Annotated in this window: 52 protein-coding genes and 1 riboswitch (1 of these 53 running past the window's edge); of the genes, 38 read left to right on the top strand and 14 right to left on the bottom strand. The window is 42.4% G+C overall.

Features of this window, described 5'->3' with window-relative positions:
- Positions 1-131: 131 nt before the first annotated feature.
- Genes dltD through FC60_RS05050 form a run of 5 tightly spaced genes read right to left on the bottom strand, consistent with a single transcriptional unit; the run spans position 132 to position 4,582 of the window.
- Positions 132-1,427: a D-alanyl-lipoteichoic acid biosynthesis protein DltD gene (dltD, locus tag FC60_RS05030; protein ID WP_056937352.1), complete on the bottom strand. Its 1,296-nt coding sequence runs from the start codon at positions 1,425-1,427 to the stop codon at positions 132-134.
- Complete coding sequence (dltC, locus tag FC60_RS05035; RefSeq protein ID WP_040467834.1) at positions 1,427-1,660, bottom strand: D-alanine--poly(phosphoribitol) ligase subunit DltC; 234 nt, start codon at positions 1,658-1,660, stop codon at positions 1,427-1,429. Before dltC ends, dltD begins: the two co-directional genes overlap by 1 nt.
- Before the next feature lie 23 nt (positions 1,661-1,683).
- Complete coding sequence (gene dltB / locus FC60_RS05040) at positions 1,684-2,904, bottom strand: D-alanyl-lipoteichoic acid biosynthesis protein DltB (RefSeq protein WP_056937353.1); 1,221 nt, start codon at positions 2,902-2,904, stop codon at positions 1,684-1,686.
- On the bottom strand, positions 2,904-4,433 hold the full coding sequence (gene dltA / locus FC60_RS05045; RefSeq protein ID WP_082601350.1) for a D-alanine--poly(phosphoribitol) ligase subunit DltA: 1,530 nt from the start codon (positions 4,431-4,433) through the stop codon (positions 2,904-2,906). The genes dltB and dltA overlap by 1 nt, the downstream gene beginning before the upstream one ends.
- Before the next feature lie 11 nt (positions 4,434-4,444).
- On the bottom strand, positions 4,445-4,582 hold the full coding sequence (locus FC60_RS05050; RefSeq protein WP_040467832.1) for a teichoic acid D-Ala incorporation-associated protein DltX: 138 nt from the start codon (positions 4,580-4,582) through the stop codon (positions 4,445-4,447).
- A 140-nt stretch (positions 4,583-4,722) separates the two neighbouring features.
- Between FC60_RS05050 and FC60_RS05055 the strand changes: the two genes are divergently transcribed.
- Positions 4,723-5,835, top strand: coding sequence for an exonuclease SbcCD subunit D (locus FC60_RS05055; protein ID WP_056937355.1), 1,113 nt, complete (start codon positions 4,723-4,725; stop codon positions 5,833-5,835).
- A 1-nt stretch (position 5,836) separates the two neighbouring features.
- Entirely contained in the window at positions 5,837-8,482 is a 2,646-nt protein-coding gene (locus FC60_RS05060; RefSeq protein WP_056937356.1) for an AAA family ATPase, read from the top strand.
- A gap of 56 nt (positions 8,483-8,538) precedes the next feature.
- Here the strand turns inward: FC60_RS05060 and FC60_RS05065 are convergent, their stop codons facing one another.
- Positions 8,539-9,207, bottom strand: coding sequence for a winged helix-turn-helix transcriptional regulator (locus tag FC60_RS05065; RefSeq protein WP_056937357.1), 669 nt, complete (start codon positions 9,205-9,207; stop codon positions 8,539-8,541).
- 166 nt (positions 9,208-9,373) lie between these two features.
- On the opposite strand from FC60_RS05065, the gene FC60_RS05070 reads away from it, so the two are divergent.
- The 7 genes from FC60_RS05070 to FC60_RS05100 all read left to right on the top strand — a co-directional run bounded on the left by FC60_RS05070 (position 9,374) and on the right by FC60_RS05100 (position 16,347).
- Positions 9,374-10,267 carry a phosphate ABC transporter substrate-binding protein gene (locus tag FC60_RS05070; RefSeq protein WP_082601351.1) on the top strand — a complete coding sequence of 298 codons (894 nt, stop codon included), beginning with the start codon at positions 9,374-9,376 and terminating at the stop codon, positions 10,265-10,267.
- Positions 10,260-11,153 (top strand): phosphate ABC transporter permease subunit PstC, encoded by an 894-nt coding sequence (gene pstC / locus FC60_RS05075; protein ID WP_056937359.1) that lies wholly within the window; start codon positions 10,260-10,262, stop codon positions 11,151-11,153. Before FC60_RS05070 ends, pstC begins: the two co-directional genes overlap by 8 nt.
- A complete protein-coding gene (pstA, locus tag FC60_RS05080) occupies positions 11,150-12,025 on the top strand; it encodes a phosphate ABC transporter permease PstA (RefSeq protein WP_056937360.1) in 876 nt (291 codons plus the stop codon). Before pstC ends, pstA begins: the two co-directional genes overlap by 4 nt.
- 13 nt (positions 12,026-12,038) lie before the next feature.
- Entirely contained in the window at positions 12,039-12,791 is a 753-nt protein-coding gene (pstB, locus tag FC60_RS05085; protein ID WP_056937361.1) for a phosphate ABC transporter ATP-binding protein PstB, read from the top strand.
- 10 nt (positions 12,792-12,801) lie between these two features.
- Positions 12,802-13,515: a phosphate signaling complex protein PhoU gene (phoU, locus tag FC60_RS05090; RefSeq protein WP_056937362.1), complete on the top strand. Its 714-nt coding sequence runs from the start codon at positions 12,802-12,804 to the stop codon at positions 13,513-13,515.
- 284 nt (positions 13,516-13,799) lie between these two features.
- Positions 13,800-15,098 (top strand): serine--tRNA ligase, encoded by a 1,299-nt coding sequence (gene serS / locus FC60_RS05095; protein WP_056937363.1) that lies wholly within the window; start codon positions 13,800-13,802, stop codon positions 15,096-15,098.
- Between the two features lie 178 nt (positions 15,099-15,276).
- Entirely contained in the window at positions 15,277-16,347 is a 1,071-nt protein-coding gene (locus FC60_RS05100) for an NAD(P)-dependent alcohol dehydrogenase (RefSeq protein WP_056937364.1), read from the top strand.
- A gap of 45 nt (positions 16,348-16,392) precedes the next feature.
- Here FC60_RS05100 and FC60_RS05105 read toward each other — a convergent pair whose 3' ends face one another.
- Positions 16,393-17,367 (bottom strand): AraC family transcriptional regulator, encoded by a 975-nt coding sequence (locus tag FC60_RS05105; RefSeq protein WP_056937365.1) that lies wholly within the window; start codon positions 17,365-17,367, stop codon positions 16,393-16,395.
- 118 nt (positions 17,368-17,485) lie between these two features.
- On the opposite strand from FC60_RS05105, the gene FC60_RS05110 reads away from it, so the two are divergent.
- From FC60_RS05110 to FC60_RS05125, 4 genes are read left to right on the top strand one after another with little or no spacing between them, the layout of a single operon-like run.
- Positions 17,486-18,772, top strand: coding sequence for an MFS transporter (locus tag FC60_RS05110; protein ID WP_056937366.1), 1,287 nt, complete (start codon positions 17,486-17,488; stop codon positions 18,770-18,772).
- 9 nt (positions 18,773-18,781) lie between these two features.
- Positions 18,782-20,356: an alpha-L-rhamnosidase-related protein gene (locus FC60_RS05115; protein WP_056937367.1), complete on the top strand. Its 1,575-nt coding sequence runs from the start codon at positions 18,782-18,784 to the stop codon at positions 20,354-20,356.
- A gap of 23 nt (positions 20,357-20,379) precedes the next feature.
- Positions 20,380-21,630 (top strand): MFS transporter, encoded by a 1,251-nt coding sequence (locus tag FC60_RS05120; protein ID WP_056937368.1) that lies wholly within the window; start codon positions 20,380-20,382, stop codon positions 21,628-21,630.
- Positions 21,631-23,598: an alpha-L-rhamnosidase-related protein gene (locus FC60_RS05125; RefSeq protein WP_056937369.1), complete on the top strand. Its 1,968-nt coding sequence runs from the start codon at positions 21,631-21,633 to the stop codon at positions 23,596-23,598.
- Between the two features lie 34 nt (positions 23,599-23,632).
- Here FC60_RS05125 and trpS read toward each other — a convergent pair whose 3' ends face one another.
- The 4 genes from trpS to FC60_RS05145 all read right to left on the bottom strand — a co-directional run bounded on the left by trpS (position 23,633) and on the right by FC60_RS05145 (position 29,371).
- Complete coding sequence (gene trpS, locus FC60_RS05130) at positions 23,633-24,649, bottom strand: tryptophan--tRNA ligase (protein WP_056937370.1); 1,017 nt, start codon at positions 24,647-24,649, stop codon at positions 23,633-23,635.
- A 241-nt stretch (positions 24,650-24,890) separates the two neighbouring features.
- A complete protein-coding gene (gene tyrS / locus FC60_RS05135) occupies positions 24,891-26,144 on the bottom strand; it encodes a tyrosine--tRNA ligase (protein ID WP_056937371.1) in 1,254 nt (417 codons plus the stop codon).
- Between the two features lie 1,045 nt (positions 26,145-27,189).
- Entirely contained in the window at positions 27,190-28,242 is a 1,053-nt protein-coding gene (locus FC60_RS05140; protein WP_056937372.1) for a 2,3-butanediol dehydrogenase, read from the bottom strand.
- 220 nt (positions 28,243-28,462) lie between these two features.
- Positions 28,463-29,371, bottom strand: coding sequence for a LysR family transcriptional regulator (locus tag FC60_RS05145; protein WP_056937373.1), 909 nt, complete (start codon positions 29,369-29,371; stop codon positions 28,463-28,465).
- Between the two features lie 110 nt (positions 29,372-29,481).
- Between FC60_RS05145 and FC60_RS05150 the strand changes: the two genes are divergently transcribed.
- From FC60_RS05150 to FC60_RS05265, 24 genes are all read left to right on the top strand, one after another.
- Positions 29,482-30,933 carry a vinyl phenol reductase gene (locus FC60_RS05150; protein ID WP_056937374.1) on the top strand — a complete coding sequence of 484 codons (1,452 nt, stop codon included), beginning with the start codon at positions 29,482-29,484 and terminating at the stop codon, positions 30,931-30,933.
- A 46-nt stretch (positions 30,934-30,979) separates the two neighbouring features.
- Positions 30,980-31,112, top strand: a riboswitch (FMN riboswitch).
- A 121-nt stretch (positions 31,113-31,233) separates the two neighbouring features.
- Entirely contained in the window at positions 31,234-32,298 is a 1,065-nt protein-coding gene (gene ribD / locus FC60_RS05155) for a bifunctional diaminohydroxyphosphoribosylaminopyrimidine deaminase/5-amino-6-(5-phosphoribosylamino)uracil reductase RibD (protein ID WP_056937375.1), read from the top strand.
- Positions 32,283-32,891 (top strand): riboflavin synthase, encoded by a 609-nt coding sequence (locus FC60_RS05160; RefSeq protein ID WP_056937376.1) that lies wholly within the window; start codon positions 32,283-32,285, stop codon positions 32,889-32,891. Before ribD ends, FC60_RS05160 begins: the two co-directional genes overlap by 16 nt.
- Entirely contained in the window at positions 32,881-34,056 is a 1,176-nt protein-coding gene (gene ribA / locus FC60_RS05165) for a GTP cyclohydrolase II (RefSeq protein ID WP_056937377.1), read from the top strand. The genes FC60_RS05160 and ribA overlap by 11 nt, the downstream gene beginning before the upstream one ends.
- A gap of 11 nt (positions 34,057-34,067) precedes the next feature.
- The gene (gene ribH / locus FC60_RS05170) at positions 34,068-34,532 is read left to right on the top strand and encodes a 6,7-dimethyl-8-ribityllumazine synthase (RefSeq protein WP_056937378.1); all 465 of its coding nucleotides are present in this window, start codon (positions 34,068-34,070) and stop codon (positions 34,530-34,532) included.
- A 172-nt stretch (positions 34,533-34,704) separates the two neighbouring features.
- Positions 34,705-36,168, top strand: coding sequence for an ABC transporter substrate-binding protein/permease (locus FC60_RS05175; RefSeq protein WP_056937379.1), 1,464 nt, complete (start codon positions 34,705-34,707; stop codon positions 36,166-36,168).
- Positions 36,169-36,177: 9 nt separating this feature from the next.
- Positions 36,178-36,921, top strand: coding sequence for an amino acid ABC transporter ATP-binding protein (locus FC60_RS05180; protein ID WP_056937380.1), 744 nt, complete (start codon positions 36,178-36,180; stop codon positions 36,919-36,921).
- 255 nt (positions 36,922-37,176) lie between these two features.
- Positions 37,177-38,529 (top strand): amino acid permease, encoded by a 1,353-nt coding sequence (locus FC60_RS05185; RefSeq protein WP_056937381.1) that lies wholly within the window; start codon positions 37,177-37,179, stop codon positions 38,527-38,529.
- A gap of 399 nt (positions 38,530-38,928) precedes the next feature.
- The gene (locus tag FC60_RS05190) at positions 38,929-40,131 is read left to right on the top strand and encodes a NupC/NupG family nucleoside CNT transporter (RefSeq protein WP_007122274.1); all 1,203 of its coding nucleotides are present in this window, start codon (positions 38,929-38,931) and stop codon (positions 40,129-40,131) included.
- Between the two features lie 124 nt (positions 40,132-40,255).
- Entirely contained in the window at positions 40,256-41,170 is a 915-nt protein-coding gene (gene rihC / locus FC60_RS05195) for a ribonucleoside hydrolase RihC (RefSeq protein ID WP_056937382.1), read from the top strand.
- Positions 41,171-41,234: 64 nt separating this feature from the next.
- Complete coding sequence (gene rsmG, locus FC60_RS05200; protein WP_056937411.1) at positions 41,235-41,972, top strand: 16S rRNA (guanine(527)-N(7))-methyltransferase RsmG; 738 nt, start codon at positions 41,235-41,237, stop codon at positions 41,970-41,972.
- Positions 41,973-41,982: 10 nt separating this feature from the next.
- Positions 41,983-42,936, top strand: a complete 954-nt coding sequence (locus tag FC60_RS05205) for a ParB/RepB/Spo0J family partition protein (protein ID WP_056937383.1) — start codon at positions 41,983-41,985, stop codon at positions 42,934-42,936.
- Positions 42,933-43,757 carry a ParB/RepB/Spo0J family partition protein gene (locus tag FC60_RS05210; RefSeq protein WP_056937384.1) on the top strand — a complete coding sequence of 275 codons (825 nt, stop codon included), beginning with the start codon at positions 42,933-42,935 and terminating at the stop codon, positions 43,755-43,757. The genes FC60_RS05205 and FC60_RS05210 overlap by 4 nt, the downstream gene beginning before the upstream one ends.
- 15 nt (positions 43,758-43,772) lie before the next feature.
- Entirely contained in the window at positions 43,773-43,967 is a 195-nt protein-coding gene (locus FC60_RS05215; RefSeq protein WP_056937385.1) for a DUF951 domain-containing protein, read from the top strand.
- A 26-nt stretch (positions 43,968-43,993) separates the two neighbouring features.
- The gene (gene ychF / locus FC60_RS05220; RefSeq protein WP_056937386.1) at positions 43,994-45,091 is read left to right on the top strand and encodes a redox-regulated ATPase YchF; all 1,098 of its coding nucleotides are present in this window, start codon (positions 43,994-43,996) and stop codon (positions 45,089-45,091) included.
- Positions 45,092-45,109: 18 nt separating this feature from the next.
- Positions 45,110-45,889 (top strand): DUF1129 family protein, encoded by a 780-nt coding sequence (locus tag FC60_RS05225; protein WP_056937387.1) that lies wholly within the window; start codon positions 45,110-45,112, stop codon positions 45,887-45,889.
- 172 nt (positions 45,890-46,061) lie between these two features.
- Entirely contained in the window at positions 46,062-47,204 is a 1,143-nt protein-coding gene (gene guaB, locus FC60_RS05230; protein WP_056937388.1) for an IMP dehydrogenase, read from the top strand.
- A gap of 154 nt (positions 47,205-47,358) precedes the next feature.
- Positions 47,359-48,246: an ABC transporter ATP-binding protein gene (locus FC60_RS05235; protein ID WP_056937389.1), complete on the top strand. Its 888-nt coding sequence runs from the start codon at positions 47,359-47,361 to the stop codon at positions 48,244-48,246.
- Complete coding sequence (locus FC60_RS05240; RefSeq protein WP_056937390.1) at positions 48,239-48,982, top strand: ABC transporter permease; 744 nt, start codon at positions 48,239-48,241, stop codon at positions 48,980-48,982. The genes FC60_RS05235 and FC60_RS05240 overlap by 8 nt, the downstream gene beginning before the upstream one ends.
- Positions 48,979-50,097, top strand: a complete 1,119-nt coding sequence (locus FC60_RS05245; protein ID WP_056937391.1) for a sensor histidine kinase — start codon at positions 48,979-48,981, stop codon at positions 50,095-50,097. Before FC60_RS05240 ends, FC60_RS05245 begins: the two co-directional genes overlap by 4 nt.
- Positions 50,090-50,695, top strand: coding sequence for a response regulator transcription factor (locus FC60_RS05250; RefSeq protein WP_056937392.1), 606 nt, complete (start codon positions 50,090-50,092; stop codon positions 50,693-50,695). The genes FC60_RS05245 and FC60_RS05250 overlap by 8 nt, the downstream gene beginning before the upstream one ends.
- Positions 50,696-50,797: 102 nt before the next feature.
- Entirely contained in the window at positions 50,798-51,487 is a 690-nt protein-coding gene (croR, locus tag FC60_RS05255; RefSeq protein WP_056937393.1) for a response regulator transcription factor CroR, read from the top strand.
- Positions 51,488-51,583: 96 nt separating this feature from the next.
- Positions 51,584-52,729 carry a sensor histidine kinase gene (locus FC60_RS05260; RefSeq protein WP_056937394.1) on the top strand — a complete coding sequence of 382 codons (1,146 nt, stop codon included), beginning with the start codon at positions 51,584-51,586 and terminating at the stop codon, positions 52,727-52,729.
- Positions 52,662-53,942, top strand: a complete 1,281-nt coding sequence (locus FC60_RS05265; protein WP_235806078.1) for a D-alanyl-D-alanine carboxypeptidase family protein — start codon at positions 52,662-52,664, stop codon at positions 53,940-53,942. The genes FC60_RS05260 and FC60_RS05265 overlap by 68 nt, the downstream gene beginning before the upstream one ends.
- A gap of 25 nt (positions 53,943-53,967) precedes the next feature.
- On the opposite strand, the gene FC60_RS05270 is transcribed toward FC60_RS05265, so the two are convergent.
- The 3 genes from FC60_RS05270 to FC60_RS05280 all read right to left on the bottom strand — a co-directional run bounded on the left by FC60_RS05270 (position 53,968) and on the right by FC60_RS05280 (position 56,531).
- Positions 53,968-54,789: a hypothetical protein gene (locus tag FC60_RS05270; protein WP_056937395.1), complete on the bottom strand. Its 822-nt coding sequence runs from the start codon at positions 54,787-54,789 to the stop codon at positions 53,968-53,970.
- A gap of 49 nt (positions 54,790-54,838) precedes the next feature.
- Complete coding sequence (locus tag FC60_RS05275; RefSeq protein WP_056937396.1) at positions 54,839-55,162, bottom strand: hypothetical protein; 324 nt, start codon at positions 55,160-55,162, stop codon at positions 54,839-54,841.
- A 184-nt stretch (positions 55,163-55,346) separates the two neighbouring features.
- Complete coding sequence (locus FC60_RS05280) at positions 55,347-56,531, bottom strand: SAM-dependent methyltransferase (RefSeq protein ID WP_056937397.1); 1,185 nt, start codon at positions 56,529-56,531, stop codon at positions 55,347-55,349.
- 129 nt (positions 56,532-56,660) lie between these two features.
- On the opposite strand from FC60_RS05280, the gene FC60_RS05285 reads away from it, so the two are divergent.
- On the top strand, positions 56,661-57,671 hold the 5' portion of the coding sequence (locus FC60_RS05285; RefSeq protein ID WP_056937398.1) for an AI-2E family transporter. Its footprint extends 36 nt past the window's final position; 1,011 of the gene's 1,047 nt are visible here — the first part of the coding sequence; it begins with the start codon at positions 56,661-56,663; its stop codon lies off the right edge, out of view.

Here is a 57,671-nt window from a genome sequence, read left to right on the forward strand (position 1 = left end):
ATCTGTCCAACTTAGGGGGTTCACTTCTCCTAGTTCTGGTGGCCGTTTTGCTTTTTTATAGCAAACCTAAATCACTAGATTCAATACGAAAGCAGGCTAAACTCAAAATGGTTAGCCTGCTTTTAAAATTGCTATTTTAATTCCGTCTTTTGGAACTGCTTTAAATTATTAGTGGTTGGAATCAAATTAGTCCACTTCTTGGATAAGAAAACATCATTAACGTGATAATTAGGTGATGCTTGCTTGTTCTCTATGAACCGGGAAACTTGCCGGTCAAAATCAACCCAACCGGACCAACCGAGGTGAATCGTATCGTTCATAAATGAACTTTGGTTACCCTTGTGAGAGAAATCAACAATATTATTGAAGCCTTGGGATTGGAGCTGGAATTTAATCTTATTGACGGTTTGATAGTACATCTTCATACTCATTCCAGTATGTTTTTCCCATTTCTCGTTAACTGGGGTAATCACAAAGATTACGTTGGTATTAGTCTTTTGGAATTGCTTTAAGACGGTTTCAAAATCTCCATATTCGGGTGACTTATAATAATCGAAGTGCCGTTGCGAATTCTTCGTCGACCAGTATTTACCACGTAATTGCTTCCGATAGAAACTATCAATAATTCCGAGATGATTATTCTTGGATTGTTTAGCCTTATCTTTGGCGGCCTGTTGATAGAGTTTGGAGTAATTATAGGTAACCGGTAACGCTTCTTCACCCGGCACGATCTTCTTTTGATAGTTATTATTCAAGAAATAACCACTAAAAAGATTGTCCTCATGGGCGAGTAAACTCATCCGAAATGATAGCCATTGGCGTTCAAAGTCAGTTAAGACCTTCCCACTAGCAATCCGCTTGGCCGCGTTAGGGATGGTCCCATCTGTGCCCAAAAGGTCAATTAACCGTTGAGCAGTGTAGCGGTCATAGGCGGACTTAGGGTTGGCCTGCAAGAGCCAGTAAATATCACTATAGGAACCCGTGTAATAAGCAAATGCCGTTTTATCAACCCCAGGTTTGGTAAACCATTGGGGAGAAATAATAAAAACGGCCTTTTTGTTGGTTAACTGTTTACTCATCATTGTCATATTCAACATTTGTGGCAATGACTGAGTTCCCCGAGAACCAAATAAGAAAGGAGTATAGTTGTGGTATTTAGCCGCCATTACAGATGGATGGTATTTATCCATCCGGTTTAATTCACTCGAGCCAAAAAAGGCCACATAGTGTTTTGATTTATCACTGAGCGCTTGTACTTTTAAGTCGCGGTTTTTAAAAACCACATTACTCAATGATACTGCGGCTCTTTGCAAGGTTGCTTGACTCCGTTTTCCACTCCAAGGATAGGCAAATACCAATAAACATAAGAGTGCAGCAACGAACAGCGGCCCTAGCACGAGCCAAAGCTGTTTAGCTGGTTTTTTCATTATTGTAATTCCTTTACCCGATCAGCAATTAAGTTAATGGTGCTCCATTGGTCACGATCAAATTCAGAAACGGGGACTTGGATTCCATATTCTTCTTGTAAGGAGAAAAGGAATTGGACAGTTGACATGGAATCAATTTTACCTGAAGTAAAGATGTTTTCATCATGATCTGCGAAGTCAGCCACGTCACGACCAGCAGCAGCAGCTAATAATTCTTGGATTTTTTCGTTCATAATAAATTCCTCCTAAAAATCAATTAATGTGTAAACCATAACTTATTTAAGAATCCTGAGAAGATCAGGAAAGTAAAGACAACAAAATTAAAAGTAATCAAAATCGCGATCCCTTTGGTCAGCCAAGTAGATTTAAGATTCTTAAAGTGCTTCTGCTTGTAACGTAACCAAGCATCGTTAACTACTAGGGCTAACCCATGTAGGAACCCATAGAGAATGTAGTACCAGGTAACCCCATGCCAGAATCCCATGATAATCATGTTCAGCATGTACGCAGTTGATGAAAGAGCATTCCGACTCTTAAACCAACGCTTTTTAGTCGCTAAGAAGACAAAGCGCATAAAGATATAATCACGGAACCAGAAGGATAAGGTCATGTGCCAACGGTTCCAGAATTCTTTAATGTTCGGTGAACTAAATGGTTTATTAAAGTTCATCGGAGTTTTAACACCCATTAGATATGAGATCCCAACGGCAAAGAGGGAATAACCCGCAAAGTCGAAGAATAAATTACCGGCATACATGTAGGCTACGCCGACGACCCACCAAGAAAGGTGGGGGGCACTTAGCATGGCCATTTTCTCCATGAATGGTTGCCATTGCATTGCAAAGAAGTAGGTAATTACAAATTTATAAAGGAAACCTAAGAATAGATAGTAGATCGCTTTATCGACCATTTTAAGGTATTCTTGGCGTTCCGGAACCGCTTGGTAATCAGTCGCAAAGCGCCGATAACGATCAATTGGCCCGGAGGTAATGGTCGGCATGAAGACCATAAAACGAATAAATTTCCACCAGTTAAGTTCTTTTAAGACCCCATCACGAGTTTCAATGATGGTCCCGACTGCCCGGAAGGTAAGATAAGAAATCCCCATAAAGCCAAGGAGAGAATTATGTCCAACCATGGCGGGCGTCACCTTCACAATGACTAAGGGTAAAATCGAAAGGAAGGCGAGGAGATAAAAGCCCCAGCCGGTATTATGCTTTTGGCGATAGTGGAAATACCACATTACCAAAATCGTCTCATAGATAATATAAGCAATCAGCGAACAACCTTGCTGGACGCTGGAGCCGGTAAACATGAAGAAGATGAATAAAAAGCTAACGAAAGCCTCATACCAGACCAAACGCTTACCAAAATAGATCCCAATCATTAGGGGAATGATGGCGATAATTAGGTAGATAAAGTAAGTCGGTGATCCGTAGGCCGAATAGTTGGGGAGGGTTTGTAACCAATTCAGCATTATTGATTAGCCTCCGCAATCATTTGTTTAATGGCGATCTTACCATTGGCCGATTTCGGGAAATCGTCAACGTAGACGAATTGAGTCGGCATCATGTACTCCATGACTCGGTCTTTCAAATCGTTCCGTAACGTTTTCGTGAATTCGGCTTCGTCATCCACTGACTCATTTGGAATAATGTAAGCGATCAAGTGCGTCGCACGATGATTAGCATCATACTTCGGAACCGCCACAGCTTGTTTAACGAGCGGACTAGTTTCGATACTGCTCCGTACTTCATCAAGCTCGATCCGGAAACCGTGGAGCTTAATCTGAAAGTCCATCCGGCCGACAATGTAATGCATTCCATCTTCATCAATCATGGCTGCATCACCCGTCCGATAAGACTGGATCCCATTTAACTTAAAGAAGTTTTGTTGAGTCTTAGTTGGGTTGTTTAAGTAACCACGAGCGACACTGTCACCGGTAATCACCAATTCACCTTCCGTTTTTGGCGTGGTAATTTCTTGATCACCATCCCAAATTGAAGTAGTCGTATTGGCCTTAACCTTACCGACTGGCAGACGCTTTAGGGTATCCACCATTTCTTGGGTGATCTCTACGCTGGTAATCGCTACGGCTGCTTCGGTTGGCCCATAAGTATTAAAAATATGGGCGTGAGGGAAGCGTTCCTTCAGGCGCTTGGCGGTATTAACTGTGAGTTCCTCACCACAAAAGAGGAAGTGGGTTAACCCTGGCATCTTGGTTTCGCTGAAGTCCGGACTTAGCATTAACATGTCGGCCAAGGATGGGGTTGAAACATAAACATTCAAATCCAAACTTGGGAGAACGGTGAAGAGTTGACCGAAGTTTTTTACAACTTCTGAAGGCAAAGCTTTAATGGTCCCGCCAGATAAGAGCGCGGGAAGCCAAAACATTCCTGAAAGATCAAAAGAGTATGGTGGTTGACCTAAAAAGGTTTGTCCTTGAGGAATCTTAAAATCATCAGATAACATCCATTTAGCAAAAGAATTGATGTTGTCATGAGAAATTTCTACCCCCTTAGGAGAACCGGTAGTCCCAGAAGTAAAGAGAATGTAGAATAATTGATCGCCATCAACGACATGATCTAGTTGATAATTCACTTGATGATGCATGATTTCGGTTAATTGATCACTGGTCAACACTGGGCCATGATAATTAACCTCACTTGCTGGGAAATCATCGATGGCCACCACTAATCCGGGCTGACCGGTTTCGATAATTGAAGCAAGCCGGGTTGAAGCCGTCCCTGTTTCAACGGGAATATAAGGGTGACCGGACTTCAGTGTTCCAATAAAACCAGCTACCATTGTGAATTGATGGTCACCATAGAAAAGAACTGGTTGGTGCAAGTCGAGAGCTGAGTTTTGATCGAGCCAAGCAGCCAAGGCATCAGAGTAGTTTTTAAGGTCTTGATAAGTATTTAAGCGGCCCAATTCATCATAGGCGATGGTCGTTGGGTGTTGACTAGCCACTTGATCAATGGACCAGATTAGGTTGTTCATCACAATCATCCTCCTTAGAACTCGTTATAGATGAATGGGGCTTCCCCGGCGCCAAAATATCCGTACATATAAATTAAGATCATTAAAATAATGAAGTAAAATAAGGTACGAAGAATAAACTTAGCGGTCGGGTGATCGTTTAATTTTTTCATAGTTTTTCCTCTTACTGGCACAAATATTGAATTTTGTGCGAACTATAACATTAGTAATAATAACACCTTTAGTTGCTAACAAATATAAAAATTCCGTAAAATTTGGCGGATTAATTAAAATTTAAGAAAGTAGGAAGACAATGCGATTTTTACATACGGCCGATTGGCATGTCGGAAAGTCTTTACATGGTTATGACCTATTAAATGAACAACAACATATTTTTCAACAAATCGAGGCCATTGCCTTAGAGCAAAAAGTAGATGCAATTGTGATTGCGGGAGATTTATATGACCGCAGCGCGCCTAGTGAGGAGGCTGTTAGTGAATTAAATGCGGAACTGCAAAAACTGAACCTTCATGATCAGCTCCCAATTTTAGCGATTAGCGGTAATCATGATTCGGCCGCCCGATTGGCGACGGGGGATGCCTGGTATAGTGCAACACAATTTTATTTGCATACCCAATTATCACAAGCGTTCGAGCCCATTGTGATTGGTGATACCCAATTCTTTTTGTTGCCTTATTTTGAATTACAGGCAGTGCGTAATTACTTTGGTGATGATGAGATTCATTCGGTCAAGGTAGCGATGGAACGGATCGTTGCACAAATGCAGGATCATTTTGCGCCCGATAAGCATCAAGTTTTAGTTGCTCATTTTTTTGCCGCTGGTAGTTCCCATACGGATTCCGAAACCAAGGTTGAAGTTGGCGGTTTAAATGCCATTCCCGTCGACTTGTTAACGGAGTTTGATTATGTAGCCTTAGGTCATTTGCATAATCCTAACGCCTTAAAAAATCCAGTGATTAAATACAGTGGTTCCCCCCTAAAAATGTCGGCTTCTGAAGCTGAACTCCAAAAAGGGGTTCGAATTGTTGATTCAGCCATAGGCGAATCAACCTGGGTGCCTTTAAAACCAGCGCATGATGTTCGAATTATTAAAGGCTCCTTTGATGACCTAATGCAAAAGACTGATGAAGGTGATCGAGATGATTTTGTGGTGATTCAATTAACGGATCAAGAAATGATTCCTGATGTAATGAGTCGCTTACGCCAGGTTTATCCACGGATTATCGCCTTGCAACGAGTGAACGGACCGGTTCAGATGAAAATTGATACGACGATTGATCCAGCGCTCGACCCAATGCAACTGGTAGCTAAGTTTTATGATTTCGCCACTGATGGGCACAACCTAAATCCTGAGCAGAAAGAGTGGTTGACTCAAAGTTTGCAACGCGTTCAGAAAGGGGAATAGGATGCGACCATTAAAATTAGAATTGAACTATTTTGGACCATATGAACATGCCACCATTGATTTTAATCAGTTTAGCGAAGTCCCAGTTTTTTTAATCAGTGGCAAAACGGGCAGTGGGAAAACGACGCTGTTTGATGCGATGAGTTTTGCCTTGTTTGGCAAAACCTCCAATGATGATCGGGAAGCTAAACTGTTACGATCGGACTTTGCACCGGATGATCAGGAAACCTTAGTGAAATTCTGGTTTGAGCACCAAGGGGTTCAATACCAACTTGAACGGCGACCAAAACAAAGGATAAGACGTACAAGCGGGAAATGGGTTGAACTGGGAGGAAAGGTTTCCTTAATTTATCCTTTGGATGCAGCCGAACCAATTGAGAAAACGAAAGATGGGGACGTCAAAGCCGTTATCGTTGATTTATTGAATCTAAACGCTGATCAATTCCGACAAATTGTCTTATTACCACAAGGAAAATTTCGCCAATTCCTTGAATCATCTAGTAAGGATAAAGAAGCGATTTTAAGGTCCTTATTTGGTACCCAGTTATATGAACGATGGGTGGATGATTTACAAAATCAATATAAGCAATTAAAGGCGGCTAGTGATCAACAAACAACGCAATTGACGACCTTAATGCAGCAAATTGAGGAGATTGAGGCTGAACAACCCCAGGAATGGCTATCGGACGCCCAGGAACTATTCCAAAAAGATCAGTCAGCTTTGACGAAAACTCAAGAGCAATTAGTTGCCTTACAGGCCCAGGTACAAATTTTAACAGTGGCTGATCGCCAATGGCAAAACTGGCAAGAGACTCAAATTGAATTAGAGCAGACCCAAGTTAAGCACCAAGCCTTAATTGAAGAACAGCCAGCGATGGATCAGGTGGCAAAGCAAATCCAACTGGACGAGTGGGTTCAGAGACAAGTCCCTAAACTTAATCAGTATCATCGCCAACATCAATTGATTGCCGAACTAAGCCAAAAAAATCATCTGGCTCAACAAGAATGGGACCATAATCAACAGGTGGTTACCGAAACGCAAGCCCAGTTAAAACAATTAGGCAACCTTGACCAAGCCCAAGTCCACTTAACGCAAGAAATCGGTCAGTGGGCACAGCTAGCCAATGATTTTCAGCGCTTACAATCGGCTTTGAAACATTATCAAGACACTAAGTCAAACCAAGCTAGTTTGAAAAGCCAATTACAGGTGGCTAGCCAATCAGTCCAAGAAGCTAGTGATCGTTATACAAACATAAATGACCAATATGCGCGTTCGATGATTAGCCGATTAGCTCAACGACTAGAACCAGGATCGCCGTGTCCACTATGCGGGAGTAGGGAACACCCGCATCCAGTGGTGGTTGATGAACTGATTGTGGTGTCGGAAGATGAGGTAAAGCAAGCGCAAAGTCACTTGGATAAAGTACGCGCTCAAAACTCACAGCTACAGGCTCAACTTGAGCAAACTAGTCAGCAATTACAAGAAGAACAAGCGCAAATTGATCAACAATTGGCGCAGCTAAATCAAGCAATGGACGTTACGGATCAAGATCCCGAGAGTCTGGAGAAGCTTTTACGGGCCCAACAAGCAGCCCAACAAGCGGCCCAACACCAGCTCGCAAGTCAATTAAAAGAACGTGATCAATGGCAAGCAGCTTTGACTAAGGCCCAAGGAACGTTGGATCAATTAAGGGGACAGCAAGTTACGTTAGCAGAGCAATTAACAAGTACCGAGCAAGAACAAGGCGCACTGAAAGAGCAATTAATGACTGCTTTAGGACAAGCGCCTAAGTCTTTATCTTGGGAACAAATGGAAGAAATTGCTGACCAGCTTGATCGGCTGCCACAACTTCGTCAACAATTAAGTGATTACCAAGGGGCAGTAAAAGTGGTGGAGAGTCGTTTGGCTGAATTAAAGCCCCAGGTAGCTAAGCAACCGGCTGGTGAGACTGGCCAAGTGCGAGCAGAATTAAAAGATAAGCAAGCTCAGGTTGAAGAAACAGCGCAAGCAGTGGGACGATTAGAGTCCCGGCTTCATCAACGTCAGCAAACGATAAGCCAGGTTGACCAATTAATGGATCAACAAACGACGATGATGACCAAATTACGGTCCTTAAATCAATTAGTGCAGACCTTACGGGGGATGGGAGATAAAAAGCTTGGTTTGGAACGCTTCGTCTTACAACAATACTTTAATGAGGTCTTAACAGTCGCAAATCAGCGCTTTAGTCAATTAACGAATGATCGTTATAAATTCGTGTTAGATCAGGAATTAACGGCGCGCGCAACGCAAAATGGCCTGGAAGTTGATGTTTATGATGACTATGCAGGCAAGGCCCGTAGTGTCCATACGCTCTCTGGTGGGGAAAGCTTCATGGCTTCCTTAGCCTTGGCTTTAGCGTTAGGTGAAGTCGTGCAGCAACGTCAAGGGGGTGTGCAAATTGATGCCCTCTTTGTTGATGAAGGTTTTGGCTCACTAGATCAAGAGGCACTTGATGAAGCCTTAACGGCCCTTCAATCTATTGAGGGGCAACGAATGGTCGGTATTATTAGTCACGTGACGGAATTAGAAGAACGAATTCCGGATCAGTTAAAGGTGACAGCCACTGATGGTCGGAGCCAAGTTAGTTATCAACACGAATTTTAAGAGTGAAACAGGCTAATCGCTATCAATTCAAGGTAGCGGTTAGCCTGTTTTCGTTTTTATATCAATTTATAGCCAAAGCCTCGGACGGTTAGTAGGTGTTGTGGATTTTGGTCGTCATCTTCTAATTTATCGCGAAGGTGGGCAATGTGCATATCGACAATTCGCGATGATCCTAATTCATCATAGCCCCAGACTCCCGATAAAAGCTGATCACGAGAGAGCACTTGCCCCTGATGATCAGCTAAATAGGACAACAGTTGGAATTCTTTTTTGGTTAGCAGGACTGGTTGGTGATCCTTAGTAACTGACACCTTTTGTTTATCAATTACCCAATTCGCAATCTGAATTTGATGCTGATTCACTGGAGATTCATGGGCGTTATTAATTGGTGCGGGTTCAAGTGTAATTTGATCATAGAGCCACAGTCGTTGTTGAATTAGGGCAGCGAGAACTTCGAGTGGCGTGGTCTTTACTAATACATCATCAACCTTAGCGCGAAATAATTTTCGTGATTGACGACTTGTGGGGGCTTGCACCCAAACCAGAATTGGGTGATGAAATTCAGGCCGGAGCAACATCATGGTAGCCAAAGTAGTTTCTAAATTAATCGTGTCCAAATCCCACAGAAGTGCGGCGTATGAGGCCTGAGCAATTTTAGCGACGGCACTAGTGGCAGTAGTAGTTTGGTCAATTTGCCAATGATTAATCGATGCTAGTTCTTGCATCGTTTCTTGTAATTGGGGGTCTTGGGAGACCAGTAAAAAAGGGTTAATGAGCAGATCCTCCGATAATTTACCGAATCTTTACATAAGTCCAGGCGAAGTTTTACATAAGTTGTTTACAGTATATTTGTAACATAAATTAGCTTGGAAACAAAGGAGGATGACGGGAATGCACAAGCGACGCTGGTGGCTACTTGCTTTGATGATCATAATTTTATTCGTTGTTGGTGCTTATCTAGCCCACCAGACGAATCCCAAAGCCAAGTCAGCCAAGATTACGAGTGTCGGGTCAACGGCTTTGCAACCCCTAATTGAAGCGGCAGTGCTGGGGTTTCAAAAGCAAGCTTCGACCGTAAATGTAGTTGTTCAAGGTGGTGGTTCGGGGACGGGCCTTTCTCAAGTGGCATCGGGAGCAGTTGAAATAGGGATGTCAGATGTCTTTGCCCAACAAAAATCGGGAATTGATGCTAGTAAGTTAAATGACCATATCGTGGCCGTGACCGGGATTGTGCCGATCGTCAATCCCCAATTAGGAGTTAAAAACCTTAGCTTGACGCAATTACGGGCCATTTTTGCCGGGGAAATTACCAACTGGCAGAAAGTTGGTGGCCCCGATGAACCAATCACGGTAATTAATCGGGCGAGTGGAAGTGGAACCCGAATGGCCTTTGAACAGTTAGTTATGCAGGGGTCAAAAACGAAGCAAGCCCAAGAACAAGATTCCAATGGGACGGTCAAACAAATCGTTGCTAATGTCCCTGGAGCCATTTCTTATGTCTCCGTTGCCTATGTTAATTCACAGGTGAAGAGCCTAAAGGTCAACGGTGTTTCAGCTACTTACAGTAATATTACCCAAGGACGCTGGCCAATCTGGTCATATGAGCACCTGTATACGACCAAACACCCGAGTCAGGCGACGAAAGCATTTATTAAGTATGTGCAATCACCTACCGTACAGAACAATTTGGTTAAGAAATCACACTATGTGTCGATTCATGATATGCAGGTGCAACAGGATGCCAATGGAAAGATAACTAAAATTAGTGAGGGTCATCATGACTAAACATAAATTATTACAACCATCCAAGGAGAGCCGGCAAGACCGGCATGGTAAGTGCTGGGTGGGATTAGCAATTGCCATTATCGGCTTGCTAGTTATCACTATCCTAATCTTCTTGTGTACAAAAGGGGTGGCTCTCTTTGTTAGACATGGGATTGGCGTTTTTGATTTCATGACGGGAGTTAAGTGGTCGCCAAGCGAAGGACATTTTGGCGCTTTACCAATGATTTTAACTTCATTCGTAGTAACTCTTGTGGCTGGGTTTATCGCCTTACCTCTAGCCTTATTAGTGGCCCTGGCGATTACCGAAATTCTTCCTGAGCGTTTTCAAAATCTACTTCGGTCCTTGATAGAACTAATGGTGGGAATCCCGTCGGTAATTTATGGGTTTATCGGATTAACGGTTGTCGTGCCTCAATTACGGCAATGGTTCGGCGGTACCGGTTTTGGTCTATTAGCCGCTATAGTTGTCTTGGTGATGATGATTTTTCCAACCATCACTTCCATGACTGTGGATACGCTTCGAGCAACCCCAGCGGCTTATCGAATTGGCTCCATGGGCTTAGGAGCGACCCGCTGGCAAACCATTTGGCATGTGATCTTGCCCTATGCCAAGGGTGGTATTATCACGGCTTTAATTTTTGGAATGGCCCGGGCCTTTGGGGAAGCCTTAGCGGTTCAAATGGTAATTGGCAATACAGTTAGTCTACCAAATGGTTTGATGAATCCAGCGGCGACCTTAACTTCCGTGATTACTACTGGAATCGGAAATAGTGTTATGGGCACCCCAGCCAATGATGGTTTGTGGTCCTTAGCCTTAGTCTTATTATTAATGTCCCTCATCTTTAATGGTTTAGCACAATTGACGAAAGGAAGAGCAAGGTCATGAAAAAAATGCAGGTTGATCGGCTAATGACCGGAATTATTCTTTTCGGAGCCGGACTTGCCGGCTTACTGATTATTAGTTTGATTGGTTATATTCTTGTCAGTGGGGTTGAAAGTTTATCCTGGCGTTTTATCACGACCGTTTCGTCATCCTTTAGTGCCGGTGGGGGGGTTCGTGATCAGATTTTTAATTCTCTTTATTTAGTTGTCTTGACGATGATGTTAGCTTTACCAGTTTCCTTGGGTGGCGCCATCTATTTAAATGAGTACGCTAAGGGGAGCCGCTTGGCAGCTGGTTTACGGATGCTAATTGATGCCTTGAGCTCCCTACCATCAATCGTTGTGGGGCTCTTCGGTTACTTAGTCTTGGTCGTTCAATTACATTTGGGCTTCTCGCTTTTAGCAGGGGCCGTGGTTTTAACGATTATTAATTTACCGATTTTGACTCGGTCAATCGAACAGGCCTTAATCAATGTTCCAGATCTCCAACGCCAAGCTGGCTTAGGACTAGGCATGTCGCAGTGGAAGGTTATTACCAAAATTGTGTTGCCGATGGCTATTCCTGAGATTGTATCGGGCGCCATTCTCGCCATCGGCCGGATTTTTGGTGAAGCCGCCGCACTGATATACACGGCGGGACAAAGTTCAATCAATATTTCATACAGCGATTGGAATCCTTTTAGTCCGACTTCTTTTTTGAATCCGATGCGGCCGGCAGAAACCTTAGCCGTTCATATTTGGAAGTTGAATACGGAAGGATTAGTGCCAGATGCGATCAGTGTATCGGCTGGCGCAGCGGTCGTCTTGATTATCTTAATTGTAGTTTTCAATCTATTAGCGCGCTGGCTGGGAAAATGGCTAGCTAATCGGATGTAACGGAGGGTTAAAAATGCAAGAAAGTGCCTTAGAATTAAAAAGTGTGAGCGTTGCTTATGGGGATAAGCCTATTGTCCATCAGGTTTCAATGGAGTTCCCCAAACATCAGATCTCAGCCTTAATTGGCGCGTCTGGATCGGGGAAATCAACCCTGTTGCGGTCCATTAATCGGATGAATGATGGTCTCGCCAGCGTGACTGGTCAGATCATCTTTGATGGAATTGATATTAATCAGCCGGAAATAAATGTTTATGAAGTACGCCGAGCAATCGGAATGGTCTTTCAACAACCAACGCCCTTTCCCAAATCAATCTATGAAAATGTCATTTATGGATTGCGCTTGGATGGGGTTAAAGACCGCCAATTACTGGACGAGCGGGTGGAAACGAGCTTAAAGCAAGCCGCTTTATGGGAGGAAGTAAAAGATCAGTTGCATCAAAGTGCCTTATCCTTGTCGGGTGGTCAACAACAACGGCTTTGCATTGCGCGGACGCTGGCGGTGCGTCCCGAAATCATCTTGATGGATGAACCGACGAGTGCGCTAGACCCGATTTCAACCAGTCAAATTGAAAATACCCTGCATGACTTAAAGGATCATTTTACGATAATTATTGTGACCCACAATATGCAGCAGGCCTCCCGAGCCTCGGATTGGACGGCTTTTCTCGATCAAGGGAATTTGATAGAATTTAACCCAACGGAGCAGATGTTTATGAATCCGCAGCAGGTCAAGACGGCTGATTATCTCTCAGGAAAGTTTGGTTAAGGAGAGACCAATGAGTGAAATTTTTAAAGATGAATTAAAAAGATTACGGATCCATTTTGTGGAGATGGGGATTAACGTTAACGAACAAATCTACCGGGCCACGAAAGCTTTTACTAGTCATGATCGGGCACTGGCTGATCAAGTCTTGGAACTGGATCGGCAAATCAACGATCAAGAAGTAACTTTGGAAAAACAAGCCCTGAAATTAATGGCCCTCCAACAACCGCTAGCTAATGATTTTCGGTTGATTATTTCGATTCTAAAAGCCTCTAACGATATTGAACGCCTTGGAGACTATGCCTCCCATATCGCTCGTTCAGCTAAACACGTGGAGGCAGCTGATACCGATCAAGCGGTTGATCATGCGATCGACGCTACGACCAACACGATCCGACAAATGCTCGAGAAGGTCCTCGATGCTTTTGTTAACGATAATGAACGGGCGGCGTATGAAGTGGCCGAAGAAGATCTAGCGGTCGACGTCGTGCATGTCCAACAACAAAAGCAAATCCTAAAGAAAATGACGGAAAACCAAGCTGCAATTCCTAGTTACGAAGCATATCTAGCGGTTCTGCGGAATTTAGAACGGGCGGGAGACCATATCGTCAATCTAGCCGAATGGGTCGTTTATATTCAAACCGGAAAGTTAGTCGAATTAAATCCTGGGAAGACGGATCCAAAGCTAGTTAAAGAAGCGTTAGCGAAAGTTAAAAGTAAGAATTAGAAGTCTTGCATCATTTTGACAGGTATATTAGAATAAAAAATGTTCAAAACAAGCGGTATTTCAAGTAGGTTTTAAGAGAACTAACGGTTGGTGGAAGTTAGGAACCGAAACTCCGGTACCGAATCATGGGTGAGTAATGTCACACGGTTGGCCATCGTTATCAGCTAAGAAAGTGTGTCAGCAATGACAAACATGGGTGGTACCGCGGAAAAGAGTAAAGAGCCATTTCGTCCCTAGTGAGGATGAAGTGGCTCTTTTATTATTAATTTTAAAGGAGATTCGATATGTTAGATCTAAAGAAAATTCGTCAAGAACCGGATTGGTATAAGGAAAAATTAGCCACCCGGGGTGTGGAAGCGGCCGAAATTGACAGTGTTTTAGGGCTGGATGTTAAACGACGGGAATTATTGCAAGAAACGGAACAATTAAAGGCTCAACGGAATGAAGCCTCTAAAAAAATTGGGGAAGCTAAGCGGAACCAAGAGTCGGCTGATGACGCCATTGCTGAAATGCAAGCCGTGGCCGAAAAGATTAAGGGTCTCGATGAACAAGTTAACGCCGTTGATGAACAATTACATAATGAATTGTCATGCCTACCTAATATCCCTCATGAAGGGGTCCCAGTTAGCCTAACGGAAGATGGGGCTAAGGAATTACGGGTAGTTGGTCAACCTCGGCAATTTGACTTTGAACCAAAGCACCACTGGGATATTGGGGAACAATTAGGTATCCTTGATTTTGATCGGGCTGCTAAAGTTTCTGGCGCTCGGTTTGTATACTACGTTGGCCTCGGCGCCCAATTAGAACGGGCGGTCTACAACTTCATGTTAGATGAACACATGCAAGAAGGCTATACTGAAGTCTTACCACCATACATTGTTAACGCCCAATCAATGTACGGGACCGGTCAATTCCCCAAGTTTAAAGAAGATGTTTACCAAGTAAATGGGGAGAATATGACTTTGATCCCTACGGCAGAAGTTCCGTTGACGAATTACTACCGGGGTGAAGTGATTCCGGAAGGAGACTTGCCTATTCGGGTTACGGCCCTATCACCAAGTTTCCGGTCGGAAGCGGGAGCCGCTGGTCGTGATACTCGGGGCTTGATTCGGATGCACCAATTTAACAAGGTGGAAATGGTAAAGTACACAAAGCCGGAACAATCATGGAAAGAATTGGAAATGATGACGGCCAATGCGGAAAACATTTTAAAGAAGTTGAATTTGCCATACCACGTCATTACCTTAACGACGGGAGATATGAGCTTTACCGCTTCTGAAACCCATGATTTGGAATTATGGATGCCAGCGCAAAACAAGTATCGAGAAGTTTCATCTTGTTCCAATTGTTTGGACTTCCAAGCACGGCGGATGCACACCCAATACCGGGATGAAAATGGCAAGTTACAATACGTACACACCTTGAATGGTTCCGGTTTGGCAGTTGGGCGGACCGTAGCAGCTATTTTGGAAAACTACCAAAATGAAGATGGCTCAGTTGATGTGCCTGAAGTCTTGGTTCCATACTTCCATGGAATTACGAAGATTACCAAAGAAAACGCGGTACCATTTAAGAAGCATTAAGCTTAAATAGTCAATGGTTGATAATTACCATTGGCTATTTTTTGTATATATGATTTTAGATAATGACTTGCTTAATAAAATTTTAATATGTGAATATATTAACAAAGCTAGAGATTCAAGTTATAATTGTGATGTAAACGTTTTAATAAGTTTTCTTTTAGAAAGGTGGTAATAAACCATGCGTGGATTTGCGATGATTGAACCGGGGAAGACCGGCTTTATTGAAAAGGCTGATCCGAAAGTTGGCGAACGGGACGCCTTAGTTCGGCCTTTAGCAGTGGCACCTTGTACTTCTGATATCCACACGGTCTATGAAGATGCCTTAGGACCGCGGACCAATATGATTTTAGGGCATGAAGCCTGTGGGGTCGTAGTGGAAGTCGGGAGGGAAGTTAAAGATTTTCAACCTGGTGATCGGGTTCTTGTACCCGCGATTACCCCTAATTGGTCCGATGTCTATTCGCAAGCTGGTTACGCTACCGATTCCGATGGGATGTTGGGTGGTTGGAAATTCTCAAACATCAAAGATGGGGTGTTTGGAACTCGGTTCCATGTTAATGATGCGGATGGTAATTTAGCGCACTTGCCTGATGAGATCGACCCAGCGGAAGCCTGCATGCTATCCGATATGATTCCAACAGGTTTGCACGCTTCGGAAATGGCTGGGGTGACCTTTGGTGATACCGTCGCCGTAATCGGGATTGGACCGGTTGGATTGATGGCCTTACGGGGTGCCGTGCTACATGGCGCCGGACGTGTCTTTGCGGTTGGTTCACGGGAAAAGACGGTTGAAGTCGCTAAAGCCTATGGGGCCACTGACATTATTGATTACCACAATGGTGGCATTGCGGAGCAAATTCTAGCGGCTACGGATGGCCAGGGGGTTGATAAGGTTTTGATTGCCGGTGGTGATGCTGAACACACCTTTGAAGAAGCCGTCAAGATGCTTAAGGCCGGTGGCTCAATTGGGAACGTTAACTACCTAAATGGTCATGATAATGTGGTCTTTAATGCTGGCGACTGGGGTGTCGGTATGGGCCATAAGACCATTCATGGTGGTTTGATGCCTGGTGGTCGCTTACGGATGGAAAAGCTAGCTTCACTAGTGGTTAATGGGCGGATTGATCCATCCTTGTTAATTACGCATCGGTTTGAAGGCTTTGATAAGATTCCTGATGCGATCGAACTGATGCACCATAAGCCGGACGATCTGATTAAACCAGTTGTCATCTGTAATGATATTGATTAGAAAAATTGGGTGTAAAAGAAAACCGAGGCCGTGGCCTCGGTTTTTTTATCCTTGATCATTATTCTTACGAATCTGGCGATATCGAAATGGTGTTGTATTGAAAACTTTTTTAAAGGTTCTGAAAAGGGTAGAAGGATCATTAAATCCTGATGCGTCTGCTATTTTACTAATTGGAAGATCGGTATAAACCAACAATGACTCAGCGGTTAATAGTCGCTTTTGATTTTGGAGTTCTTTGAAAGTTAGTCCGGTAAAAGATTTCAATTTATTGCCTAGATAATTAGTGTTATAGCCAAAGTGTTGGCTTAACTTTTTAAGTGAAATATCCATAAAGTTTTTATCTAGGTAATCTAGAATTTTAGAAATTTCAACTGTTGGTTGAATAGCGTATTTGCTAGTATTGATGATCGGTTGAGGGAAGCCACTAATAATAGCTTTAATTAAATTTTCACGAAGTCGGATGGGACTAAGTCTGGTGAAGGAACTGTATATAAATAGTTCGATTAGTTCTTTTTGGACTGGTAAATTATTTAAGTCATAAACTAGGAAGTTATTGTAATTATTCGAACTATGATATTCGTCAAAGATCAGTTTAATAAAAGCCTTGGCTGGTTCGATTTGTTCGATATCAGTAGATGATAATTTATCGATATCGATTAGGATATTAACCAAAATATCATCCTCGTCCATGTATCCGTAGGTCTGGAAGACATCCCTGCCCATTACTAATAATTGACCGCTAGTTAATTCAAGATGATTTCCATTGATAATCTGAGACGAGTGTCCAGAAAACATATAATTTATCTCCAAAAAGTCATGTGTATGGGTTGGCATAAAGGAAAAACGGTTCTGTTTAGTTACCTCAACAAAAGATTTTTTGAAAAATGAATTTTTGGGGATTTTAGGGATAATTCCTGGTGCATATGGAAGATGCATATCATTAATATTGAGCCCGTTATTTTGCTTTTGTTCAAGCTCAACTTGATTGTATTGATGTAGCAATGTAGATAGTTCTTTCATGTTAGATACCTGTGTTTTTGCAATTATTTTTCGGTGTCACAATCATTGTAAGCGTTTTCTTTAAAATGGTATAGTTTGTTCGAAAATAATTATAACAAAGGAAAGAGAGTGCTATCACATGGATAATAACAAACAATTAATTTCACAATATCGTCCATTAGCTGCTGCTGCCGGAATAGGATCAATTTTGGGATCAGGAATAATTGTTGGACTTTCTGCAACAATTACAGTTTGGCAAAATGGACTTGGACTTAGTAATGGACAAGTTGGAATCATCTCTGCGGCCTTAACTTTTGCTATTGCTATTGGAGGATTATTGTCCGGTTCGATTAGTAATGTTTTTGGATTAATTCGTTCTTTTAACTGGACCAATTTTATTTACGCTGTAGGTTCTTTGGTCTGTGTCTTTGCCCCTAACTATTTAGTTTTATTATGCGGGGTTATTATTACTGGATTGGCTTCAGGGGCTGATTTGCCGTTGAGTTTAACTGTGGTTTCCCATGATTCGCCAAATGAACAGGTTCAAGCTAGTTTAGTATCATCAACACAGATTTATTGGTCAATTGGTATTTTTATGTCTTACATTTGTTCCTTCATCGTTTCTACCATGAGTGGTGCAAGTGGGGCTCGAGTTGTCTTCGCCTTACTTGCCCTAATTGCCCTAATTGCTTGGCTATGGCGCTTACTGTCGAAGACTTTCAAGAAGTTCCACCAAGAAGGTGATCAACGTCAAATAGATTTAGCCAAGAAACAAAGTAAATCGGAAATAAATAATGGTTCGTCCTTAAAGTTACTATTTTCTGGTGATAAAAAAGGGCAATATATCGGATTCTTTCTAGGTATTTTTGTTTTCTATATTTGTTGGAACTTATTAGCTAACACTTTTGGACAATTTCAAACATTTACTTTAGTTCAAGCCCATGCTTCACAAACCTTTGCCACAGGGGCAGGGATCGTCTTGAATTTTATTGGATTAGTTGCAGTTACAGTTTTTTCGACTGTTGCTTCAAGCCCTAACCGGAATCGATTCTTTGTTGTCGGGATGATTATTCAAGCTTTAGCGATGTTTGGTTTAGCCATTTCAAGCCATGCGCTATGGCCGATTGTAATTGCCATTGGTTGTTATAACATCGGTAACAATATTACTGGAGAGGCTATTTATAAGGTTTGGACGCAGGAATCGTTTCCGGTAGAAACGCGAGCTTCAATTCAAGGGTTAATGAATGGAATTTCACGATTTGCCTGTGGATTGTTTGCATTCGTAACCCCATCATTAGTGGTACCATCAATGATTCGTTACACTATGTTCGTATTTACTGGTTTGGTAATAATTGCTTTTATTGCCGGAATAATTGTGATTACACTGCAAAAGAAATACGGAATTATTAAGAGTACAAAGAAATAAGGTGATATCATGGCTTTCACATTTCAAATTAATGATGATGTCCAATTTAATCATGATGAAAAGCTACTAGCAAAAGCTGAACAGTTAACGCCGAGATTAATAAAAAACAGGATTCAGCCGGTATCTATCGTCAAATTAATTGATGATGCTAGTAAATTAGATGGAGTTGGCGTGGAAACGATCTCATCAATTGATCAATTATCCTCAATAAAATTAGGCCGAGATGAAAGCGTCATCCTAGATTGTGGTGATCACCACGTAGGTTTTTTCAACGTTCAATTAGAACATAACGGGTCTCCGCAAGATTCACCGCTTACCCTAAAAATTAAGTTTGCAGAAGTACCATCAGAGTTAAAACAGGATTCAGCTGATTATGATGGGTGGCTGAGTAAATCGTGGATTCAAGAAGAGTTGGTCCATATTGATGAATTGCCTTATAAATTATATTTACCAAGGCGCTATGCCTTTCGGTATATTGAATTAAAGGTCGTTGATACGTCACCCAAATGGAAAGTTTCGTTTACAGATCCAGAAGTAGTTACGGTTACTTCAGCTGATGGTTCAAAAGTTAATCAAGGAGATTTTAAAGATACGGAGTTAAATCAAATTTACGACGCTAGTTTAAAGACGTTGAAGGATTGCATGCAATCGGTCTTCGAAGACGGACCTAAACGAGATCGTCGCCTCTGGCTAGGAGATTTGAGACTACAAGCGAAAGCTAATTATGTAACTTTTAATAATGCTGACCTGGTTAAACGGTGTCTTTATCTTTTTGGAGGAATGACGACAACTGATGGTCGTGTTGCTGCCAATGTCTTTACTAGTCCACATAATATCCCGGATGACACATTTTTATTTGATTATAGCTTGTTCTTTATTTCCACTTTATTTGATTACTATCAACAAACACAAGATCAGGAGGCATTAGATGACTTGTTGCCAGTAGCCAAAGCTCAGATGGATGTTTCCATACAGAGTGTAGATGACCAAGGTGCTTATCATTTTGATGAAAGTTACCCAGTCTTCATTGATTGGTCAAATGAATTTGATAAAGAGACTGCTGGGCAAGCAGTCATCATTTATACCTTAAAGCAATTAATTAAGTTACTTGAAATTACAAGGGTCGATACAAACGTGTATCAAGAAAAATTAGCACAAATGACAACGTATGCTACAGAGCAGCTATTTGATAGTCAATTAGGGTTGTTCATCAGTGGACCAAATAAAGATGTAAACATTGCTAGTCAAGTATGGATGGTAATTGCCGGGGTTATTGATAAACGATCAGCTAAAAATTTGATGAACAATACGATTCAAAAACTATTTCCGGTCCGGGGGATTGCCACTCCTTATATGTATCATCACATTGTGGAAGCTCTATTTATCGTCGATTTAAAAGATGATGCAATAAATTTAATGAAGGAATACTGGGGAAAGATGATTAAGTTAGGGGCTGATACATTTTGGGAAGCTTTTGAACCTGAAAATGTAAATTATTCTCCTTATGGTAGTTCAATCATTTCTAGTTACTGTCATGCTTGGAGTTGTACACCAGCTTACCTGATTAATAAGTACCTTAAATAGCGATTTGTATACGGGAGGATACCATGAATACAGAAGTTGAAAAAATGGATCGGAAAACCCTATCGTTAGTCTTGGTTGCAGGAACGGCATCGTATTTAGATTCGAGTTTATTAGTTAGTTTGGGAGTTGCCTTACCAATTTGGACCAAGATTCTACATTTATCCCCTTTGGTAAGTGGCTTTATTAGTACTTTATTAACTTTGATGGTTGCTTTAGGTGCTGTTGTTGGAGGATGGTTATCTGACAAATTTGGACGGGTTCGTGTTTTTAATTTGGACATATTATTCGTCGCAATTGGAGCGATTATTATCGCCTTTGCGCCAAACCTTTTTATTTTAATGGTTGGGATTATCATTGCTGGAATTGCTTCGGGAGCCGACTTACCAACATCGTTAGCAGTAATTTCTGAACGAACCTCATCAACTATGTATGGGAGATCAATCACGATTACCCAGATTTTCTGGACGGTCGGTATTCTGCTGTCTCAATTTATTGGATTTTTAACATCAGGGATGACCGTTGGTAGTGTTCGTTGGATCTTCAGTGTAATAGCTTTAGTTGCTTTTAGTAACTGGTGTATTCGGGTCTTTTCTAAGAAATTCAAACATGCCGAGGATACTCTGGAAAGAAACAATGCTGACGAAAATTATGGTGATGATAGTCATCATAAAGTAAAACTATTAGATATTATGAAGAATAAACAGTACCTATCAGTTTTAATTGCCTTGACCTTATTCTACCTATTTTGGAATCTACCAGCTAATACGTGGGGATCATTTGTAAATTACTTTTTAGTAACGGTGTCTCATCGGACTCAAGCTTATGCAACATTAGTCGCTTTAATTGCTAATCTGTTTAACCTAGCTGCTAATTCGATTTATGTTAAATTGTCGGATACCAAATATCGTTATCCGGTCATGTATTTTGCAATTATTGTTGGATCTTTAGCTTTCCTATGTGCAGGTGTCTGGAGTGCGGTTTGGTGGGCGTTCACGGTTGCTTACATTCTCTACTCTTCAACAAATACGTTATGTGGTGAGCCAATTTACAAAATTTGGACACAAACCTTTTATCCAGTTGATGTTCGGGCTTCTATCACCGGATTCTCATATGGGTTTGTGAGGTTCTTTACCGCAGTCTTCTCATTATTTACACCAACGTTAATGGCGTGGTCAGTTCAAAACTTCTTATGGATCATTTTCGCGTGTGCAGTAATGTCAGGATTATTCGCCATTGTTATTGTTCAGATGTTACATCATCGAAATTTAGCTTAGATGAGGAGTTCTATTATGAGTTACTGGTTATGGTATCCTGGTGATTTTGAAATTCATCAAGGAATGATCCAAAATTTCAGTCGAGAAGAGCGGGGTATGGGTTGGCCGGCCTATTGGTATATGGATGATTGCTATTGTAATGTGATGTTTTCAAATGAATATGAATTAAAGACATCGACAGAGTTTACGGTCTATGCTAAGGGGACTGGATTTGTTTCAGTTGATGGTCATAAATCTCAGCTCAGTCAATCCATTCGTTGTCCTATAGGGAAACATAAGATTGAAGTTCAAGTCGGCAATACTCAGGGGTTGCCATGTATCTATATTGAAGGAGAAGTCATTAAATCTGATCCAACTTGGCGAGTTGGTAACTTTATACAAACTGAACCAGCTGGCTATAGTGATCGATATACTTTATTATCACAGGATCCTAATCAAATGTATTTTGCAAAACAAGCGATATTGGCTCAAAAGGTAACGCCAAGTAAAAAAGGGGTCTTATATGATTTTGGCCAAGTTGTGAATGGACAGATACAAGTGGATTTACTCAATCCACTAATTCAGTCAGTAACCTTATGCTATGGTGAATCTGCTACAGAAGCTAGTGATGTCGAAATGTGCTACTACAAGCAGGAACAAGTTACGCCTGAATCAGAGATTCGAAAGCGAGCTTTTCGTTATATTTACATTCCTGATATTAATGAATCCGATGTAGAATTAATTGCCTATCACGAATTTTATCCACGAAATCATAAAGCTACGTTTAAAACAGATAATCATATAATGAATGAAATTTGGAAGACATCTCAGACGACTTATGATCTATGTAGTGACTGGTTTTTTATTGACGGGGTTAAAAGTGATCGATGGATCTGGGCTGGGGACGCTTATCAAACCAATTTTATTAACCAGTATTCTAATTTTGATGAGGAGGTTGATAAGCGGACTATTATTGCCTTACGTGGTCACGATGGAATTCAACAACATATCAATACGATTGTTGATTATTCAATTCTCTGGATTATCAGTATATACAATCATTATCAAATGACAGGCGATGTTGACTTTCTTAAATTTATATTTAAGCGTATGCAGGGAATGATTGACTATTTGAGGAAGCAGACTGACGAATTAGGTTTTATTTATGGCAGAGAAAATGATTGGGTCTTTATTGACTGGTTAGAGATTGATAAGGAAGGGATAACAGCAGCAGCCCAGTTATTGTTGGTACGGGCTTATCAAGCTTTTATTGAATGTGGTAAGGCAATTGGTGCGGATGTTTCAAATTATAAAGGACTTCCTGAAAGTTTATTAGATCAAACTATTAAACATTTCTGGGATGACGATTTAGGATGCTTCATTGATAGTTATGTTTCGGGGAAACGTCATGTATCGCGGCATCCAAATATCATAGCAATCATATATGGTTTGGTTAGTAAAGACAAACAAAAATCAATTTTAGAAAATGTATTATTAAATGACCAGATTCCAGAGATTACGACACCTTACTTTAAATTTTTTGAGCAAGATGCTTTATGTAAATTGGGACAGTTTCAGGACGTATATAAAATTATTGAATCCTATTGGGGAGGAATGCTTGAACAAGGTGCAACCACCTTCTGGGAAGAATATAATCCAGATGATGTGGGCGTGGAGCATTATTCCATGTATGGTGACAAGTATGGGAAGAGTTTGTGCCATGCATGGGGTTCCAGTCCAATCTACTTGTTAGGGCGATATTTTATTGGTTTGAAGCCCACGGAAGTTGGATATCGAAAATTTGAAATTGAACCGCATTTAGAAATGTTTAATGAGGTTAACTGTGTGTTACCAATCAAAGGTGGTCAGGTGGAAATTAATAAGAGTGGAGGTAAGATTAAAATCACTGCTTCTAGAGATGGCGGAATGGTTAAATATAAAGGTAAAGATTATCAAATTTTGAAAAATAAAATGGTTACACTAGGATAGTAAAAACCGAGGCTGTGGCCTCGGTTTTTACTATCTATTTGAAATAATTTAAGCCCATGGCATCTTTGACTTCGTCCAGGGTTTGATTGGCTACTTCATTGGCCTTTTGACATCCTTGAGCTAACATGTCATAAACGGCCGGAATATCTTTGGCAAACTCGAGCCGGCGTTGACGAATCGGGGTGAAGTGTTCGTTTAAAACGTTAAATAAATAGCGTTTAATTTTAACATCACCCAGGCCACCATGTTGGTATTGGTCCTTTAATTCTTGAACCTTTGCCTGATCTTCATCAAAAATATCGAGGTAAGTAAAGACGACGTTACCTTCGACTTGCCCAGGATCTTCAACATGAATGTGGTTCGGGTCCGTATACATGGACATGACCTTCTTTTGCAGGGTGTCTTCATCATCAGATAAGTAGATAGCGTTCCCTAAGGACTTACTCATCTTAGCATTACCATCCAAGCCTGGAATACGCCCTTGTCCCTTTGGTGGGAAGACCCCTTGTGGTTCCACTAAGACTTCTCCGTAGATCCGATTAAATGATCGAACGATTTCACGAGCTTGTTCCAACATGGGTTCTTGATCATCGCCGACAGGCACGACAGAGGCCTTAAAAGCAGTAATATCCGCGGTTTGGCTAACTGGGTAAGTGAAGAAGCCGGCGGGAATCGATTGATTAAAGCCCTTTTGCTGAATTTCCGATTTGACGGTCGGGTTTCGTTGCAGGCGAGCGACCGTAACGAGATTTAAGTAATAAAGATTCAGTTCGGAAAGAGCTGGAATCTGGGATTGCACAAAAATAGTAGATTTAGCAGGGTCTAAGCCGACGGCTAAATAATCTAGGGCCACTTCCGTCAGACTTCGCCGGATTTTTTCGGGGTCACGGGCATTGTCGGTTAAAGCTTGTTGGTCAGCGATCATAATGAAGGGGTCGTATTCACCGGAATTTTGCATCCGAACGCGTTCCCGTAATGAGCCGACATAGTGGCCAATATGAAGTTTGCCGGTTGGCCGGTCACCAGTTAAAACAATTTCTTTGTTAGTCATAATTAAGTTCCTTTCCAAATAAAAAGTCCTATTTCCAGTCTGGAAATAGGACGAGTTACCGCGGTGCCACCTATTTTATGAGATTCAATCTCATCGCTTATTGTAGCTATTTAATTCTTGTCCAATGGTCCACTTCGTTTTAACGTCGATCCTTTCAGTCGAGAGATCGTTCCTGTTGGGGTTAAAACTACTCACCCATTGATTAATATCATTATAGTGGATTTGCGGGAACTAGCAATCATCAATTTTGCACTTTAGCTAAAATGTAGTTTTTCTTACCGCGCCGAACAACGACATATTTACCGTCAAACTTAGCACTTGGGTCCACCAAGGCTTCTAGATCGGTAACTTTTTCACCATTAATGCGAATGGCCCCGTTTTGGACATCTTCACGGGCTTGGCGCTTTGATGGTTCAATCCCATATTCAACGAGCCAGTCAACGATGTTTTGTGGGCTGGCAGGCACATCAACGGATGGTGTCCCATTAAAGGCTTGTTCCAATTCGGTGGTGGTTAATGCTTGAATGTCACCACTAAAGAGAATTTGGGAAATCTTTTCAGCTTCGGCCGTAGCGGCTTCCCCATGGACGAAATTAGTGACTTCTTGGGCTAAGCGGCGTTGAGCTTCACGTTTCCAAGGTTCCGTTTCGACCTTTTGAGCTAAGTCATTAATCTCTGCTTGACTTAAGAAAGTAAAGTACTTCAAGTACTTTACGACATCACGATCATCTTGATTTAACCAGAATTGGTAGAATTCGTATGGCGAAGTCTTCTCAGGGTCTAACCAGATCGCTCCACCAGCGGTCTTACCAAATTTCGTTCCATCGGCTTTGACCATCAAAGGAATCGTTAGTCCGTAAGCTTGGGCTTCAGGTCCTTCAATTTTATGAATTAAGTCAATTCCAGAAGTGATATTTCCCCATTGATCCGAGCCACCAATTTGTAATTGGACATCATTATTTTGGTGGAGGTGTAAGTAGTCAACGGCTTGTAAGATTTGGTAAGTAAATTCAGTGTAGGAAATCCCGTTTTCTAAACGGCTGGCCACGACTTCTTTGTTTAACATGGTGTTGAGATTGAATAGTTTTCCATAGTCACGTAAAAATTCAATCAAATTCATTTGGCTTAGCCAATCGTAATTGTTAACAATTGTGAAGTTCTCCTCACCAAATAAGCGTTTCATTTGGTTAGTGAGGGCTTCTTCATTATGGTGAATGGTGTCCATGGAGACGATATCACGTTCGGTGTTCCGCCCAGATGGATCACCAATTGCTCCGGTTCCACCCCCGATGATGATGACCGGATGATGACCGGCTAATTGGAATCGTTTCAGCATCATGAAAGGAATTAAGTGGCCGATGTGAAGACTATCCCCCGTAGGATCAGTTCCACAGTAAAGTGAAATTTGCTTCTCTTCGGTTAATTTCCGTAAGCCTTCCTCATCAGTAGTTTGGTTAATGGCGCCACGCCATTTTAATTCATCGACAATGTTCATGTGTTCCTCCTAAATTGTTGGTCAAAAAAACGCCCCTGGTCAAGCCAGGGACGAATTATCGTGGTACCACCCATGTTCGCATGTAGATCATGCCTCATTGATTGTTTTAAATTGTCAGAATTTAAGGTGTAATTCGAAGGGGAGTTTGTGCTGATTTGCAGCGAACACCAGCTCTCTATAACAGGGAAACCACTTCTACTAGGACTTAAACTATATAGATATTAAACACTGTTTGAAGGATGGCGTCAAGAAGGATAGGTGATCTTTCCAACTTGATATTAAGTTATGAGCACATTAATATTTCCAAGGTAAAAATTTAATAAAAAGAGTAACGGTGCCGATCCATCAGATACAGGGATACGATCGGAAATTCAATTTTTGGGCGTTGCTGCATTAAAATTTAACAACGAATTCATACTCCAAATTATCAAATTAATTTTCCAAAGTAATGAAATTAATAGATTCATATGATATGATTTAGCTACGGAGGAAGCATTGTAGTCCATTGGACTTTGATGTACACAAAAGCCCCCCGCTGCGGTGACAGCGAGAGGCTTTTTTTGTGGGCTATAGTTGTCCGATTTTAATTAGTGCTTGCGGTGATTGTTTAGCCACCAACCAAACCACGTAACAATTAATGCACTAATCAATTGGAGGAAGCATTCTACGTACTCCATTGGTCTCACCCCCTTTCTGTACTCCAAGGGTGACGGATAACTATAATATTTTATCATATGATAATTAAAAATTATATGAATATTGAAAAATGTTGTGTTAAGGAATTTGTTTTTTACTGCTTAGTTAAGCTAGATCGTGGTTGGAGACATTTAAATAATAGATTAAGAAGAAAGCACAGTAGTTCGTTGAACTTGATGTACACAAAATCCCCCGCTGAGGTGACAGCGAGGGATTTTTTACTTGACTTATCCAAGTGCCAAATGGAAACGCGCTTTGGGTTATTGGATAAGTTAGTATATGATTCGATTATTATTTTCCCGTTCGTTAAAGGTGTTTTGTAAATTATAAGGAGGAAGGAGACTAGAGATTAGTTATTTAAACCATCGAGATTGACGAGGATCTTTGCTTGAGACTTATCGGTTGTCAAAGCTTCAAAACCGTCCGTAACGATATCGTCTAATGGAATCTCTTTTGTAATAACTGGTTCAACTTGTAGGGATCCTTTGGTAATTAATTCGGCAGTTTCCAAGAAAGTTGCCTGAGAGTAGGCAATTGTGGAAGTGATTTTAACCCCAGTGTTCGTTAAAATCATTGGATTGAACTCAATTGGATGACCAAAGATTGATACCAAAGTCATAGTTCCTAGTGGTTTAGTGGCTAAGATCGCCTGATTAAAAGTGACTTGAACTCCCGCAACTTCAAAGGAAGCATCGACACCGCCTGGAACTAATTCTTTGATTCGCTGAACCGGATCTTGTTCACCTGAATTAATCGTATCTGTTGCCCCGAGTTCTAAGGCCTTAGTAAGGCGTTGGGGTGATAAATCACAAATAATGATTCGGTTAGCCCCCGCGGCTTTCGCAGCAGCGGCAACCAGACAGCCAATTGGTCCCGCCCCGAAGATCGCAACGTTTTGACCGAAAGTGAGACCATTACGTTTAATGGCTTGGACAGCCACGGCGGCTGGTTCAATTACAGCTCCCAACCGTAATGGAAAATCCTTTGGTAACCGAACGAGGTTATCTTCAGGGATGTTTGCATGAGAGGCAAAACCACCGTCGGAAGCTAGGCCGATAAATGAATAGCCGCTGTAAACATCAATATCACTAGGACGATCGGCATTGGTAACGGTAGGATTAATGGCAACGTGGTCACCAATCTGATAATTGGTAACCTTTTTTCCGATGCGTTCAATCACCCCAGCAAACTCGTGCCCCAGAGTAATCGGGGCTTGCCCACCCAATAGCGGATCAGGTCCATCGGTAGGAACGTAGACCGGGCCTTCCAGGTATTCGTGGAGATCAGTCCCACAAATTCCCGTCCAAGCTACTTTAACGGTTACTTCGTTGTCTTGTAATGGTTTTAAATCGACATCTTTCACGCGAATATCTTTGGCACCATGCCAAACTGCTGCCTTCATACTTAACCTTCTTTCTAAAAAAACAGTTTGTGAAATATACATTGTGAAATTAATCAATTGTCTTTCTGCTTGAAACTAATTATAAACTGATAAATTAGGATTTCAAGTGGTGATAGTCCAAAAGCTGCATTTCACAAACTAGTGATATTTCACAAGCTTTGAAGAATAAAGCAATTAAACAGTAAAAAATATTTATCGATTGCTAAATATGACTAAAAATTCACAATTGATCAAGTGAGTGCAGGCTATCAAGAAATTTACGTAGGGGCCTAGCTTTGTTGCGACGTTGATAAACCACTTGGATCGAATATTTTTGGGTATCAGGGTCCTTGAACGGTAAGTATTTAATTTGATTATTTGGTTGAATGAAACGCTGGAATAAGCCGTTAGGGTAGAAAGCAACGTCGCGATTAAGGGCCACTCGAATTTGCATTTGTTCAATCGTTGAAACGCGTTCAGTACTAATCTTTTCTGAAAAATTAATGGCCTGGTTGAATTCATTTTGTAAATAGGATGAACTCTCGTAGGAGTAGTACAAAACGTTATGGTCTTTCAGATCATCAGGAGTGATTTCTTGGTGTTGGGCCAAAGGGTTGGCGGGACTAACCCCGAGGATCATCTCGTTTTGGTAAATGGTCTGACTAGTAAGACTGTGATTTGTTAATTGCCAATGGGGACCGTAAGCTAAAATATAGGCACAATCCAAAATACCAATTGATACATCAGTTAAGAGGTGTTCAATCCCGGCTTCTGATACTTCAAAATTCAGTGGTTGTTTAGTTTGAGCTTGGAAACGATTAATATTATCGATCATAATCTGGGACTCAAAGGGCGAGAAATAACCAATTTTAACGGTGTCAAGCGCTTGAAAATGGTGATGCTTAAACTCGTTCTCCACATCTTCTAACCGGTTTAAAATATCTTGGGCATGGGGAACAAATTGATGACCGACATCAGTTAAGCGAATCCGGTTAGAGTCACGTAAAAACAATTTTGTATCTAATTCGGTTTCTAAGTTCAAAATTTGTTTAGAAACGGCACGTTGGGAAACAAAATTAGTGTCCGCCACGCGTTGAAAACTACCTAAATGGACCGCTTCAATAAAATATTGCAATTGCTGTTGATTCATGGCTACACCTCCTTTTAGTTCGGCTATATCTAAATTTTAGCATAGTAGAAAAGTAAAAAATTTAACTATAATGAACTTGTAAGAGAGTTCACAAACTTGGAGGTGTGAAGATGAGTTTACCAAAAGAAGATCAATATGATGTCGTAGTTGTTGGATCTGGAGCCGCTGGTTTTTCGGCCGGTTTAACGGCCGTTCAAGGCGGGAGTAAAACCATGGTTCTAGAAAAAGGACGGGCGACGGGTGGTAGTAGTAACTACACGGAAGGTTTATTTGCGGTCAATTCGTCCTTGCAAAAGGCAAAAGGGATCAAGGTGTCCGGAACCGAAGTTTTAAAAGAAGAAGTTGAATATTCTCAATATAAAGCTGACGCGCGGATTTGGCGTAACTATGTTGATGGCAGTGCTGAAAACGTTGACTGGCTCCAGGAACAAGGAGTGGAATTTGAACGGGTTCAAGCCATGGGAGCGGGTGAAGCCACTTGGCACATTTATAAAGGGATGGGCGATGCGGTTATTCACCAAGCATTGCAACCACGCTTTGAAGCAGTGGGTGGCGAAGTCGTGACTTCGGCGGCAGCCGTCAATTTAGTTCGTCAGGCTGACCAAACTTTTGTGGTTACAGTTCGTGATGAAGCAAATCAAGATGTTAAAGCAGTTCATGCTCGGGCTGTCATTTTGGCAACCGGGGGCTATCTCAATAATCCAGAGATGATGGCAGAAGAGACTAATTATGATTTAAGTCGCTTAGAAACGGTTTCGTCTGGTAAAGGAACTGGTGATGGGTTGCGGATGGCTTGGCAAGTCGGTGCACGGAAGTATGGAACCGGCATGGCCATGCTTTTTGGCGGATACTTAAGTGATCCAGAGACCCCATCCTTTAAATTTATGAGTTCGCAGATGAATGTTGCGGCCGGTCAACAACCGCTCCTGTGGGTGAATGAAAATGGGGAACGGTTTGTCAATGAAGAAGTTGTTTATAACTTCTCTCAGGCCGGTAACGCCCTCTATACCCAAGCGGAGGTTTATAGTATTTTGGACCAAGGCGTGATTGACAAAATGATCACAGAAGGTAACTTTATGGGGCTCGGGGTCTATGTTTTGCGGGGACAAAAGATGGATACCCTCCAAGAAGAAATTGATGCGGCTGTGGCAGCCGATAAAACCTTTATCTTTAAGGCTGATTCGATCGAAGAACTGGCTAAAAAGATGGGACTAGCACAATTACCGGCCACGATTAGTCGGTATAACCGCGATGCCGCTCAAGGTGAAGATCGCGAATTCGGCAAACCAGTTGAATATATGCAACCAGTAACGCAAGGCCCATTCTATGGTTTTAAGTTAAATATTGGTGCCTTTTGTACCATGGGTGGTTTACAAGTAACACCACAAAATGAAGTTCGGGATGAACAAGGTCAAGTTATTCCAGGCCTCTATGCCGTTGGTAATGATGCCGCAGGGTTGACTGGTGATACCTACGGGCCCAACATGCCAGGGACTTGTGTCGGTTACGCCATCTATTCCGGTCGGAATGCCGGTCAGCAAGTTACGGAATATTTACGTTGACATTTATCAAAAGTTCATTAAGATAAAAAGTAAGTTGAATATAAAAGAAGTTTTTCGGGGCAGGGTGAAAATCCCGACCGACGGTGAGCAGGTTTCCTGTAAGTCCGTGACCCGCATTTTGCGGTTGAACCAGTGCGATTCTGGTACCGACAGTATAGTCTGGATGGGAGAAAAACGAGTGGACTTGATGAATATCATCAGGTTTTTTTAGCGACATAACTGCTAGAAAAGTAACCGCTTTCTAAAAACGACCTCGAAGAATTTTCTTCGAGGTTTTTTTGTTTGAAAAGAGGCGATTAAATGAACGATCAAGCATGGATGGAACGGGCTCTGACAGCTGCTCAGCGAGGCGGTCTAGCGACTTGGCAAAATCCCCAAGTGGGGGCGGTTCTAGTTAAAGATGATCACTTATTGGCGGTTGGCTATCATCATCGTTATGGCGATTATCATGCCGAACGCGATGCCTTAAGCCAGGTAACTCCTGATCAAGCTCGAGGTGGAACCCTCTATGTGACTTTGGAACCCTGTAATCACTCGGGAAAGCAACCACCCTGCAGTCATCTGATTGTGGACTACGGGATTAAACGGGTGGTGGTAGGGCAACTAGATCCTCATCAAATTGTGGCAGGAAAAGGTGTCCAGTATTTACGCGACCATGGGATCCAGGTAACGATCGGGGTTCTTGAACAGGAAGCCCGAGCCATTAATCCCCACTATAACTTTTTCTTCACTCATCAGCGGCCGTGGATAGCGCTTAAACAGGCCGTCACCTTAGATGGGAAAGTGGCCTTGGGGAATGGAGAACGGACAGCCATCACCAATCAAGCAGTCTATGACTGGGTGCATCAAGAGCGGGCTCACTATCAAGCGATCCTTGTGGGAAGTCAAACCGTTTTAACCGACAACCCAACCCTAGGGACTACTGCCAAGTTGGAACACCAACCGTGGCGGGTGATCATGGACCGGCGCGGGCGCTTATTTGAACAAGCGCACCTAAAAATCTGGCAGGCCACGGTTTATCCCACCCTCGTTTATACGGAGACGCCAACTTCCTTAGCTTTCCCTGGTGTTGAGATTAAGCAATTAGCGGAAGTGACGCCCAAAACGGTCGTTGATGATCTTGCTCAGCAAGGCCTGCAATCGCTATATGTTGAAGGGGGACCGCAAATTCATAATGCCTTTTATCAGGCAGATTTGTGGGATGAAAGCATCACTTACCTTAGCCCTAAACTTATTGGGGGTCAGGGGGTCACGGCCTTTTCTGGACCTGAACCAGGTCGGCTAATGGAATTAGTAAATGTCGAAGTACAGAAATTGGGATCAGATTTACGAATACGAGGAGAACGAAAATGTTTACCGGATTAATTGAAGGAATGGGGACAATCAAAGCAATTGAGCGAGTAGATGAAACTATTACTATGCAAATTGCTGCCCCAGCGGAGCTATTAGCGACTTATCAGATTGGTGATTCGATGGCGATTGATGGGACTTGTCTGACGGCCGTCCAAAAAACCGTCAATGCGATGACGGTGGAGCTGATGCCCGCAACTTATGAACGAACAAGTTTTAAGAATCGAAAAGTTGGTGATCAGGTAAATCTGGAACGGGCGCTCGCTGCTAACGGACGGTTTGAAGGACATCTGGTCTCAGGACACGTAGATTTTGTATCACAACTGGTGAAGCGGCAAGTACACGATAATGCCCTGGAATTAACTTTTTCAATTGATGATCCATATGCTGAGCAGATTATTTCTCAAGGTTCCGTCGCCATTAATGGGGTTAGTTTGACCGTGATGGCTAGCGACGGTTATCAATTCACAATCGGCTTAATTCCCCATACGCAGGGAAAAACTAATTTAGCATCATTAACAGTCGGCGATCAGGTCAATATTGAGACTGATTTGATGGGGAAGTATTTAATCAATCATTTGAACAGGAGAAAAGAAAATGGATGTTAAGAAATTTCAAGCCGCTTTAACCCACTTAAAAGCGGGCGGATTAGTTATTGTGACCGATGATGAAAGCCGGAAATCAGAAGGCGATTTAGTCGGTTTGGGTGCAGTGGTGACTCCTGGGAAAGTTAACTTTATGACTAAGTATGCCCGGGGCTTAATGTGTGCGCCGGTCGGCCCAGAAATCGCCCAGCGGTTAGCCTTACCACAAATGACCGCTGATAATACCGATCCGTTTGGAACGGCTTTTACTCTTTCGGTTGATCATCGGACAACGACGACCGGGATCTCGGCCTATGATCGAGCAGCGACAATTAAAGCCTTAGCAGATCCGCAAAGTCAACCAGCTGATTTTTATCGACCGGGGCATATCTTCCCGTTGACCGCTCAAAAAGATGGGGTATTGTCGCGGGACGGGCATACGGAGGCGGCCGTTGACCTAGCGCGGTTGGTAGGGTTGACACCGGTGGCTTATATCTGTGAAATCTTACAAGAAGATGGTCACATGGCCCGCCGGCCACGCCTAGTTGAGATGGCGGATGAATATGGGTTACCCTTGCTAACCGTTGCCGATATTAAAACTTATCGGCGTTTGCAGGTTAGTGATGAATTAACGCCTGTCAAGCTTCCTACTGCCTATGGTGATTTTAAATTAGTCCCTTTTCCTGATGAAACCTTAGCCTTAACTAAAGGGAACTGGACGGTTGATGAACCAGTCTTAGTGCGTTTGCATTCTGAATGCTTAACTGGTGATGTATTCGGTTCGGAGCGTTGTGATTGTGGTCCCCAGTTACATGCGGCAATGCAAAAGGTAACTGAAGTTGGACAAGGCGCTATAATTTATCTCCGTCAAGAAGGTCGGGGCATCGGCCTCTTGAATAAATTAAAGGCTTATCACTTGCAAGGAAACGGTTTGGACACTGTTGAAGCAAATCAAGCGCTGGGCTTTGCTGAAGACGAACGCGATTATCAAGAAGCCGCCCAAATTTTACGGCATTTAGGCATTACTAAGGTCCGGTTGATGACTAATAATCCTGATAAGATTGAACAGTTAAGGGCTGCAGGGATTGAAGTAGTAGAACGCGTGCCTTTAGAGCTTCCGCCAACAGCGGCAAATCGCCGGTATTTGAAAACTAAGCAAGAAAAACTACAACACTATTTACATCTATAAGGAGCAAACTTATGACGATTTATGAAGGACACTTTAATGACCAAGATTATCGAATTGCCATTGTAATTTCTCGCTTTAATGAAGCGATTACCACACGACTCTTAGATGGCGCCGTTGATAATTTAGTACGCCATGGAGTAGCAAAAGACCGAATCGATGTGTATTGGGTGCCGGGAGCTTATGAAATTCCCTTTATGGCGAAGAAAGCGGTGCAATCCGAACGCTATGATGGTTTAGTAACCCTAGGTGCAGTGATTCGTGGTGAAACCTCACACTATGATTTAGTGACGAATGGGGTGGCCAATGGGGTCTTAGAATTGAATATAACCAGTCCAATTCCCGTCACCTTTGGGGTAGTCACTACGGAAAACGTTGATCAAGCCATGCAACGTTCCGGTGTCAAAGCAGGAAATAAGGGTTATGATACGGCCCAAGCCTTACTCGAGATGATTTCTTTAAGCCGTCAATTGGATTAATTTCACGGTAGAAAGGAATTAATAAAAGAAAGTTAAATTGTGAATGTAATTAAGATAATTTAATTTAATCGAGAATTTACTTTGAATAACATTAAAAAATCTTAAGCACTTTTAATTAGCTGTCTCCGAGGATTATGATATAAAGCAACTTTATTATTTCCAGGGGGATACAATGAAAAAGCGTTTATTTAAATTAATGTGCGCTAGTTTGCTGACCGTTGCCGGGCTTGTGCTTGGCCTCGTTAGCTTCAATTCGGCGACGCCAGCGCATGCGGATGAAGAGACCTACACAATTGGGACGGTGGATAGTTTTGTGCCATTTGAAATTCCAAACAACAAGGGAACTTATAATGGCAAAAATCCTGGGATCGAAATCGAAATGCTGCAACAGATCGCAAAGCATGAACACTTTAAATATAACCTCCGGGTTATGACTTTCGATGCCATGTTGCAAGCTTTAGATGCGAACCAAATTCAAGCGGCTTTTGGGGGCATGAGTGTCACGGATGAACGGAAAGCCAAGATCGACTTCACCACTTCTTACTACAATTCTGGGGTCGTTATGGCCGTAGCTAAAAATAGTAAAATTACCAGCCTAAGCCAATTACGAGGCAAGACGGTTGACTTAAAGTCGGGGACGAGTGGTGCGGAATATGCTACGTCCATTCAAAAGAAATATGGTTTTAAAGTTAAGTACTTTAAGTCTGATAACACCCTCTTTAGTGATGTGGTGAATGGAAATGGGGCCGCAACCTTTAATGATGAGCCGGTTTTGCGTTATGGGATCCGGAATGGGATGAAACTTAAAATCGTGACGAAGGCCGCCAACTCAACCCCAGTGGCCATGGGGGTTAAAAAAGGTGAAAACCAAGAACTCTTAACGAAACTCAATGATGGGATCGCCTGGTTGAAGAAGACGGGGCGGATGCAAAAAATCATCAATAAGTATACCAAGGGTAGTGCTACCAAGACGGACTCGGCTAGTCAACGGACGATTTGGGCCTTAATCAAAAATAATGCGGGAGCCTTAGCCGATGGCCTTTGGATGACGATTGAATTAACGGTTGTCGGTTCGATTTGTGCCATGGTCTTCGGCCTTTTGCTAGGGATCATGGGAATTACTGACGGGAAGCTTTGGAGTAGTATTTCCAGCATCATTATTTATATCTTCCGGGGAATTCCGATGATTGTCCTGGCCTTCTTTATCTATATTGGTTTGCCAGCAGTGATTGGGCAAAAGATTCCGCTATTCGTGGCGGGGGTCTTAACCCTAATGCTGGATGAAGGGGCCTACGTAGGGGCGATTGTTAAAGGTGGTTTCCAAGCGGTTGATCGCGGTCAATGGGAAGCAGCCCGGAGTTTAGGTCTGCCCTACTACAAAGCCTTGGTTAAGGTCGTGGCTCCACAAGGGATTAAGATTATGGTGCCATCTTTAGTTAACCAATTGATTATTACCTTGAAAGACACGTCAATCCTTTCTGCCATTGGGGTGATGGAATTGACCCAAACGGGGACGGTTATTATTTCCCGGAATTTGGAAGGATTTAAGATGTGGTTAATTATTGCGACGATGTATGTCATTATTATTACCGTCTTAACCTGGTTATCTAACTATGTGCAAAGAAAGATGAGGTAAGCTAGTTTTATGGATAATCAATACAAAATTGAAGTTACCGATTTGCATAAGAGTTACGGTGACAACGAAGTTTTAAAGGGCATTAGCCTGCAAGTGAAACCCAGCGAAGTAGTCTGCATGATCGGCCCATCTGGTTCGGGGAAAAGTACCTTTTTGCGGTGCTTGAATAAATTGGAAGCCCCGGATAGTGGTCACATCATTATTGATGGTTATGATATTGCTGATCCCAAGACAAATATTGATTTGGTTCGGCAAAATATCGGGATGGTTTTCCAACATTTCAATTTATTCCCCAATATGTCGGTGCTGGAAAACATTACCTTAGCCCCAGTGCAGTTAAAGAAGATGACCAAAGAAGAAGCCAAAACGGCTGCTTTAAAATACCTGGAAATGGTTGGTTTGTCGGATAAGGCGGATGCTAATCCAACTAGCTTATCCGGGGGGCAAAAGCAACGGGTGGCTATTGCGCGTGCCCTGGCAATGAAGCCGGATGTGATGCTGTTTGATGAACCCACTAGTGCTCTGGATCCAGAAATGGTTGGGGACGTCTTAGAAGTCATGCAAGAATTAGCTCGTGAGGGGATGACGATGGTGATCGTGACTCACGAAATGGGCTTTGCCAAGCGGGTTGCTGATCGGGTTATTTTCTTCCATGACGGGGTGATTCGAGAAGAAGGAACCCCGGAAGAAATCTTTGATCATCCGCAACATCCTGATACCCAAAACTTCTTGGAAAAGGTTTTAAACGCCTAGATTTGACATATAGCTTTGGAAAAGTATAATAAATATTTGGAATTAATTGACTAGTTTAACAGAGACCTTGTCAGGAGCTGAAAAGACAAGACTAGTTTATGGCTAATTAAATGGGTGGTTCCGATATCAACCAAGAGGTGAATTAAGCTTAATTAATTCATAAAAATGGGTGGAACCGCGTTATTGACGTCCCTGGTAGCGATGCCAGTGGCGTCTTTTATTTTGGTTTCATTAAGCAAGGAGAAGGAGAATCTCATGGAAGAACAAGAACAGAAGTTATCACGATCGTTGAAGAGTCGGCATATTACAATGATCGCGATCGGCGGGGCGATTGGGACCGGGCTTTTCTTAGGGTCTGGGTCAGCTATTCGGACTGCCGGGCCTTCAATCATTTTGACCTATTTGATTGTGGGAATATTTTGTTTCTTTATGATGCGAGCACTTGGAGAATTGCTTTTATCAGATACAAGTAAGCATTCCTTTATTGATTTGGTGCGTGATTATTTAGGGGAACAGTTTGAATTTATTGCGGGTTGGACCTATTGGTCGTGTTGGCTTAGCTTAGCTATGGCTGATTTAACGGCGACGGGAATATATTTACAGTATTGGTCTCCGTCACTACCCCAATGGGTCGGGCCGTTGGTCATCATTGTCTTGTTAATGTTAATCAATATGATTAACGTTGGTTGGTTTGGTGAGTTTGAAAGTTGGTTCTCGGCCATTAAGGTGATAGCCATTGTTGCCTTAATTGTGGTCGGAATTGTGATGATTATTTTGCACACGAAGGTTTCGACCGGCTATACTTCATTAACTAATCTCTATTCGCATGGAGGTTTTTTCCCGTTTGGTTTTGGTGGTTTCTTAACCTCATTTCAAATGGTGGTCTTTGCTTTTGTCGGCATTGAAATGGTTGGTTTAACCGCTGGTGAAACCCGAAATCCTCAAAAAGATATTCCCAAGGCAATTAACTCCTTACCAATCCGGATTGGACTCTTTTACATTGGAGCGATGACGGCGATTATGGCCATCTATCCATGGAACCAAATTAAGACAACTTCCAGTCCCTTCGTGCAAGTCTTTGCTGGAATCGGGGTTGCGGGGGCCGCAGGAATCTTAAATTTCGTTGTCTTAACTTCAGCGATGTCGGCGACGAATAGTGCCATCTTTTCAACGAGCCGTTCCTTATATGCTTTAGCAGAGAACCATCAGGCTCCTAAACAGTATGCTAAGTTAAGTAACAAGGCGGTTCCCAACCGGGCGCTGCAAGTTTCGTCCCTAATCTTATTTATCGTGGTCATTTTAAATTACATTATGCCATCTGGGATTTTTAATATTATCTCCGGGGTATCAACGATTAACTTTGTCTTTGTATGGCTAATCATTTTATGGACTCACCTTGCTTATCGCCGAGTTCATCCAGAAGGGGTGGCGGGTTTTTCAATGCCTTGGTATCCATACACTAGTTGGGCAACGATTATTTTCTTTATTTTTGTTTTGATCATCTTACTATTCATTCCATCAACGCGACCATCATTAATTATTTCGATTATTTTCTTTATCGTCTTATTTATTGGCTACTATGCCTTACAGCGCCGAAAGAAAAATTAGGATATAGTTGGTCAAAGTAAGCGTTTTCAGATATAATATAGGTGTGGAAGGACTTGATCGTTACTTGTCCTAATTGAATATGGTTGTACCATATTCACCCCCACATCAACCTATCCAAGAGTCAGAAGGCTATTCCGTCATTAATCATTAGATTACCCTCTCCAAATGATGATTGAACGACGAAAGAAAAGTTGTAGCGGCATAGTCTTTCCATTCAAGTAAGCGGCCATTGCGTGCAATGGCCGTTTTTAGTTAGGACAAAAAACGCGAACATTAAATTGAAATTAGAAAAATTAGTTAAGATTTTACCTAGAGTTATCTTTACTTTTTCTTAATAAATGATAGTATTTAGAGAGGTAAACTACCAAATACCAAGACTAAAAGGAGTATAGATATCTTATGTATTTAGCAATAAATGTCCTTGGCTTGATTGTCTTTTTGGCAATTGGGTTCATTTTCTCAAAGGACCGCAAGCACATTAATTGGAAGGCGATTGCGATCATGGTGGTTTTGAACCTGATTTTGGCATGGTTCTTAACAAGTTCTGCTGCTGGGCGGGCCGGCGTTAAAGCGGCCGCTGATGGATTTACTTGGATTGTTGATATTTCAGCGAAGGGGACTGTGTTCGCCCTTGGTGATTGGTACAATACCAAGAACCTGAACTTTATTTGTTCCTCCCTAATGCCAATCTTAATGATTGTGCCAATGTTTGATATCTTGACTTACTTTGGTATCTTACCTTGGATCATTAAGTGGATTGGTCGCGGGTTGTCATTCTTAACTGGTCAAGCTAAGTTTGAGTCATTCTTTGCCGTAGAAATGATGTTTCTGGGGAACACGGAAGTGCTGGCTATTTCAGGTATGCAATTGCGGAAGATGAGTAAGGAACGGAACCTCTCGATTGCAATGATGTCGATGAGTTGTGTGACAGCTTCCATTCTAGGTTCTTATATTCAAATGATGCCGGGACAATTTATTTTGACGGCGGTGCCAATTAATATTGTGAATGCTTTGATCTGTACTAGTTTACTCAATCCGGTTCACATCACCCCAGAAGAAGATACCATCGAAAAAGTTGGTAATACTGATGATGGGAAGAAAGAACCATTCTTTAGTTACTTGGGGGATTCAATTTTAGGTGCTGGTCGGTTAATTTTAATCATTATCGCTAACGTCATTGCATTCGTGGCTCTGGCTGGTTTGATTGATGCAATCCTTGGCTTGTTCTGGAAGCAACTTTCCCTAGAAAGTATTCTTGGGGTTGTTATGTTCCCATTCTCATGGTTAATGGGCCTAAATCCACATGATGCTTGGATTCTTTCCCAAAACATGGGCTTGAAGTTGGTGACGAATGAATTCGTGGTAATGGGGGAAGTGACGAAAGTAATTGGTCAATATCCAGCACACTTGAAGGCGGTTTTCACGGTCTTTATGACTTCATTTGCTAACTTCTCAACCCTAGGGATGGTCATGGGGGCTTTCAAGGGCTTAGTTGGTCAAGAAGATAATGATTACATTGCCAAGAACTTTGCTTACATGCTACTTTCAGGGGTCTTAGTATCCCTCTTGTCAGCAGCATTTGTTGGACTCTTTGTTTGGTAAACAGTTTAAATAGATCTGAATCCTAGTTGCTTGATTCGGATTACACAGTAAACGGCTAGGATTTATCCTAGCCGTTTTTTGTCAAATGACGATATATAAAAGAATATAAATGAGGTGAAAAATCATGACTATAAAAATTATTATGGATACCGACCCCGGAATTGATGATGCTGCTGCTTTAGCCATGGCCTTGAATAATCCAGAGATTGACCTGAAATTAATTACCGCTGTGGCGGGAAACGTGACTGTTGATAAAACGACCGCTAACGCTTTAAAGATTGTGCACTTTTTCAAAAAGGATGTTCCAGTCGCTGCTGGAGCGGCGCAACCATTAATCAAGCCTTTTGAAGATGCCGCACGGATTCATGGCGAATCGGGGATGCCGGGTTATGATTTTGGTGACGACTATGGGCAACCAATTGCGAAACCAGCAGTGGAAGCCTTACATGATGCCATTATGGCCGAAGACGAGATTACCTTGGTACCAACAGGGTCCTATACGAATATCGCCTTGCTACTGGCGGAATACCCAGAGGTAAAGAGTCATATTAAACAAATCGTTGCCATGGGTGGTTCTATTTCTGGTGGAAATATGACCAGTGTCGCTGAATTTAATGTTTTTACTGATCCGGACGCGGCGTCGATTATGTATCAATCGGGAATTCCGATTGTGACGGTGGGCCTTGATGTTACCTTGAAGGCGCTCTTAACGCCGGCAACACAAGCCAAGCTTTTATCATTAGGTGAAACTGGCAAAATGCTCCATGGCTTGATCACCCACTATAATGATGGGGATAATGAGCAGGGTCATCCAATGCACGACGTTAACACGATTTTCTACTTGCTACATCCGGAGGTGTTCACCACGAAAGATTTGTGGATTGATATTCAAACTAGCGGTCCAGCAATTGGTGCGATGGTAGCTGATGTTCGGGGTGCTTATCACAATGGTCAAACTAATGCCAAGGTATGTGTGGATATTGACGCTGAACAATTCAATCAATGGTTCATTGAACAGGTGGAAAAGATTGAATTATAAGCCTTTTTAAGGTAAAGTTAAATGGTGATGTGAAACATAAATGTTTCACGGAAAGGAACCATTAATGACGCCAGAAGAATTTCGCCAAAGCCTTCTTGACCAAGGTATCACGGTCACTGATCAGCAGTTAGCACAATTTGATTACTACTATCATTTTTTAGTGGAAACCAACGAGCATGTCAATTTAACGGCCATTACTGATCGCGAAGAAGTGTACTTAAAACATTTCTATGATTCAATACTCGGGGCAATTGCGCAACCTAAATTACAAACTGAAGCATGGACTTTGTGTGATATCGGAGCCGGTGCAGGTTTTCCTTCCTTGCCGTTAAAGATCTTGTTTCCACAATTAAAGGTCACCATTGTGGATTCATTAAATAAACGGATCAAGTTCTTACAGGACTTATGTGATCAGTTAGGCTTAACCGAGGTCACCTTAGTGCATGACCGGGCGGAAACTTTTAGTGCTAAAAATAGTCCTTATCGGGAACAGTATGATTTGGTGATGGCACGGGCGGTAGCGCGCTTGGTGGTGCTCAGCGAACTATGTTTGCCAGCTGTCAAAGTTGGTGGACAATTTGTGGCCTATAAGGCAACGGCGGCTCAAGATGAATTGCAAGTAGCCCAGGGGGCGATTAATAAGCTGGGTGGTCAATTAACCGACGTTAAAACCCTGAGTTTACCAAGTCAACCAGCCGAAGAGCGTAATTTTATCTTAGTTAATAAAGTAGCCGCAACTCCTAGTAAGTATCCGCGGCGACCGGGTGTGCCGAATAAAAAACCGTTAGTGAATGTGAAGTAGAGGTTGGGGAATGGCATTTTCAATTTTTAATTTAGGTAAAGATGATGAACATGTTAAAAATCAAGTGGTGGAAGTGCCTTTAAAAGACATTGTGCCCAATCGCTATCAACCACGGAAAGTGTTTGACCGCCAGGCAATTGAGGAGTTGGCGCAAACGATTCAAGAACACGGTCTATTACAGCCGATCATTGTTCGCGAATATGAAGCCGGCAAGTATGAGATCATCGCCGGGGAACGGCGCTTTCGAGCTATGACTTCCCTAAATTGGGCAACGGCCCCAGCGATTGTCGAAAAGATGTCGGATGAGGAAACGGCTTCCTTGGCCTTGATTGAAAATTTACAACGTTCCAATTTAAGCCCGGTGGAAGAGGCCCAAGCTTATCGAAAGTTAATGGATCTGAATCATTTGACGCAACGAACCCTGGCAGAAGGTATGGGGAAGAGTCAGTCATTTGTGGCGAATAAACTACGCTTGTTACAATTAGCCGAACCCGTTCAAACGGCCATTTTAAATCACCAGATTACGGAACGGCATGGGCGGGCCCTTCTGAATTTAAAGCAGGTAGATCAAGCCGCCATGCTGGCTGAAGTCATTAGTCATGAGTGGACGGTACGCCAAACAGAAGATGCGGTGGCGGCTAAACTTGGTCAACCACTGCCGTCGGTAATTCGCGCCCGTAAGCAACGGGAGATTTATGGGATTGGCGCTGATGAGTCGGCGGATGTGACGGCAACGACCGAAGATCCTAAAGTAAATCCAAAGAAAAAAAGTACCCGTCGTGCCAATAAGCATGCTCCCAAAATTACTAATGCTCAAAGTGCTGCTAAAGCAATTCAAGCGGCCGTTGATAATCTAAAGGGAACGGGCTATCATACCGAAGTCACGACTCAAGACACCGAGAATGGGGTTCAAGTGATCATTCAAGTTGTTGATCAACCACGGAAACGGGGGCGCCAATCGTGAGCCAGCATGAAGCGGAACGTGTGGTTCAATTACCCTTAAGTCAAATTCGCCCCAATCCCTATCAACCGCGGCATATATTTGATGAGAAAGCCCTAACGGAATTAGCGACTTCGATTCAAACGACAGGGATTTTTCAGCCGATTATTGTTCGTCAACCGGATCTAGCCTTGGCGCGTTATGAAATCATTGCCGGGGAACGGCGATTTCGGGCAACTCAACTTGCGGGCTTAACTACGATTCCAGCGATTGTCCGCGCCCTTGATGATCGCCAGATGATGGAAGTGGCGGTGCTGGAAAATCTTCAACGGGAAAATTTATCGCCAATTGAAGAGGCGCAAGCCTATCAAACTTTGATGGAGCGACTAGATTTAACCCAAGCTCAAGTGGCCCATTTATTAGGGAAAAGTCGGCCTTACATTGCTAATTACTTACGCCTCTTGGGACTTCCAGAAACGGTTAAACAACTAGTTAGTAAACAGGAACTGTCCATGGGGCAAGCCCGGACGCTGTTAGGCTTGAAGAAGCGTTCGCAAATTACCCGCGTTGCTAAAAAAGTGGTCCAAGAGGGATTAACGGTTCGTCAGTTGGAACAATTAGTTGCTAAACTAAATGGTGAACGTCCAACCAAGCCCAAAGCCAAGACCGTGGAGACCTTTTCTCCTTATGCTCGCGAGTTGCAAAATCAACTGGAAAGTCATTTAGGGACGAAGGTTAATTTTTCAACTAATGATCAGTTGGATCACGGGAAAATCGAAATTTCATACCAGTCAGCGGCTGAATTAGAGCGGATTTTAACCGTTTTAGGAATAAGTCTAGATTAAGTTGGAGGAATGATAATGGCTGAATACGCATTACACGATCTCGTTATGATGAAGAAGCAACATCCCTGTGGAACGAATCGGTGGGAGATCATTCGGGTTGGTGCAGATATTAAAATTCAATGTACTGGCTGTGACCATATCGTCATGATGAGTCGGCATGACTTTGATAAACGCATGAAAAAGGTTCTTGAGCATGCACCGGAGAATTAAGTAGGAGAAGAGGAGAAAGACAGACTATGGCTTTAACAGCTGGAATCGTTGGTTTACCCAATGTTGGGAAGTCAACTTTATTTAATGCAATTACTAAAGCAGGAGCCGAAATGGCCAATTACCCTTTTGCAACGATTGATCCCAACGTTGGGATGGTGGAAGTGCCCGATGATCGTTTAGCCCGGATTGACGAGTTAATCCCAGCAAAAAAGATTGTTCCGACGACTTTTGAATTTACTGATATTGCGGGGATTGTTAAAGGAGCCAGCAAAGGTGAAGGACTCGGAAACAAGTTCTTAGAAAATATTCGTCAAACAGATGCGATCGTACATGTGGTGCGGGCCTTTGACGATGATGACATCACTCATGTGACGGGGAAAGTTGATCCCATTGATGATATTGATACCATTAATCTTGAACTCATCATGGCAGACTTAGACTCGGTTAACAATCGCTTAAGCAAAGTTCAACGGGCAGCCAAGGGACGTGATAAGGATGCCTTAGCTGAGCTCGCGGTCTTAGAAAAGATCAAACCAGTCTTAGAAGCTGGGCAGAGTGCGCGTACGATTGATTTTAGTGATGAAGAACAACCAATTGTGAAGGGTTTATTCTTATTAACGACCAAGCCGGTGCTTTATGTGGCCAATGTGGCTGAAGACGACATGGCTGATCCAGAAAGTAATCCTTATATTGCTCAGATCCGTGAACACGTTCAAAATGAAAGTGAAGTGATCGGAATTGCTGCCGCCGCCGAAGAAGAGATTGCGGAGATGGATGATGATGAAAAAGCGGACTTCCTTGAAATGGAAGGGGTCACTGAGCCGGGACTAAACCGGTTGATCCGGGCAGCTTATAAATTGTTGGGCCTGGAAACCTTCTTCACGGCTGGGGGCAAAGAAACTCGGGCTTGGACTTACCGTAAGGGAACCAAGGCTCCGCAGGCTGCTGGGATCATTCACTCTGACTTTGAACGGGGCTTTATTCGCGCTGAGGTGATGAGTTTTGAGGATTTAGACCAATATGGTTCGCCAGCGGCGGTTAAAGAAGCCGGTCGTTTACGACTCGAAGGAAAAGACTACGTCATGCAAGATGGCGATATTGTGGAATTCCGGTTTAATGTATAGAATAAGGGAGAAAAATTGATGGCAGAACAACCACGAAATGCGGCGGCAGGTGAAAAACAACGCCAATATAAGAAAACGGAAGTTAAGTTGATTGCCGACCAATTTGAACAGGCTGGCTTAACCCGTAAGAATATCGACTACATGATCCAATTAAATAAGCAATTGGATCTGCAAGGAGCGGATCCCGATGCTAAAGCAACCATGTTAGAGCAAACCGTCGTGAAGTTGACGGAATCCCAAAAACAAGGTACGACCGCCCGGACATTACTAGGGACGCCAACTGAATATGCGGATCAACTAATTCATCCGGCCCCTTCACCCAAACAAGTTGAGCGTTCGGCATCAGGCTTGTTAGCGATTGATAATGCTTTAATGTTCTTTGCAATCTTCACGGTTATGTTTGGGATCATGGGACTCTCACAACCGAAGTCCCTAGCTTCTAGTAATGGAAATGCCGGAATTATTTCCATCTTAATTGTTTCAATTGTTGGTGGTTTATTGTTTGGCTATATGACTCGCTTGCTGACTAGTACCAAAGACCCGAAAACGGGCAAACGGACCGGGTATCCACTTTGGTTACGGGCCCTTTTGGTTGTGGTGGCCTTCGTAGTCTGGGTTGCCATTTATGGGCTTTCCGCCTTTATTCCAAAGACAATCAATCCAGTTTTAAACGGATGGGTATACATTGTCTTAGCAGTGGTCGCCTTCTTTGGCGATATGTACTTCCGACGGCGCTACAACGTCGTGGGGGGCTTCATGGGACGACCGGCTAACCAGGGACAGAACCAACGTAAATAATTCTTGAGGATGGTAGGTGCCTAGACCAGGCAAATACCGTCCTTTTTAGTAATTTCCGAACATTAAACTAAAATTTTGATTAGAAATTCGAAAATAGTTGACCTTTCCTTATAAATTGAGTATTGTATGTAACAATAATAAAAAAATATAGATTAAAAGGAGCATTAACAACATGTCTAACTGGGAAACTAAGTTTGCAAAGCAAGGATTAACTTTTGATGATGTTTTACTGATTCCAGCCGAAAGTAATGTCTTACCAAATGAAGTTGATTTAAGTGTGCAATTGACCGACAACATTAAGTTGAACCTGCCATTTATCAGTGCTGGGATGGATACGGTAACGGAAAGTTCCATGGCAATTGCGATGGCTTTACAAGGTGGAATGGGTGTAATTCATAAGAATATGTCCATCCAAGGGCAAGCCAGTGAAGTTGCAAATGTTAAAGGGGTTAGCTTGAACCAAAACTTCAATCGGGCGGCCGTTGATTCCCAAAACCGGCTCCTAGTGGCAGCTGCTGTCGGGGTAACTAGTGACACTTTTGATCGGGCCGAAGCCTTATTTAATGCCGGGGCGGATGCCATTGTGATTGATACTGCCCATGGTCATTCTGCGGGGGTTTTACGGAAAATCAAGGAAATTCGCGAACACTTCCCAGATAATACACTGATTGCTGGTAATGTTGCTACTGCTGAAGGCACGCGGGCCCTATTTGAAGCAGGGGTTGACGTGGTCAAAGTAGGGATTGGACCTGGTTCAATTTGTACTACGCGGGTCGTAGCTGGGGTGGGGGTTCCACAAATTACGGCGATTTATGATGCAGCTAGTGTTGCTCGTGAATATGGCAAGTCAATCATCGCTGATGGTGGAATTAAGTATTCTGGTGATATTGTCAAGGCCCTTGCGGCTGGTGGAAATGCGGTTATGTTAGGATCCATGCTTTCAGGGACGACCGAAGCACCTGGTGACTTATTCGAAGATAATGGTCACAAATTTAAGTCATACCGGGGCATGGGATCTATTGGTGCCATGGCACAATCCCATGGTTCATCAGATCGTTACTTCCAAGGTGGGGTCAATGAAGCCAATAAGTTAGTCCCAGAAGGAATCGAAGCTCGGGTTGAATATAAGGGGGACGTAGCGGATGTCGTCTTCCAAATGGTCGGGGGCTTACGTTCTGGAATGGGCTACTGCGGTGCAGAAAATATTCAAAAGTTGATCGATACCGCGCAATTCGTTAAGATTACGAATGCTGGTTTGCGGGAATCACATCCACATGATGTTCAAATCACTAAGGATGCTCCTAACTACAAGTAAAGATAGTAAAATAAAGAGATTGGCAAGAACTTTGTCAATCTCTTTTTGAATGCTTCTAAAAAGATGACAAATGTCATCCTAACTTGTGACAAGCGTGACTGAAAATTGATGATCGAAATTTCTATAATAATCCCAGAAAGAAAAGGTGATTATTATGACAATTTTAACAGTAGACCATGTCCAGAAGTCCTTTAATGGACGAAGGGTACTAAAAGATATTTCCTTTCAAATTGACCAAGGTGAAATCGTGGGAATTATCGGTCAAAATGGAGCTGGGAAATCAACCTTAATCAAGATCATTAATCAATTATTACCGGCTGATCAGGGTAAAATCACGTATTTTGGGCAAGCTAAAATTGATCGGGCCCAATTTGGTGTGATGAGTCAACGAAGTATGGTGATTCCACGGGTTACAGTAGCCGAAATGATTCAGTTCACGCAAGACTATTTTAGCCAACCACTGGCCTATCAAGAGTTGGTATCTCTATCGGGCTTACAAGCTTTTCAAAAAACCAAGGTTAGTCAGTTGTCAGGTGGGCAACGGCAACGCTTATCCTTTGCATTGGCGCTGACCGGCAATCCCAAACTCATCTTTTTAGATGAGCCAACGGTGGGGATGGATGTGAACAGTCGACGGGAGTTTTGGCAGCTGGTTCATACCTTACGGGACCAAGGCAAATCTTTTGTGATTACAAACCACTATCTCCAAGAAATTGAGGATTATGCCGATCGTTTATTAATTTTGCATCAGGGCTTGATTCAGTTTGATGGAACGATGGCTCAATTACGAGCGCAACACCGGACGACCACGGTGTCCTTTGTAAGTGACCTGCCGGCTGAAAAGCTTCGCCAACTGCCAGGAATTAGTAATTTAACGATTACCGGCACCAAAATAACTTTTACTGCCAATGACATGGCACCAGTCTATCGTTTTATTGATCAATATCATGACCAGATACAAGGTCTAAATATTAGTGATGACAGTTTGGAAACTTTATTTGTGCAAATGACAGGCGATCAAAAGGAGGAGCATCATGAATAAGTTTTTTAGTCAAACTTGGATCAATCTTAAACGCATTATTCTCCGTAACAAACGCTTTGTCTTCTTTGATGTTTTAATGCCCATTATCTTTTATTTGCTGTTTACGAGGGCTATGCCGATGACGAACCAAGGCAGTTGGTCCAAGGACTTTTTGATTTCCATGATCATTTATGCCAATCTTTTAGGTTCAGTTATCACGGTTGCCAACAATTTAACTACTGATCGGACCCAAGGATTGCTAACTTTTGTGACTTTATCAGAACGTTCTAAAGGATATTATTATGCGTCCATGGGCCTTGTTTTTTGGCTCTTAAATGTGGTTAGTGCATCCTTGGTGCTCTTGGTGGGCCTTTTAGCTTCGGGAATTAAATTGACTGGCTTTGAAATTAGTTACTTGTTGTTAGCCATGCCCTTAACCTGTCTGCCATTAGTTTTGCTAGGGATCATTTGTTCTCTCGTGGGTGATAATAGTGCCTCAGCAGGAATGGCGAATCTCTTGGTTTTTCCTATGGCGATGATCTCGGGTTTATGGTGGCCAATCACCGAAATGCCCCTTTGGCTACAAAAAATTGGCGAGTTAATGCCGACCTATGCCATTCAGACAATGACCAAGGAGGCCCTAAATAATCATTTCGCCAGCGGACAATTGATCAGTATTCTAATCTGGACATTTGGATTAATCTTTGTCATGATGTTGGTAAATCGATTCTGGGGAGTCAGGGAGACTACCATATGAAAAATTTTTATCAACAACATTTATCTTTTCCAGCTCGGCTCGGGATCGCTCCATATTATTGGTTAGTATGGATGGTCCCGGCTTTTGTGGTTACTAATGCTGGTGGCTTTAATTATCAAATGATGATTAGTAATTTGATTTTATTGCTGTTTATCAATATTTATCGGGACAGCTTCTGGCTCAAAAAGCCATATGTGACTTGGAATATTTATGTCCAGCTTATCATCTGTTTTTACTTTGCCATTGCCTATTCATATCTATATCTGTTTATTTTCCCATCTTTTTTAATCGGAGCCTTGCTCAATCTGGAAGATACCTTCTACCGTCAATTGACTGTCTTATATTTGGCAGTTAGCTTAGCCATCCTGATGACTTGGCTAATTGATCCGTCATTAATCCGGCCGGATTCTTGGGTGGGGGCGATCTTTTCCTTAATTGCGCCGTTGGTTAGTCGCTCTATGATCCGATCGCAACGTCGCCAGCGGCAGTTGGCAACTCGAAATCAGTTATTGGGCCAAGCTAACCAAGTCCGTGACAATGAACGGCAACGGATTGCGGCGGATTTACACGATAATGTGGGTCAAGCTTTTTCTCTACTAGCAGTGAAAGCAGACTTAGCTGAAAAAATTGTTGATCATGATCCGGAAAAAGCCAAACAAGAAATGCGTGATGTAGCCCAGACAGCTCGGGATAATCTGACTTTAATCCGCCAAATTGTGAGCGGTTTAACGACTCCCAATCTAATGGTGGCACTGGCAAAAATTCAGGAACAATTACCGATGGTGCAAATCGACTTTGCGGTTAGGGGGGATGATTTAGTAGCTCAATGGCCTCAAGAGATTGGATCAGTCATCATTAAGGTGATGCAAGAGGCAACTACAAATGTGATCCGGCACAGTCAGGCTCGGCATGTGACAATTACTTTTTCAGATGATTCACTATATCAAATGACTTATCAAGATGATGGGATTGGTCTCCGTACCACGAGCCAGCAGACCTTTGGACTAGCTGGCATCAAGCAGCGAGTAGAAGCAGTAGGGGGTCAGGTGGATTTTGAAAATCAAGGTGGTTTGGTGATAACAGTTCAAATTCCGAAAGGAGCATCAGATGATTAAAATTTATTTAGCTGAAGATCAAACCATGCTAAATTCAGCCTTAAAAATGATTCTCGAATTGGAGCCTGATTTTACGGTGGTTGGGACGGCCACTGATGGCGAACAAGCCTGCACAGAGATAAAAAATCTTCAACCAGATGTGGTAATTTTAGATATTGAAATGCCTAAACAATCCGGCTTGGTGGTGGCCCAAACAATTCGCCAGCAGGATTTACCAATTAAAATTGTGATATTAACGACTTTTGCCCGCTCCAATTATTTTCAAACGGCAATCAAAGCCCGCGTAAATGGCTACTTATTAAAAGATAGTCCCAGCGATTCGTTAATTAGTGCCATTCGTTCCATCATGCAGGGGAATGTGGTCTTTGATCCCCAATTAGTGGCCGGCGTCCTACATGAGGTGGACAACCCCTTATCAAAACGTGAACTGGAGGTATTACAGGCTTTAGAAAAAACGGCGACGACTAAGGAATTAGCTACCCAATTGTATCTCTCAGAGGGCACCATCCGGAATTATATTTCCGCCATTTTAAGCAAAACTGGGACTTCATCGCGCCTGGATGCCGTTAACTTGGCGCATCAAAAGGGCTGGCTATAAGCTAAATTTTCAAGTTTTTCTAAAACCTCGTTTAATCTCGAGCTAAATAAGAACAGAAACGTTATAATGAAGAATATTAGTGCGATTGAAAGGGGTTAGACCGTGAAAATTTTAGTAGTCGATGACGATCGTGAAATCGTTCAGTTGTTAGAAATTTATATCCGCAATGAAGGATACGAACCAGTAACGGCTTTTGATGGGAAAGAAGCCCTTTCCAAGTTAAATACTGATCATGAAATTGGCTTAATTATCCTTGATTTAATGATGCCAGAAATGGATGGAATGGAAGTTATTAAGCAGGTCCGGAAGGATTCGTCCGTGCCGATTTTAGTCTTGTCCGCTAAAACGGCTGATATGGATAAGATTCATGGTCTGGTATCGGGAGCTGATGATTATGTCACGAAACCCTTTAACCCATTAGAAGTGATGGCTCGGGTGAACTCCCTGTTACGGCGGAGTGAACATGAAGTGACTAATGACCAACCGGATGTGTTGCATGCGGGACCACTTGAAATCAATCAGGACTCGCATGAAGTAAAAACTTTAAAGGGTGACCAAATTCAATTAACTGCTTTAGAATTCGGGATCTTATATTTACTGGCCAGTCACCCGAACCGGGTTTTCAGTGCGGATGATATTTTTGAACGCGTTTGGAAACAAGAAAGCGTAGTTTCGGCGAAAACGGTAATGGTTCATGTTAGCCACTTGCGTGATAAAATTGAAGAAGCAACCGGTGGCGAAAAAGTGATCGAAACAGTTTGGGGTGTTGGCTATAAGGTGTCAGCACACTAAGATAGTCGAATAGGTCGTAAATTGGCTTCCGGAGGTTGATCTTCTTCTGGAAGCTAATTTTAGTTAAATAACGAAATTTAGATAAAGGGTAATGACATGTTAAAACTAACACGACGGGAAAAAAGTTCGCTCATTTTAGAAGGAATTCTAACCATCATCTTATTGGGCCTATTGAATTTAGCAGTCCTAACAATTTTACAAATTTTGATGGTCAATCAACCTGGAGTTAACCTGGGTTTCTTTGTGATGCAACAATCGGTCGCAGTGGGGCCGATTCGGATGCGGATTGTGGGGGCCCAACAAATTTTAGTAATTTTAATGTTAGTAGCGGATTTCGTGATTCTCTGGTGGCGGATGGTAAGGCGATATCACCAATACCAAATGGATCACATTATCAGTGAATTACATTATATTGCGCAAGGGCACCTAGACCATCGGATTCCCTTCAGTGTGAAGGGAGTTCAGCAGCATGTGATTACCAGTGTCAATGCCTTAGTTGATAGTACGGTTCGCTCTATGAAAGAAGAGCGCGAGATTGAAAAATCAAAGGACGAATTAATTACCAATGTCAGTCATGATTTACGGACGCCCTTAACGAGTATCATTGGTTATTTAGGCTTAATTGAGAATCATCAATACCGGAGCGAAGAGGAAATCGTGCAATTTGCCAATATTGCTTATAATAAAGCTCAACAAATGAAATCGATGGTCGATGACCTCTTTGAGTACACCAAAGTACAGTTTAATGCGGAAAAGCCAAAGTTTGTGGAAGTCGATCTTACCCAATTATTGGAACAAGTCAGTGCTAGTTTTGAATTGGAAGCTGAAAAGCATGGGATTCAGATGCAAACGGATTTTGCTCAAAGTCCTTTGATGGTCGAAGTGGTCCCGGATAAAATCGGTCGGGTTTTCAGTAATTTAGTTTCTAATGCCCTGAAATATGGCGATGGTTCGACTTATGTGCGGATTGCGACACGAGTCAAGGACGATCAAGTTGATATTACTGTCGCTAATGATGGCGTGCCGATTTCAGAAGAATCCGTGCAACATTTATTTGAACGCTTTTACCGGGTTGAATCATCGCGATCCAAGCAAACAGGCGGGACTGGACTGGGATTAGCGATTGTACAAAGTATTATTGAAACACATCACGGACATGTGGGGGTTAAGTCAGATGAATCAGCAACAACGTTTACGGTTTCCATTCCGTTACAACAGCCAAAAGATCAGCAAGCTCATTAAATGGTTTATTACCTGTTTAGCTGTGGTGGGCATGGTCGTGAGTCCTCTGGGCGCCACCACGGCGAAAGCGGCGACCATTGATGCTAATGCGGCCCTAGCGATTGATGCTTCTACGGGTCAGATTTTATATCAACAAAATGCGAAACAGAGTCTGCCAATCGCATCAATGAGCAAGTTGTTAACGATGATCGTGATTGAGCAAGAAATTAAAGCCGGGAAATTATCCTGGAATAGTCAGCTTAAGATAACGCAAGCCGAAGCGGAACTATCCGAAAACACGGAGTATTCCAATATCACTTTAGAAGCTGGCAAGTCTTATACGGTTAAAGAATTAGTGACCGCGGCGCTTTTAAAATCAGCGGATGCAGCCACGATTACCTTATCGCGGGCTACTGGTGATAACACGGCTGAATTTGCTCAAAAAATGACCAAAGCGGCTCGTAAAATTGGGGTAAAAGATGCCAAGATCTATAACGCGGTAGGTCTGACGAATGAACAAATGGGTACTTTTAAGACCAAGGGCGTTGCAGCGGATGCTGAAAATCAAATGTCGGCTGAAGATGTGGCGTTAATTGCCCAATATGTGATTAAGAAGTATCCTGACTTATTAAAGATTACGCAACAATCCAGTGCGACAGTAGCGGGACAGACCGTGGAGAATACGAATTCGCTCTTAACAGGTTTCACCTATCATAACCAGCAAGTTAAAATCGATGGCTTAAAAACGGGCACCTCTGATCAAGCGGGAAACTGCTTTGTAAGTACCGGTAAGTACCGTGGTCATCGGTTAATTACAGTGATTATGCATGCGGGTGGATCGGATAGTAGTAATCGTTTCACTCAGACGCAAAAATTATATGAAACGGTTCTCGGATCCTATAGTCCACATTGGTTAACGGCTAAGTATTCGGTTAAAGTTGCCCATGCGAAGTCAAAGAAAGTGAAACTGGTCTACCAGTCCGCAAGTTCTATTTGGGTAAAGAAAGGCACCAAGTTAAAGCAACCAAAGATCCAACTATTGAAAGCCTATCAGACCAAGAGCCATAAATTAAAGGCGCCTGTTAAGGCTAGTGATCTAGTTGCAAACGCGGTTTATCAGCAAGCCCAAGGGTTAAATGGTGGGAAACTTAAAGTGGCCCTCTATCCAGAAAAGTCATTACCAAAACTCAATGCTTTCATGGACTTCTTCCGGACAATTACGGGACAAAATTAGTTAAATGAAAAAGCGACTAGGGAAATTACTTGCTTCCCAGTCGCTTTTGTTTATATAAATACCACTGCATACTTACCCAAACGATGATAACAATTGTCAGCATGGCTACTCCGACAATAATCGTAATGGCCTGATAAAAATCGTGGGTGGCCGTGTAGGTTTTTAACATGATGGTTTGTAAAGTGAAAATTGATAATAAAGAAATGATCAAAGCCAAATTAGCATCTGCCATTAAGATGGCGTTGCGCTCCCGCCATGAACGGCGATAACGCATAATTGAACTACCGATATTATAAAAGGTATAGGTTGCAAGGGTGATGGTTTGAACCTCGCTAACTCTCGGCGGGGTCTTATGACTCAAGGTCAAAATAATTAAACCAATAAAGGCTGGAATAATCAAAAGAATTAAGTAACTAATAGTTTGATAGCCTCTTAGATTGTGATGACCGTGGTCAGGGTCCTGGGCTAAGTGAACCGCAATATAAAACCGCGAGATCACCAGAACTAAATAATAAACAGCTAAAGTAGTAAACCAGACGCTTAAATTAAAGATTCCCAGTCCAAAAGTGAAGGCAACGTATGCTAAATTGATGACAATGCTAAAAGATAGGGTGATTAAACGAGTAAAATGGTGATACTTTTTTAATTGTTGTAAATAGTAGTTGTGTAAATAAAGCTGACGAAGAAAGAGACCACCAGCCAGGAGGTCAATTCCAAAAAGGACGCCAGATAAGATACAAATGATTACAAGATAGGGAGTAGTAAGAAAACGATTGATAAAGATCGGGTATTGGAGGACCAATAGGATCAGATTGAGCCCGATTAACAGACGTGTTCGATTGTTCAAGCTGGACCTCCTTAGTAATTTATCAACCATTATAACTTGTTTATTATCCCTAGAACAATAGGTTTAAAGTCGGAAAACCACCTTGAGCATAATAGATCATCCCCATTACTGCTAAAGCAATTAAGAGGGCGGGAAGCCCGATGGTTAGACGATTAGTAATTGATAGCCATGGCGTGAGTATTCGTGGTGCTAAGAGCAGGGATAAGCTGATCGCAAGGGCCAAACTTGCAACAAAGGTAGTGGCTGATAACAGTCCTAAGGGCAGATTAACCCAAAATAAAATTACCGAGCCGATAATACCAATGAGAGCCATTCCCCAAACTAAGTAACGCGTGCCAGTAAATAAGTATGAAATAGTTTTATCGATAAGCATAAGAACCTCCTGTAATGCTGTGCTGCTGTTTCGATAAACCTATCATAGCTAAGCAAACTTGCTGAAAACACCACAACAATGGTGAAAAGTGTTGGATGGACACAAAAAAAGAGGGGGATAAGAAACCAAGTAACATTTCTGTCCACCTTCTTTACTCACACTAGTTGTAATTGAGGTCAAAAAATTAGTTATGCATATAATCGCGGGTCATTGGGAGACTCTTTCCAGACGCTCCCTTGGTGATTAGGTATTGAATGACGTCAATATTACCAGATTCAAAGGAAGCGGCGCAGGCTTGGAGATATAGATCCCACATGAGCACAAAGCGTTCGCCCATCATATCGGTGATTTCACCGCGATACTCATTAAAGTTGCGATCCCAGATTTCTAGGGTTCGTTGGTAATGACGCCGCAGCATTTCCATGTCGGCGATTTGTAAGTGGGCATCTTCGATATGACCGATTAATTCAGTTAGACCAGCGATGTAACCACCAGGGAAGATATATTTATCGATCCAGCCGTTGTAGGCCCCTCCCTGTTGCCGAGTGATCCCGTGGATTAAGGCGACTCCATCATCTTTGAGATAACGAGCTACATCTTGGAAGTAAAGGCCTAAGTTTTCCTTCCCGACGTGTTCAAACATCCCCACGGAAGTGATGTAATCCCATTGCTGATCACCGAGTTCACGGTAATCAATCAAGTGGACTTCGGCAACGTCAGCTAAGTGCTCTTCATCGATCGTCCGTTGCACATGTTTAAATTGCTCTTCACTTAAAGTTACCCCGGTAACCTTAAGACCGTATTCACGTGCCGCAGTCAGCATTAAGGTTCCCCAGCCACATCCAATATCGAGTAAGGCTTTGCCGGGTTGAGGATCAAGCTTCTTTAAAATATGATGAACTTTATCAATTTGGGCTTGCTCTAAATCGTTATCGACATTGTTGTCAGTGAAGTAGGCACAGGAATAGGTCATGGTTGGATCTAACCAAATTTGATAGAAATCATTCCCAACATCGTAGTGACTTTGTACATCATTTTTACTTTGTTGTTCACTATGACCACGTTGCTTGGGTAAGAAGCGCCGATATTTGGAGCTACGCATAAAGCTGTCGGCACTGTTGTAAGCCGCGAAGATAAGCTTTTGCAGACTACCATCGACTTCGATTTTCTTATCCATAATGGCTTCACCTAGGGTAATCGAAGCGTTTTTGGTGATTTCGCGGATACTAATCTTTTCATTGAATTTAATCGTAACTTCCGGTTCGCCGTCACCGTAAATTGCTGACCGGCCATCCCAATAAATAACTTTGACGGTTAAACCATTAAAAGACCGACTAAGTAATTGCTTATAAAAAGTTTTCTCTAACATAAATGTCCCTCAAATATAAATTAAATATTTATCTTAGTATACACCTTCTCAAATAGTGATGTAATTAATATGGTGCAGGGATAAAGCGATTTTGTTAAGATAGCAGTAATCAAACATTGGAGGAAACAGATGGAAAGTTCTTGGCAACGATTTATCAATAACACAATCTTACGACGGACCGTAGTATTGGTCGCCATTATCTTTGTATTATGGTATGTTCGGGCCGTTATGACGGAAATTTTATTGACCTTTATTTTTACTTATTTAATCGTTCATTGGTTACGGTTAGTTCAGCGGTGGTTACCCAAATTACCAACGGCCATTACCGCCGTTGTTACTTATGCGATTATTATTTTCTTGGCCTATGTTGGGCTGACCAAGTATATGCCGATCCTCATTAACCAAATCGTTCGGATGGTCGATTACGTGATTAATTTTTCGCAAAGTAATGATATGACTTGGTTTACCCAATATATTACCCGTTATGTCAGCATGTCGACCATTACTACCCAGCTTCGTCACTGGGTCACGATTGGGATTAGTACTTTAACTAGTGTGGGGACCTTTAGTTTCTCCTTTGTCATGGCCGTGATTTTAAGTTTCTTCTATTCCATTGAATTGAAACAAATGAATGGCTTTTCTCGCTCCTTTTTGGATAGTAATGTGGCCGGTTGGTTCTTCCGGGACCTATATTACTTTGGTCAGAAGTTTGTAAATACTTTTGGGGTCGTCCTTGAGGCCCAATTCTTTATCGCTATCACCAATACTGTTATTACGACGGTTTGCTTAATCGTAATGCAAATGCCACAGATTGTTGCCTTGTCAGTAATGGTCTTTGCCTTCTCATTAGTGCCGGTGGCTGGGGTTATTATTTCCCTCATTCCATTGTGTATGGTTGGTTATAGCACTGGTGGGATCAAGTACATTATTTACATTCTAATTATGATTGCGGTAATTCACGTAATTGAAGCTTATGTCTTAAATCCGAAATTCATGGCTTCGCGGACCCAACTACCAATTTTTTATACCTTCGTCGTGCTTTTGGTTGGTGAACATTTCTTTGGCGTTTGGGGCCTAATTGTCGGGGTGCCAATATTTACCTTCTTCCTCGATATTTTAGGGGTGAAGTCCTTTACTAAA

It is taken from the genome of Limosilactobacillus gastricus DSM 16045, from assembly GCF_001434365.1.
In the GTDB taxonomy this organism is placed as follows: Bacteria; Bacillota; Bacilli; order Lactobacillales; family Lactobacillaceae; genus Limosilactobacillus; species Limosilactobacillus gastricus.

What these genes read in the sequence shown, in the direction of transcription:
- rihC (WP_056937382.1), top strand. Translation starts at nt 40,256, where the DNA reads ATGACTATAAAAATTATTATGGATACCGACCCCGGAATTGATGATGCT.
- FC60_RS05260 (WP_056937394.1), top strand. Translation starts at nt 51,584, where the DNA reads ATGTTAAAACTAACACGACGGGAAAAAAGTTCGCTCATTTTAGAAGGA.
- FC60_RS05235 (WP_056937389.1), top strand. Translation starts at nt 47,359, where the DNA reads ATGACAATTTTAACAGTAGACCATGTCCAGAAGTCCTTTAATGGACGA.
- phoU (WP_056937362.1), top strand. Translation starts at nt 12,802, where the DNA reads ATGAGTGAAATTTTTAAAGATGAATTAAAAAGATTACGGATCCATTTT.
- FC60_RS05150 (WP_056937374.1), top strand. Translation starts at nt 29,482, where the DNA reads ATGAGTTTACCAAAAGAAGATCAATATGATGTCGTAGTTGTTGGATCT.
- FC60_RS05265 (WP_235806078.1), top strand. Translation starts at nt 52,662, where the DNA reads ATGAATCAGCAACAACGTTTACGGTTTCCATTCCGTTACAACAGCCAA.
- pstB (WP_056937361.1), top strand. Translation starts at nt 12,039, where the DNA reads ATGCAAGAAAGTGCCTTAGAATTAAAAAGTGTGAGCGTTGCTTATGGG.
- rsmG (WP_056937411.1), top strand. Translation starts at nt 41,235, where the DNA reads ATGACGCCAGAAGAATTTCGCCAAAGCCTTCTTGACCAAGGTATCACG.
- FC60_RS05050 (WP_040467832.1), bottom strand. Translation starts at nt 4,582, where the DNA reads ATGAAAAAATTAAACGATCACCCGACCGCTAAGTTTATTCTTCGTACC.
- FC60_RS05240 (WP_056937390.1), top strand. Translation starts at nt 48,239, where the DNA reads ATGAATAAGTTTTTTAGTCAAACTTGGATCAATCTTAAACGCATTATT.
- FC60_RS05205 (WP_056937383.1), top strand. Translation starts at nt 41,983, where the DNA reads ATGGCATTTTCAATTTTTAATTTAGGTAAAGATGATGAACATGTTAAA.
- tyrS (WP_056937371.1), bottom strand. Translation starts at nt 26,144, where the DNA reads ATGAACATTGTCGATGAATTAAAATGGCGTGGCGCCATTAACCAAACT.
- pstA (WP_056937360.1), top strand. Translation starts at nt 11,150, where the DNA reads ATGAAAAAAATGCAGGTTGATCGGCTAATGACCGGAATTATTCTTTTC.
- pstC (WP_056937359.1), top strand. Translation starts at nt 10,260, where the DNA reads ATGACTAAACATAAATTATTACAACCATCCAAGGAGAGCCGGCAAGAC.
- FC60_RS05070 (WP_082601351.1), top strand. Translation starts at nt 9,374, where the DNA reads ATGCACAAGCGACGCTGGTGGCTACTTGCTTTGATGATCATAATTTTA.
- FC60_RS05120 (WP_056937368.1), top strand. Translation starts at nt 20,380, where the DNA reads ATGAATACAGAAGTTGAAAAAATGGATCGGAAAACCCTATCGTTAGTC.
- FC60_RS05250 (WP_056937392.1), top strand. Translation starts at nt 50,090, where the DNA reads ATGATTAAAATTTATTTAGCTGAAGATCAAACCATGCTAAATTCAGCC.
- FC60_RS05125 (WP_056937369.1), top strand. Translation starts at nt 21,631, where the DNA reads ATGAGGAGTTCTATTATGAGTTACTGGTTATGGTATCCTGGTGATTTT.
- FC60_RS05145 (WP_056937373.1), bottom strand. Translation starts at nt 29,371, where the DNA reads ATGAATCAACAGCAATTGCAATATTTTATTGAAGCGGTCCATTTAGGT.
- ribD (WP_056937375.1), top strand. Translation starts at nt 31,234, where the DNA reads ATGAACGATCAAGCATGGATGGAACGGGCTCTGACAGCTGCTCAGCGA.
- FC60_RS05060 (WP_056937356.1), top strand. Translation starts at nt 5,837, where the DNA reads ATGCGACCATTAAAATTAGAATTGAACTATTTTGGACCATATGAACAT.
- FC60_RS05225 (WP_056937387.1), top strand. Translation starts at nt 45,110, where the DNA reads ATGGCAGAACAACCACGAAATGCGGCGGCAGGTGAAAAACAACGCCAA.
- FC60_RS05110 (WP_056937366.1), top strand. Translation starts at nt 17,486, where the DNA reads ATGGATAATAACAAACAATTAATTTCACAATATCGTCCATTAGCTGCT.
- dltB (WP_056937353.1), bottom strand. Translation starts at nt 2,904, where the DNA reads ATGCTGAATTGGTTACAAACCCTCCCCAACTATTCGGCCTACGGATCA.
- dltC (WP_040467834.1), bottom strand. Translation starts at nt 1,660, where the DNA reads ATGAACGAAAAAATCCAAGAATTATTAGCTGCTGCTGCTGGTCGTGAC.
- FC60_RS05280 (WP_056937397.1), bottom strand. Translation starts at nt 56,531, where the DNA reads ATGTTAGAGAAAACTTTTTATAAGCAATTACTTAGTCGGTCTTTTAAT.
- trpS (WP_056937370.1), bottom strand. Translation starts at nt 24,649, where the DNA reads ATGACTAACAAAGAAATTGTTTTAACTGGTGACCGGCCAACCGGCAAA.
- FC60_RS05175 (WP_056937379.1), top strand. Translation starts at nt 34,705, where the DNA reads ATGAAAAAGCGTTTATTTAAATTAATGTGCGCTAGTTTGCTGACCGTT.
- FC60_RS05215 (WP_056937385.1), top strand. Translation starts at nt 43,773, where the DNA reads ATGGCTGAATACGCATTACACGATCTCGTTATGATGAAGAAGCAACAT.
- ribH (WP_056937378.1), top strand. Translation starts at nt 34,068, where the DNA reads ATGACGATTTATGAAGGACACTTTAATGACCAAGATTATCGAATTGCC.
- FC60_RS05245 (WP_056937391.1), top strand. Translation starts at nt 48,979, where the DNA reads ATGAAAAATTTTTATCAACAACATTTATCTTTTCCAGCTCGGCTCGGG.
- FC60_RS05105 (WP_056937365.1), bottom strand. Translation starts at nt 17,367, where the DNA reads ATGAAAGAACTATCTACATTGCTACATCAATACAATCAAGTTGAGCTT.
- ychF (WP_056937386.1), top strand. Translation starts at nt 43,994, where the DNA reads ATGGCTTTAACAGCTGGAATCGTTGGTTTACCCAATGTTGGGAAGTCA.
- dltD (WP_056937352.1), bottom strand. Translation starts at nt 1,427, where the DNA reads ATGAAAAAACCAGCTAAACAGCTTTGGCTCGTGCTAGGGCCGCTGTTC.
- FC60_RS05275 (WP_056937396.1), bottom strand. Translation starts at nt 55,162, where the DNA reads ATGCTTATCGATAAAACTATTTCATACTTATTTACTGGCACGCGTTAC.
- FC60_RS05185 (WP_056937381.1), top strand. Translation starts at nt 37,177, where the DNA reads ATGGAAGAACAAGAACAGAAGTTATCACGATCGTTGAAGAGTCGGCAT.
- FC60_RS05115 (WP_056937367.1), top strand. Translation starts at nt 18,782, where the DNA reads ATGGCTTTCACATTTCAAATTAATGATGATGTCCAATTTAATCATGAT.
- guaB (WP_056937388.1), top strand. Translation starts at nt 46,062, where the DNA reads ATGTCTAACTGGGAAACTAAGTTTGCAAAGCAAGGATTAACTTTTGAT.
- FC60_RS05100 (WP_056937364.1), top strand. Translation starts at nt 15,277, where the DNA reads ATGCGTGGATTTGCGATGATTGAACCGGGGAAGACCGGCTTTATTGAA.
- FC60_RS05065 (WP_056937357.1), bottom strand. Translation starts at nt 9,207, where the DNA reads ATGCAAGAACTAGCATCGATTAATCATTGGCAAATTGACCAAACTACT.
- FC60_RS05055 (WP_056937355.1), top strand. Translation starts at nt 4,723, where the DNA reads ATGCGATTTTTACATACGGCCGATTGGCATGTCGGAAAGTCTTTACAT.
- FC60_RS05180 (WP_056937380.1), top strand. Translation starts at nt 36,178, where the DNA reads ATGGATAATCAATACAAAATTGAAGTTACCGATTTGCATAAGAGTTAC.
- serS (WP_056937363.1), top strand. Translation starts at nt 13,800, where the DNA reads ATGTTAGATCTAAAGAAAATTCGTCAAGAACCGGATTGGTATAAGGAA.
- FC60_RS05190 (WP_007122274.1), top strand. Translation starts at nt 38,929, where the DNA reads ATGTATTTAGCAATAAATGTCCTTGGCTTGATTGTCTTTTTGGCAATT.
- ribA (WP_056937377.1), top strand. Translation starts at nt 32,881, where the DNA reads ATGGATGTTAAGAAATTTCAAGCCGCTTTAACCCACTTAAAAGCGGGC.
- FC60_RS05140 (WP_056937372.1), bottom strand. Translation starts at nt 28,242, where the DNA reads ATGAAGGCAGCAGTTTGGCATGGTGCCAAAGATATTCGCGTGAAAGAT.
- FC60_RS05160 (WP_056937376.1), top strand. Translation starts at nt 32,283, where the DNA reads ATGTTTACCGGATTAATTGAAGGAATGGGGACAATCAAAGCAATTGAG.